Source organism: Streptomyces violens, from assembly GCF_000717745.1.
Lineage (GTDB): Bacteria > Actinomycetota > Actinomycetes > Streptomycetales > Streptomycetaceae > Streptomyces > Streptomyces violens.
The window spans coordinates 110,334-166,498 of sequence record NZ_JOBH01000006.1 but is presented as its reverse complement, the minus strand read 5'-3'; the positions used below and the strand labels follow the sequence as shown (position 1 = coordinate 166,498).

Below are 56,165 nucleotides of genomic sequence, written 5' to 3'. Positions count from 1 at the left end.
CGGAGGTCCACCAGGCCACCGGCATGATCGCCGTCCAACTCGGCATCCCCATCCCGGCCGCCCTCTCCCGCCTCCGCGCGGAAGCCTTCGCCACCGGCCGAGACATCACCGAAGTAGCAAGCGCGGTACTCCACGGCGACCTCCGCCTCACCGCGAACAACGGGCCCAGCGACTCCGTATGAGGTGCCGCACCTCGGCGTAACGACCGGTCCGTTCCGGCCAATGTCGGAGTGTGGGGCGGGGTCAGACGCGCGGGCGTGTGTATCTCTGGTCCCGGGGGCGGGTCACGGTGGGCTGTTTCTTCATCAGGGGGTGTTTTCGGGCGGGTGGGCTACTGGCTGACAGGTTCCGGGGGTCGGCAGGGGGTGGGCGCGCGGCGTTCTCGGGTGCTTCGGCCGGGTACGCGTGCGCCGCACCCGGCGACCGCTGGGTGACCCTCGTGAGAAAGCAGGCGCACCATGACCGCCGCTTCGTCCCCCGGGTACTCGGAATCCGGCATGCCGAGGAGTAGCCGTACCGCCGTGCGGCCCACGCACACCGAGACCAAACCGTCCTTCAAGACCACCGAGTTCTTCGTCTACGTGGCCGCCGTGGTGGCCGTGCTCATCGCCTCCGCCCTGGTGGGCAGCGGTCCGGGCATCGTGGACCGTTTCCCCGCCGACCAGGCATGGCTGTATGTCACCCTGCTCAGCATCGGCTACCTGATCAGCCGGGGCCTGGCCAAGAGCGGGAGCCGTGAAACGGCCGACCACACCCACGCCTGACGTACCCTTCCGTCCCCTGCGGGCCCCGCCCGGCCGGAAGGCCGGGCGGGGCCCCGGGCGCGGGGTCAGAGCGGGAGGAAGGCGTCGGTCTCCTGGTCGTGTGCCATGACGAGGCCGGTGTGCACCTCGTAGAACCAGCCGTGCAGCGTCACTTCACCGGCGTCCATGCGCTCGCGGACGCTGGGGTAGGCGCGCAGCCGGTCGAGCTGTTCGCGGACGTGGCGCTGGACGGCGCCGGCCACCGCCGGCGTGTCGTCCAGGGGCAGGTCGGCGGCGAACTGCTCAGCGAGCCAGTCCCGTACGCAGGGCGCGTCGTTCAGGTCCTCGGCGCGGGCCCGGGCACCGACGGCGCCACAGTGCGAGTGGCCGCAGACGATGATGTCGGCGACCTTCAGGACGCGCATCGCGTACTCGATGGTCGCGGCCTCCGCACAGGCCGTCATGTCGTCCTGGTAGGCGGGGACGGCGTTGCCGGCCGTCCGCAGTTCGAAGAGCTCGCCGGGCCGTGCGCCGGTGATGAAGGACGGTACGACCCTGGAGTCGGAGCAGGTGATGAACAGGGCGAGCGGCGACTGGCCGGCGGCGAACCGGCCGAAGCTCTCCCGCTCCTCCGGACGTTCGGCGATACGGGCATTGAGGCTCCGGGCCTGCTGGATGAAGGTCTCCACGAGGAGGTCTCTCCTGTTACTGAGGGTGCCACTGAGTGCGTGGCGGAAGCGGATCGCGAGGGTCGTTGCCGTGCGGAGGCGAGGCTGGTCCGGAACTGCGCTGGTCCGGAATGACAACGCGGCCGGTGGCGACCGTGCGCGTGTGCTGTGCGTCCCGGTCATGTCATGGGCTCCCCTCGGGCGCGGCAGGGCGCGGGCGGGGCTGCCGTACGGTCAGCGCCAGGACGGGCACGCTCGCCAGCGCCAGCGCGCCTCCGGCGAGCGCCAGCAGCGGGAAGCCGCCCGCCACGACGACCATTCCGGAGGACAGGCCGCCGGTGGCCCCGGCGACGGCGAGGGCCACGTCCAGCAGGCCCTGCGTGCGGGCGCGGGTGGCCGCCGGCAGGGCGTCGGTGACCAGGGCGGTGCCGCTGATCAGGCCGAAGTTCCAGCCGAGGCCGAGCAGGACGAGGGCGGTGGCGAGCGCCGGTACGGAGTGGTCCGGTGCCAGGGCCGCCACGGCGCCGGCCGCGCACAGCGTCACGCCGGACGCGGCCGCGACCGGCAGCCGCCCGGCCCGGTCGACGAGGAGCCCCGTCAGCGGGGAGGGCAGGAACATCGCCGCCACGTGGAGGGCGATGACCAGTCCGGCGGCTCCGGTGCTGTGGCCGTGCGCCCGCATGTGGACCGGCGTCATGGTCATGATCGCGATCATCGCGAGCTGGCCGGTCACCATGACGGAGGTGCCGGCGAGGAGGCGGCGCCGGTCGGGGCGGTCGGTCGTACTCTTCGCCGGGGCCGCGTCGGCCTGAACGGCCGCGTCGGCCAGGGTGCGTGCCAGCCGCAGCGGGTCGGGGCGCAGCAGCGTGCCCAGGAGGACGGCGGCCGCCGCGAAGGCAACGGTGGCCAGGGCGAACGGGCCCGCCAATCGCGGAACGCCCCAGCCGTGCGCGACCTCGCCCGTGGCAGTCACCAGCAGCGGCCCGGCCACCGCGCCGAGCGTGGTGGCCATCAGTACGGTGCTCACCGCCCGGCCGCGCCGCTCGGGCGCCGCCAGGTCGGCCCCGGCATAGCGGGCCATCAGGTTGGTGGCCGTGCCCGCGCCGTAGACCGTGAGCGAGACGAAGAGCAGTACGACGTCGCCGGTGGCGGCGGCCACGACGACGCCGAGGCTGCCGAGCGCACCCACGCCGTAGCCCAGCGCGAGGCCGGGGCGCCGGCCCCAGCGCTGGCACAGCCGGCCGACGGCGACGGCACCGAGCGCTGACCCGCCCGTGAACAGGGCGCTGGGCAGGCCGGCCGACCCCGTGGAGCCGAGCATCTCCTCGGCGAGCAGCGCTCCGACGGTGATGCCCGCGGCCAGGCCCGCGCCGCTGAGGACCTGGGAGAGCACCAGGACGGTCAGTATGCGCCGCTGCGCGGTGGCCACGGACGGCGCGGCGAGCACCGGCGGCCCGTGTGCCGGGGAGACCCCGGTCCGTTCGGTCATGGATTGCTGCCCCGTGCCGGTTCCAGTGCGGAGATCTCCTGCAAGGACATGTCCAGCCGCTCGTGCAGGAACCGGACGATGGTCCAGTGCGGCAACGCACCCTCGTCGAAGGGGCCGAATTCCCGGCAGTACAGCGGAATCCAGCGCAGCGCCTCTTCGATCGCCTGCTCGCGCCCCGGCTCCTGCTGGTACTCCTCGTACCCGATGCTGCGGTGCTCGATGAAGAACTTCCCCGGCAGGCGTTCCTCGCACAGCGTCCGGTATTCGCGCGTCTGCAGGATGAGGTAGTGCCAGAATTCGTCGATTTCCTGCTCGACGGGGAGGAAGAGCCCGCTGAGTTCCCCGGGGTACTTGGAGATCAGGTAGAGGTACCGCAGGCATTCCAGCGCCTGGCGTTCGGTGTACTCGCGGGGCGCGTCGGTGCCGGCGGCGAAGTGCCCGACCAGTTCCGCGTACAGCGTGGGGCCGAGCAGTGCCGTGAGGTCGTCCTCGGTCACGAACGTCTTCGTGGTCATGGTCCCTCTCACTTTCCGTCCGTGGCGAGCCAGGCGTACTTCCCCGACTTTCCGATGGGGATGTGGTCCCGGTGGTCGAGTACGCAGCGGCGGCCGGTCAGTTCGCGTACGCCGTGCCCCAGGGCGGCCACTCGGTCGGATTCGAGGGGCTTGCCGTCGAACGTGGTGTACGCGAGCACGGCCTCGGCGGGGCTGAGGACCCGCAGCTGGTGGACGAAGACGCGGGGCGAGACGGAGCCGACGAGCGCGTCCAGATCGCCTTGCGACACCGGGCCCGCGGGCGAATCCAGCAATTCCTTTTCCCGGCCGCAGAATTGCGTGATTTTCGCCGGGTCGGGCGTGCCGTCCAGCGTGCGGGCGCAGTCACCGGAGCGGTAGCGGACCAGCGGCATGTGCGGATTGCGCAGGCTGGTGACGATGAGATGGAAGAGCCCGCTGCCCTCGGCCACCGGCGCGAGTTCCACGCTCATGTCGTCGAGGTACGGGTGGTAGCGGCCGCGGCGGTCGCTGTAGAAGAGATAGCCCAGCTCCGTGCTGCCGAACAGGTCGATGATCGGGCACGCGAAGTGCTGCTGGAGATACCGCCGTACATTGACCGGCGTGTATTCGTAGGCGTGGATGATGCTCGCCGGTGGCGAGAAGGCGTCCCACAGTCCCCAGGTCTGGATTTTGTGCAGCAGATGCGCCAAGTGGTAGCCGGAGCAGTCCAGGTGGTACCACCCGCGCGGATGCGTCTGCCGGGCCGCTTCGATTTCCGCGAGCATCCGCTCGACGTCGGCGCGCTCCCAGAGCGCCGGGTCGAGGCGGAGATTGAGGTAAGAGGTGCGGGCGTCGAGCCGGCGGTCCTCCACACGCGGTACGGGCGGCGGCTCCTCGCCGCGCTTCCTGGCATTCACCCGGGCGACGTGTTCCGTCGCGAGCACCGTCGTCAGGGAAACCCGCCGGCAGTCCGCTTCCCAGGTCTCCCGGATGTCCGGGTGCTCGCTCCACAGCCGGTAGTAGGAGCGGAGGAGGAAGTACGGGGGACGGATGAGCTGCATCCGGGCGTGATTGGTGCCCGTGGAGAGCACGAATTCCGCCTCGCCGGTTTCGAGCGCCGTCGCGAGTGCGGGCGTCATCCAGTTGTCCGGGAAGCCGCGCGCGATCTCGGCCTTTTCCAGTACCGGGAAATGGCCGCGCGCCACCGCGTCACGGTAGATCGGAACGTCCTTGACGCGCGCGATGACCTCGGCCGTCGGCTGACCGTCCGGGGAGACCCGCAGCGGACCGTCCGGGGAAACCTTCAAGGGAAACCTCAACAGGGCTCGTGGGCCGGGGCCGGCCGGCGGCGGAGATGGCCGCCGCCGGCCGGCCCGGAAACGCCGGGCAGCGACGCGTCAGGAAATGCAGCCGGTCTTCGTCGCACTGATGCAGCCGGACTTGGGGGCGGCGCTGATGCAGCCGTCCTTGTCCGACTTCTGCGCCGAGTTGGCGGCGACCCAGCCCTGCCAGACGTCGTCCTGGGCCATCTTCTTGATGAGCTGTTCCATGCGGGCCTCCGAGAGGTGGGGGATGGAGCCGGCCGTGCGACACATGCGCCGCTGACGTGCGCTTTTGCCACACGGAACGAAGGTAAAAGGTTGACCAAGTCGATGTCAACGAATGGCAATGACCAAAGGTCACAAAGGGCGCATGCCGCGCCAACATTTGGCGAGATCGCGTCGCGGCGACCGTGGCGAGGGGCCGGTACCCGTACGGAGGCAAGGCCCGGTACCCCTGCGGAGGCGTGGCCGGGCCGTGCGAGGCACGATGGCCGTATGCTGCTGGCCCACCTTGCCCGCGTGTCCCAAGAAGTCGCCGCGACCTCCGCGCGCTCCCGGAAGGTCGCGCTGCTGGCCGGGCTGTTCCGCGAGGCGGCGCCCGAGGATGTGCCGGTGGTCATCCCCTATCTGGCCGGACGGCTGCCGCAGGGGCGGATCGGCATCGGCTGGAACGCCCTGCGCGACCCGGCTCCTCCGGCCGACCGGCCGATACTGACCGTACGCGGTGTCGACTCGGGGCTCACCGCGCTGTCCGGGATCACCGGGACCGGCGCCCAGGCCGAACGCCGGCGGCTGGTGCAGCAGCTGCTGGCCACGGCCACCGAACCGGAACAGCGCTTCCTGACCGGCCTGCTGACCGGCGAGGTGCGCCAGGGCGCGCTGGACGCGCTCGCCGTCGAGGGGCTGGCGGCGGCGACGGACGCGCCCCCGGCGGAGGTGCGCCGGGCCGTGATGCTCGGCGGGCTGCAGGAGGTGGCCAGGGCCCTGCTGGCCGACGGCCCGGAGGCGCTCGCCGGATTCCGGCTCACCGTGGGCCGGCCCGTCGGCCCGATGCTCGCGCACAGCGCGAAGTCGCCGGCCGAGGCGGTCGGCAAGCTGGGCGCCTGCGCCGTGGAGGAGAAGCTCGACGGCATTCGCGTACAGGTGCACCGCGACGGCGACGACGTGCACATCCACACCCGCACCCTGGACGAGGTCACCGACCGGCTCCCCGAGGTCGTCGAGGCCGCGCGCGCCCTGCCGGCCATCCGCTTCGTGCTGGACGGCGAAGTCATCGCGCTGGACGCCGACGGGCGGCCGCTGCCGTTCCAGCGCACCGCCGGGCGCTTCGGCTCCCGGGTGGACGTGGCCGCCGCGCAGGCCGCGCTGCCGCTCTCCCCGGTCTTCTTCGACATCCTGGCGGCGGGCGACCGGGACCTGATGGACCTGCCCTTCGCCGACCGCCACGCGGAGCTGGCCCGGATCGTGCCCGAGCCGATGCGGGTCCGCCGGATGGTCGTCCAGGACCCCGCCGATCCCGCGGCCCAGGAAGCGGTGGCGGAGTTCTGGGCCGCGACGCTGCGCCGCGGACACGAAGGCGTCGTGGTCAAGGCGCTGGACGCGCCCTACAGCGCGGGGCGGCGCGGCGCCTCCTGGCTCAAGGTCAAGCCGGTGCACACCCTCGACCTCGTCGTGCTGGCGGCGGAGTGGGGGCACGGCCGCCGCGCGGGCAAGCTCTCCAACCTCCACCTCGGCGCCCGCGGGCCCGACGGCTCGTTCGTCATGCTCGGCAAGACCTTCAAGGGGATGACCGACGCCACCCTCGCCTGGCAGACCGAACGGCTGCGGGAACTCGCCGTGGAGGAGCGCGGGCATGTCGTGACCGTACGCCCGGAGCTCGTCGTGGAGATCGCCTACGACGGCCTCCAGACCTCCACCCGCTACCCTGCGGGCGTCACCCTGCGGTTCGCCCGGCTGGTGCGGTACCGCGAGGACAAGTCACCGGAGGAGGCCGACACGGTGCAGGACATCCTGGCGGCCCACGACGCGCCGGAGTCATGAGGAATGACGGGGAAAACGACGGGGAAACGCAGCGCCGGACTGCTGCTGTACCGCCGTACGAGCGGCAGCGTCGAGCTGCTGCTGGCACACATGGGCGGGCCGCTGTGGGCCCGCCGCGAGGCCGGGGCGTGGACGGTGCCGAAGGGCGAGTACGTACCGCCCGAGGAACCGCTGGCGGCCGCCCGGCGGGAATTCGAGGAGGAGTTGGGCCTGCCGCCTCCGGAGGGCCCGTACGTCCCGCTGGGCGAGGTCCGTCAGTCGGGCGGCAAGACGGTCACCGTCTGGGCCGTCGAGGGCGACCTCGACCCGGAGGCGGTCGTTCCGGGAACGTTCGAGATGGAGTGGCCCAGGAACTCCGGCGTCCTGCGTGCCTTCCCCGAGATCGACCGCGTGGCGTGGTGCGGCCCCGAGGCGGCCGGGGAACGCCTGATCACCGCCCAACGCGCCTTCGTGGACCGGCTCCTCAGCTACCTCCGACCTGACTGAACTCACGCACGCCGGGCCTGGCTGAACCGCTCCTCGAACAGCGCCTCCGCCTCGGCGACCGCCCGCGCCAAGTACTCCGCCTCCGGCCGCAGTCCGGCGACGAGGGCATCGACGTCGCGCAGCCCCGCCTGCTGCAGGAGCCGCTTCTCGTTGGTGATCCATTCGCCGCGCGCCGCGAGGACCGCGTGGGCGGTCTCCATCGCGGCGGTGGCGAGCGCGCCCGCGACCTCGGTGGCCCGACCGCGCGGCACGTACGCGCCCTTGGCGTACCGGAGCGTGAGCTCGGCGCGCCCGCGCCATACCGGCGGGGCCGCGGCGCGCAGCGGCTCCGGGTAGCCGGGGCGCGGCAGCTCGCCGCGCAGGACCTGGTTGACGGCCAGCTCCGCGACCACCAGGTAGCTGGGGATGCCCGCGAGGTGGAACATCAGCGGCTCCCAGTGGAAGCGGCCCTCCCCCGCCTCGGCGAGTTCGTGCTCGACGACGTCGAGGTCGCGGTAGTGGACGTCGACGTGCCGGCCGTCGATGACCAGCCAGGCACCGCCGTTGAAGACGCCACCGCCCCATTCGCCGAGCCCGGAGACCTCGCCCTCCCAGCCGACGGCGCGCAGCTCCGCCGGGTCGAAGGCGCCGCGGTAGTACAGGGCGAAGTCCCAGTCGCTGTCGGCGGTGTGGGTGCCCTGGGCCCGCGAGCCGCCGAGGGTGACGGCGCGCACGGCGGACAGCCCCGCGAGCCGGTCGGCGACATGGTCCACAAACTCCTGATCGGTCAGCACGGCCTCTCCCATGCCACCGACCTTATCCCTCGTGACATCACCTCTCACCGAAGCGACAGCGACGCCCGGGAGTTGAGTACGTGCACGTCGCTGCCCGTGGCCTGCCGATAGATGTCGGTGATGCGGGCCAGCTCCTCCGGGGTCCGGCCGCCGGCCCGGTGCATCTCCCGGTTGGCCCGGACGACGGCCGTGGTCGCGTCGCGGCGCGCGTCCTCGTAGCGGGCCAGCCCGTCCGGTACGCCGGTGGCCCGCGCGAGTTCGTGGGCGAGTACGCGGGCGTCGACGACCGCCTGTGACGCGCCGTTGGCGCCGACCGGGTACATCGGGTGGGCGGCGTCGCCGAGCAGGGTGACCCGGCCGCTGCCCCAGGCGGGCAGCGGGTCGCGGTCGACCATCGGGTATTGCAGGAGCGGGTCGCCGCCCGCCAGCAGCGCGGGAACGTCGAGGACGCCCAGCGTCCAGTCCGCGTAGTGCGGCAGCACGTCGGCGAGCCGGCCCGCGCTGTTCCAGGCCGCCTCCTCGGCGAGCGGCTGCGGCTCGGCCACCCTGACCTGGCAGACCCAGTTGATGCGGCCGCGGCCGATCGGGTACGCGATCAGCTCCGCGTCCCCGCCCGTCACGAGCACCGCCGAGACGCCGGTGAGGAAGGGTTCGGCCTGGGTGACGCCGCGCCACATGCGGATGCCGGACCACTGCAGCGGGCCGCCCTCCGGATGCAGCCGGGCCCGGACGACCGAGTGCAGGCCGTCGGCGCCCACGAGCGCCGCGGCATCGTACGTCGCCGCCTCCCCGGTCGCCCGGTCGAGCAGCCGGGCCCGGACCGCGCCCGGCCGCTCCTCGAAGTCCACCAGCCGCGTCCCGGTACGCACCGCGTCGGCACCCAGCCGGGCGCGCACCGCCGCGAGGAGCATGAGCTGCAGTTCGCCGCGGTGGAGGGAGTACTGCGGCCAGTGGTAGCCCTGCGCCCGGCCGCGCGGCTCGGTGAAGAGCCGCCGGCCGGACCGGTCGTAGTAGACGTTCTCGGTGGTGGCGACGCCGATGGCGGCGAGCTCTTCGCCGAGGCCGAGTTCGGTCAGTTCGCGCACGGCGTGCGGCAGCAGGTTGATCCCGACGCCGAGCGGGCTGATCCGGCGGGCGCTCTCCACCACGACCGCGTCGATGCCCGCGGCGTGCAGGCTCAGCGCGGCGGTCAACCCGCCGATGCCCGCGCCGGCGATCAGTACGGTCATCGTCCGGTCGCCGTCTCGGGGCGGTCCATGATGCGCAGCCAGCTCCCGTCCGGCTGCCGGCGCGCGACCTGCACCCGGCCGCCCGTGCCGTCGGCGGGCCGGGTGGAGGTCAGGGCGAGGTCGCCGTACTGAACTGTCGGCAGCGGCTCCTCCTCCACGAACGGCAGGGCCGCGTGCGCCACCATCCGCTCGCACACGGCGCGGATCGCGTCGCGGCCGACCGTGACGGACCCCGGCGGGTAGGCGAGCACGGCGTCCGGTGCGTACAGCTCGGCCAGCCCCTCGGCGTCCCGGGCGTTGGCCCGCGCCACGAAGAGCCGGGCCAGGTCCTCGGGGGTGGCGGCGCGTTCGCGGGTGGTCTCGGTGGTCATGGTGGGTCCCTTCGCTGCTTTTTGCTGCCTTCTGCGTCCACTCTGAAGCGGCCCGGATCAGAAGTCCAAGAGATGGTTCTTCTATGAACGAGAAGCATTGCTTCTGATACGCCTAGAATCGCTGTTCATGGAGCTTCACCAGTTGCAGTACTTCGTCGCCGTGGCCGAGGAGCGGAACTTCACGCGCGCCGCGGAGCGGCTGCACGTGGCCCAGCCCGGGGTCAGCGCGCAGATCCGCCGGCTGGAGCGGGAGCTCGGCCAGGAGCTGCTGGACCGGTCGGGCCGCTCGGTGCGGCTGACCGAGGTGGGCGAGGCCGTACTCCCGTACGCGCGGGCGGCGCTCGCCGCGGTCGACGGCGTCCGGTATGCCGTCGACGAGCTGACCGGGCTGCTGCGCGGACAGGTCGCCGTGGGCACGGTGACCTCGCACCACGTCGCCCTGCCCGACCTGCTGGCGGAGTTCCACGAGGCCCACCCGGCGGTCGAGATCACCCTCTCCGAGGCCAACTCCGACCAGCTCATCGACGGCCTGCGGACGGGGCGGCTGGACGCGGCGATCGTCAGCGTGGGCAGTGAGACCCCGGACGGTATCGAGATCCAGGTGGTGGACGATCAGCCGATCGTGGCCGCGGTCGCTCCGGGCCACGAACTGGCCGTGCACCCGGTCATCTCGCTCGACACCCTGCGCGGCCGGCCGCTGATCAGCCTGCCGCGCGGGACGGGGCTGCGCACCCGGCTCGACGAGGCGTGTGCGGCCGCGGGGTTCACCCCGGAGATCGCCTTCGAGGCCAGCAGTCCGGAGGTCCTCGCCCAGCTCGCCGCGCGTGGCCTGGGGGCCGCGATCCTGCCGGGTGCCTTCGCCGAGGCGCGCTCCGGGCAGCTGCGCACGGTCCGCATCGATCCGCCCGTCCTGCGCGGCCGCCTGGTCCTCGCCTGGCGGGCGGCCGGGCCGACGAGCCCGGCCGCCCGCGCCCTGGTCGACCGCGCCCGCGCGATGCTCCGCTCCTGGCCCCGGCCGCCGGCCTAGGGCCCGACCGGCAGTGTCAGATGCAGCCGGAAGCCGCCGTCCGCCGTGGGGCCCGCGGTGACCGTGCCGCCGAGGAGTTCGGCGCGCTGGCGGAGGCCGACCAGGCCGTGGGAGGCGCTGGGCAGTGGCAGGGCCGGGCGGGTGGGCGCGGTGTTGGTGACGGTGGCGTGCAGGGTGCCGCCCTCGTGGTGGACGCGGACCGTCGCGGTGGCGCCCGGCGCGTGCTTGCGTACGTTGGTCAGGGCTTCCTGGACGGTGCGGTAGACGGCGCGCTGGACGGTCGGCGGGAGGCCGTCGGGCAGGTCGGTCTTCAGCTCGGCCTCGATGCCGCTGCAGTCGACCAGGCGCTGGAGGTCGGCGAGGGAGGGCTGCGGGGTCAGCTCGGTCGGCCGGCTTCCGGAGGCACGTAACACGCTGACCATGTGGCGCAGTTCGTCCAGGGTCTGCACGCTGAGCCGCCGGATCGTGGCGGCCGCCTCCTTCACGGCGGGGTCGCGGGTACCGACCTGGAGCGCCCCGGCCCGTACGGCTATCAGGCTGACCTGGTGGGAGACCACGTCGTGCATCTCGCGGGCGAGCTGAGCGCGTTCCTTCGCGAGGACGGTCTGGGAGAGCAGCAGCCGCTCGTGGTCGCGGGCCTCGGAGATCTCGGCGAGCCGCAGGGACAGGTCGCGGCGGGCCTGGACGAGCTGGCCGAGGAAGACGGGCGCGGCCGCCATCGCCAGCTTGTACCCGACGTGGATCAGCGTCGAGGTGTCCTGGTAGTCGTCGTACTCCGGGTACGGCCAGGGCACGACGTGGCCGGCCACGACCGTCAGGGCGCAGACGGCCAGGACCACGCGGCGGTGGGTGAGCGAGGCGAGGGTGTACAGAGCGGCCAGCGACGCGTACTTGGCGTCGGCGATGACGAGCGCCGGCAGGGTGAGGGCGAAGGTGGTGAGCGGCAGGTGCCGGCGGAGCGCCAGTGAGAGGGCGCCGAGCAGCGAGCAGGCCGTGCCCCATGGGTCGTCCGGTTCGTAGTGCGCCCAGGCGTCGAGGAGGACGGCGACGATGAGGGCGACGTCCAGTAACCAGGTCGGCGGCCGTCTGGTCTTCATCCGCCCTCCCCGTCCCGCAGCGGCCGTAACAGTCCCGCGCGCTCGGCGAGCAGCGCCGCCTGGACGCGGCTGCTCACCCCCAGCTTGGTGAGGATGGCGCTCACGTGGTCCTTGACCGTGCCGGTGCTCAAGTGCATCTGGGTACCGATGTCGACATTGGACAGCCCTTCGGCGATGAGGAGGAGCACGGCGCGCTCACGCTCGGTCAGCCGGGCCACGTCGCGCACGGCGGGCGCGTCGGGGCCGCTGTCCAGATAGCCGTTGACGACGGTCCGGGTGACCGTGGCGGACAGGACGACGCCACCGGCCGCCAACGTACGGATGAGGTGCGGGAGTTGTTCGGGGTCGGTGTCCTTCAGCAGGAAGCCGTCGGCTCCGGAGCGCAGCGCCGTCGCCACGTACTCGTCGGTGTCGAACGTGGTGAGCATGGCCACCACCGGCGGCTGCCGCAGCCGGCGCAGTTCGGCCAGGACCGTGAGCCCGTCCACGTCCGGCATGCGGATGTCGAGCAGCACGACGTCCGGCCGTAACTCCCTTACACTCCGCACCGCTTGGCCCCCGGGGACCGCCGCCACGACCTCGATGTCGTCCGCCGCACCCAGGATGTGCTGGAAGCCCGTACGGATCAGGGCTTCATCGTCCACCACCAGTACCCGGATCACGCGTGCTCCGCTCACCCTCAGGCCATTCGCCCGATGTGTACCACGCTGACTGCTTGCTTCCGGGTGCCCGGGGCCGGTTCCCGCCATGCGGCGGGGGCACTCCGGCCGGTCGGCGGGATGCGATCAGCCGGTCGGCGGGGCGGCACCGGCCGTTCGGCGGGGCGGCTCCGGAAACCTGGGGGATCGGTTCCGGGCCGTCCGCTCCGAAGACTGTGGACCCGTGCAAGGGCGGCCGCACCACCCCAGCGGCCGCCCCCTTCGTACCACTGCCCTCAGTCCACTTCCCCCGGCATCGGACCAGCCCCCCACCCCGCCGGCGGGCGGCAGGCGCCATTCGGCCTTTCGCCCGCCGGCTCGATCGTCACTCTCAAGGAGTTCAAGTGGTGGGAAAGAATGTCCAGGTCTCGACAGCCGACCTGGCAGACCTGGACGTACCCGCAACCGTCACACGCGCGTACGCCGCACCGGCGGCCGGCATCGAGAGCCACCTTGCCGAGGTGCTGGCCGGCGTCGTACGCGCCGAACATGTACCGCTCGACAGCCACTTCTTCGACGACCTCAGCGCCGACTCGCTGCTGATGGCCCAGTTCTGCGCCCGGGTCAGGAAACATCCCGATCTGCCGTCGGTGTCGATGAAGGACATCTACCGGTACCCGACGATCCGCAGCCTGGCGTCGGCGCTCGCGGAGCCCGCGCCCACGCCCGGAACCGCCGAGTCACCGGCGCCCGCACGGGTGCCACCGTCGGAGACCGTGGCACCGGCGAGGGCGGGCACGGCGCAGTACGTCCTGTGCGGGGCGCTGCAGCTGCTGATCTTCCTCGGCTACACCTACCTCACCGCGCTCGTCATCGCCCGCGGCTACGACTGGATCGCCGGCGGAGCGACCCTGCTCGACGGGTATCTGCGCGCCGTCGCGTTCGGCGGTGCGGTCTTCGCCGCCATCTGCGTCCTGCCGATCCTGGCCAAGTGGCTGCTCGTCGGCCGGTGGAAGGCGCAGCGGATCCGCATCTGGAGCCCGGCGTACCTGCGGTTCTGGCTGGTCAGGACGCTGGTCCAGATGAACCCGCTGATCCTGTTCGCCGGTTCACCGCTCTACGTGCTGTACCTGAAGGCGCTGGGCGCGAAGATCGGGCGCGATGTCACGGTGCTCTCCAAGCACGTGCCCGTCTGCACCGACCTGCTCACCGTCGGGGACGGCACGGTCATCCGCAAGGATGCGTACGTCACCTGCTACCGGGCCGAGGCGGGCTGGATCCGGACCGGGCCCGTCACCCTCGGCAAGGACGTGTACGTCAGCGAGGCCACGGTGCTCGACATCGACACCTCGCTCGGCGACGGGGCCCAGCTCGGCCATGCCTCGTCGCTGCACGCCGGGCAGGCAGTCCCGGCCGGCGAGCGGTGGCACGGGTCGCCCGCGCAGCCCGCCGGTACGGACTTCCGCACGATCGGCTCCGCCGACCTCCCCATGCGGCGCAAGGTGGCCTACAGCGTCACGCAGTTGCTGACCATGCTGTTCGTGTACCTGCCGCTGGTGGTCGGCGGCCTGGACCTGCTGCTCGCCGAGGCACCGCAGCTCACCGCCTTCCTCTCCGAACAGCCGTCGTCCGTCACGAGTTGGGCGTTCTACCGTGACGCGCTGGCCGTGTCGTTCGTGCTGTTCTTCGGCTCGCTGATCCTCGGCCTGCTCCTCGTGTGCACGGTCCCCCGCCTGCTCCACCTCCTGGTGAAGTCGGACCGGGTCTATCCGCTGTACGGGTTCCACTACTCCGTCCACCGGGCGATCGCGCGGCTGAGCAACAACAAGTTCTTCCTGCGGCTCTTCGGGGACAGCTCGTACATCGTCCACTACCTGCGCGGCCTCTCCTACGACATGCCCGAGGTCGAGCAGACCGGGTCGAACTTCGGCACGGACGTGAAGCACGAGAGCCCGGTTCTGAGCACCATCGGCACCGGCACCATGGTCGCCGACGGCCTGTCGCTCCTGAACGCGGAGTACTCCAGCACGTCCTTCCGCCTGACCCGGGTGACGATCGGTCCGCACAACTTCCTCGGCAACCAGGTCACTTACCCGGCGCGGGGGCGGACGGGGGACAACTGTCTGCTCGCCACGAAGGTGATGGTCCCCATCGACGGGCCCGTCCGGGAGGGCGTCGGGCTGCTGGGCTCGCCCAGCTTCGAGATCCCGCGGACCGTCGAGCGTGACACGTCCTTCGACCACCTCAGGGACGGCGACGCGTTCCGCCGCCGGCTGCGGGCCAAGAACCGGCACAACCTCGTCACCCTCGGCTCGTTCCTGCTCGCCCGGTGGACCTACACCTTCGGCGTCCTCGCGGTCGGCTGGGCCACGGTCGCGCTGTACTCCTCGTGGGGTGCGGCGGCGATCGCGCTGGCCACCCTGCTGACCCTGGTGTTCAGCGTCCTGTACACCGGGCTCCTGGAGCGCGTCAGTACCCGGTTCCGGCGGCTGGTCCCGCGCCTCTGCTCGATCTACCACCCGCACTTCTGGCAGCACGAGCGCTTCTGGAAGCACCAGGCGATGGAGCTGCGGCTGCTCAACGGCACGCCGTTCAAGGGCCTGTTCTGGCGGCTGCTGGGCGTCCGCCTCGGCCGGCGGCTCTTCGACGACGGCGCCCGGATGCCGGAGCGGACGCTCGTCACGATCGGCGACGACTGCACGCTCAACGTGGGCAGCGTCATCCAGTGCCACTCCCAGGAGGACGGCACCTTCAAGTCCGACCACACCACGCTCGGGAACGGCTGCACGCTGGGGACCGGGACCCTGGTCCATTACGGCGTGACGCTGGGCGACGGCGTGACGCTCGCGCCCGACTCCTTCCTCATGAAGGGCGAGGAGGTGCCCGCGCACGCACGCTGGGGCGGGAACCCGGCCCACGAGATGTGAGAGCCCCACCGGGGTGTGGTGCCGGGCGGTTGCCGCCCGGCACCACTCCACCCCCGGCTCGTCACCCGCTGCCGTCCGGCCGGGCGCCGTTCGGCAGCGGGACGCGCCAGATCAGACGGGTGCCGCCGCCGGGCGGTTCCGCCAGCCGCAGGAGGCCGCCGAGCTGCCCGGCGCGCCACCGGATGTTCGCCAGCCCGCCCTCGCCCTGGCCCGGCGGGCAGTCACCTCCCGCGAACGCTCCGCGGTCCAGGCCCACCCCGTCGTCCGTGACCGTGAGGACCACGTCGTCCGCCACGGTCAGGGCGACGTCCACGCGCCGGGCGTGCGCGTGGCGGGCCGTGTTGCTCAGCGCCTCCGTCAGTACCGGCAGCAGCTGCCCGGCCGTCGTCGCGGGCACGTCGGTGTCCACCGGCCCTTCCATCCGCAGCGACGGAGCGAAGCCGAGCGCCTGCCCCGCCGACTCCACCACGTCCAGGACCCGGCGGCGCAGTCCGGCGCCGTCCCGGGGCTCGGCGGCCGTCCGCAGCCCGAAGATCGTGGACCGGATGATCTTTATCGTCTCGTCCAGGTCGTCCACCGCGCGCCCGACGCGCGCCGCCGCCTCCGGCCGCTCGATCAGCCGCCCGGCGCTCTGCAGCGTCATCCCCGTCGCGAACAGCCGCTGGATCGCCAGGTCGTGCAGGTCCCGGGCGATCCGGTCCCGCTCGCGCAGCGCGTCCACCTGCTCCGCGGCGCGGCGCCTGCGGTCCAGCTCCAGGGCGAGCGCCGCCTGTTCGGCGAAGCCGGAGATCAGCTCCACCTCGCTGCCGGAGAAGTGCTGCCGCCCGGCGGCCCGGCTCAGCCACAGTGCCCCGCCGGCCCGCGCGTCCAGCAGCAGGGGCACGGCGACCGCGGGCCCCGCGGCCCGGTCCCGCTCCCGCAGCGCGTACGAGCGGGGGTCGGTGCGCAGATCCGCGGTGACGGCCGGCTCGCCCGTGCGGGCGGCCGGCCCCGCGAGGGAGCCGTCGCCCGGCACCACGGTCCCGTCGAGCCGCTCCGCGTCCACGCCCTCGGCCACGACCGCGGTCAGCTCGCCCGTGCTCGCGTCCGGCAGGAACACCACGACCGAGTCGGCGACGGCCAGGTCACCGCTGCGCCGGGCGATCAGCCCGAGCACTTCGCGGGTCGCCGCGCCCGACAGCAGCGAACGGGTGATCTCACCGAGCGCCTCCAGCCACTGCTCCCGCCGCCGGCTCTCGTGGTACAGCCGCGCGTTGTCGATGGCCACGCCGGCGGCGGCCGCCAGCATCGAGAGCATCGCCTCGTCGTCGGCGTCGAAACGGGCGCCGCCGCGCTTCTCGGTGAGGTACAGATTGCCGAACACCTCTTCGCGGACGCGCACCGGGACGCCCAGGAAGGTGCGCACCGGACCGCTGCCCGGGTGCTCCTTCAGGTCGGTCAGCCGCAGCGGCCGCGGATGGCGGATCAGCTGCCCGAGGACGCCGTGTCCGGCGGGCAACGGGCCGATCTGCGCGGCCGGTTCCTCCGACAGGCCGACGGGCAGGAACCGCGACAGCCGCTGCTCGTCCCCGATCACGCCGAGCGCGCCGTACTCCGCGTCGGCCAGCACCACGGCCGTCTCGACGATGTGCCGCAGCACCTGATCGACGCCGAGTTCACCGCCGGCGCTGAGCACCGCGTCCAACAGGCTGCACGTGCGCCGGTGCGACGGCATGGGGACGCCCTCCCCACTCCCCCGTCTTCGGTCCGCTCCTTCCCGGCAGACTAACCCGGAGGCCCTCCTTCCCACCCCGCGCCGCCACCAATGTCCGAGAGCCCGTGCCCGGCGGCTTCACGGGACGCGAGGATGGCGGAATGACTGCCCTGTCGCGCGCCCACTCGTTCAACACCGCCGCCGCCCAGTACGCCGTGAGCCGCCCCTCCTACCCGCCCGCTCTCCTGGACGCCGTCGAGGAGCTGGCGGGCCGGCCCCTCGCGGGCGCCCGGGTCGCCGACGTCGGTGCGGGCACCGGGATCGCCACCGTCCTGTTGCGCGAGCGCGGCGCCGACGTGCTCGCCGTCGAGCCCGGTGCCGGGATGGCGGACCGGTTCCGCGCCGCCCTCCCCGACCTGCCGATCGTCCGGGGCGACGGCAATGCCCTGCCCCTCGCCGACGCCTCCTGCGACCTGATCACGTACGCGCAGTCCTGGCACTGGACCGACACCGGCCGCTCCGTCCCCGAGGCGCTGCGCGTCCTGCGCCCGGGCGGCGCGCTCGCGGTCTGGTGGAACCGGCACGCCGCCGACATACCGTGGATCGTCGCGCAGGAGGACCGCATCGCACGCCACTGCGGCGTGCGGCCCCCTGCCGGTGCGTGCCCCGACGACCGCCGCGCCGCCCGGCTCGCGGGCCTCGCGGAGCTCCGCACCGCGCGCCGCCTGCTGCGCTGGAGCCGCACCGTCCCCCTCGACCTCCATCTCGCCAACATCAGCAGCCACTCGGCGTTCCTCGTCCTCGGCGAGGCCGCCACGCGCACCTTCCTCGCCGAGGAGCGCGCTCGCCTGCGCGAGCTCTTCCCCGGCGAAATGGTGGAGGAGACCTACGACGTCGACCTCCTGGTGGCCTGCCGCCCGGGCTAGTACTGCAACGGGAAGAAGCTGCCCGGGGCAAGCCCGCTGGACCCGCTGCACCGCATCGCCCAGGGGGCCTCAGCGTCGTCCAAGGCGCGCTACGACGAGAACTACAAGGTCCGCGTGCGCGACTGCAACGAGAACACCCCCGGCGCCCCGGCGGCGGGCAAGGACTGCGACGAATACCCATTCCGCTCGACCGCCGAAGGCGCTGCCCGATACGTCTACGAGGGCGACGAGTACAAGGACGACTTCTCCGTCCGCTACATCGACCCGAAGGAAAACCAGGAGGCAGGCAACCGGCTGCTTGCCTGGTATCAGACTGACCGGATCCTCGACTGGGAAGCCCTTCACCATCACCATCGGTGACTGACATTCCGGCAGCGATACTCCGGTGATCCAAAAGCAGGGCCGTCCCCGTTCGAGGGCGGCCCTGCGATCCCTTCTGTCATGACGGTTCAGGCGGCGACGGTCCGCCAGATCTGTACCAGACAAAACTGGTGCTGTCCGCCCAGATCGGCATCATGGCCGCCGGGATTGTCGAGCGAGTCGCCGAAGCAGCCCTCCAGGGCGGGAAAGTGCCGCTCAATGGCGGCGCGCCTGCCGACTGTAAACGAGGGAAAGGAACGCGCTCAGTAGGATCTCAGCCGCTCCGGGACGGGAGGGCCAGGTCCGTCTTCGACGACACACCGGACCCCTGCGAACCAGGCGTTGGTCTCGGTGCTGGTGCGAGTCATGTGCGATCGGCAAGGACAGCCACCACGGAGGCACCTTCGGTGCAGTAAGGACGATCGGGCGAGATTACTGGGGAACGGCTGACCGTGCGCTGAGCGGCTCGCGGCCTACCGCTCCTGCACCACCTCGGCGGCGAGTTCCGAGGGCATGTCGTATGTGTGGACCAGCGCGGTCACCGGATCGCCGCCCATGGCCTGGGCCGTCCGCACTGTCCCGAACACCTTGGTTGACGGCATCAGAACTTCGTCCACCCACCCTTCCCCGGCAACCCCGGAGCCGCGTACACCGCTTTCACCAGCTCGAGGCTGCGGATGTCGCTGCCGGTCGTGCTGCCGCCGAACTTGTTCATCGTGTACGCGTAGGACAGCCGGTTCTCCGGGTCGGCGAAGGCCAGGGAGCCGCCCGCGCCGCCGTGGCCGAAGGTGCCGGGGTTGGGGCCGAGGTAGCCGAAGCCGTTGAGCATGTACCCGGCCGCCCAGGCGAACGGCAGCCGCTCCGGGGTCGCGACGCTGAGCACCAGGTCGATTTCGTCGTCGCCGCTCTGCCGTGCGCGCATCGCCGCCAGGGTGTCCGCACCCACCAACTCGCCGTTGGCGAGGGCGCGGTAGACCGTGGCCAGGCCGCGGGCGGTGGCGTTGCCGTTGGCCGCGGGGATCTCGGCGCTGCGGCACGGGGCGCTGTTCACGTCCCCGAGGGGCAGATGGCCCATGGCCACGGCCATGCCCGCCAGCGGGTGCGCGTCCAGCGACCGGATCGGCCCCTCGGGCATCCCGGGGAAGAGCGCGCGCAGCGTGCCGCCCCCCTCGGGCCCGATCATCTGCGCACAGCGGGCGTGCTCGGTTTCGGGGGTGCCGATGTACAGGTCGGCGCCGAGCGGTTCGGTGATCTCGGTGCGCAGGAAGGTGCCGAGCGAGGTGCCGGTGATACGGCGGACGAGCTCGCCGACCAGGAACCCGAAGCTGACGGCGTGGTAGCCCTGGGCGGTGCCCGGCTGCCACCACGGCTCCGTGGCGGCCAGTACCGCGCAGGTCTTCTCCCAGTCGTAGACGTCCGCCGGGGTCAGCGGCTCGCGCGGCGCGATCAGGCCCGCGCGGTGGGAGAGCAGCCAGCGCACCGGGATGTCGCCCTTGCCCTCCTGGGCGAACTCCGGCCAGTACCGGGATACGGGCGCGTCGAGGTCCAACTCCCCGCGGTCCGCGAGCAGATGGGCGCAGAGTGCGGTCATGCCCTTGCTGGTGGAGTAGACGTTGACCAGGCTGTCCCGCTCCCACGGGCGGCTGCGGTCGGCGTCGGCGTGGCCGCCCCACAGGTCCACGACGAACTCTCCGTCGACGGTCACCGCGAGCGCGGCGCCGACCTCGCCGCGCTCGGCGAAGTTGCGCGCGAACTCCTCGCGGATGTGTCCGAACCCGGGGGCGCAGATGCCCTGCACGACTGCTGTCACGATCCCTCGTCTCTCGCCGGCGTCTCTCACAGGCGGCTGCCACAGGACGAATGGTTGCCTGCGGCAACGTAACCCGTCAGGAATCGTTCAACAAGTGCATGAACATGGTGTCGTGCAGGGTGCACACATGGCGCCCGGCGACCTCCGCGGCAGCGGCGCAGTCACCCCGGCGCAGCGCCTCGACCAGGAGGCGGTGTTCGCCGTTGGACTCGCGCAGGTGATCCAGCGGGTACGGCAGGTAGTAGCGGTACAGCTCCTTCAGCGCCAGCCCGTAGGGCTCGACGACCGAGGGCAGGCCGGTGGCGGCCGCGACGGCGAGATGGAAGCGTTCGTCCGAGCGATGGAATTCCGCCCAGCTCTCCGCCCCCTCCATCTCCTCGACCAGCCCCCACAGCTCACGGTCCGCCGCCTCGTCCAGGCCCCGTGCGGCGGCGAGGTGGGCGATGCCGCACTCGAGGACGAGGCGGTGGTCGATCAGGGCGTGCACGTCGGGCGCCGCGGCCCGGTAGGACTCCACGGCGCCGACCGCGCCACGGGGCGGGTGCTCCGCCACGAGGGTGCCGCCGGTACGCCCCCGCTTGCGTTCCAGTACGCCGTCCCGGCACAGCGCCACGAGCGCGCGGCGGACGGTGATCTCGGAGGTGTCCAGCGCCGCGGCGATCCGGTCGCTGGCCGGCAGCCGCTCGCCGGGCTTCAGGAGCCCCAGGTCGACGGCGAGCGCGATACGGGCCCGCACCGCGTCCAGCGCCGACAGCCGGCGGATGCCCGCCAGCGGCGGCGCGCTCAGAGCGTCCGTGGTACGGGAAGGAGAGTCGGCCACAGGAGCACCGTAACCAAAAAACTGCTCATCTTGAACACTCTTGTTTAACTGATCAATGTGCTCTATTTTTCTCGGGCATTCGATACCCACCCTCCCGTTCCCCTCGAAGCAGGTGACGTCCATGTCCCGCCCGCTGCCCGTCGCACTCGCCCAGGCACCGGCCCGCCCCGCCGAAGCACCCCTGTCCGGGTTCGCCGACGACGTCCACGCGCTGCTGGACAAGTTCCCGCGCACACGGCTGGTCGCCTATCCGGAGCTGCACCTCTGCGGCGTCGAGGGCAACCGGGAGGAGAGCGAGGCCCGGCTGCAGGACGCCGCCGAGCCGCTGGACGGTCCGCGGACCAAGGCCCTCGCCGAGCTCGCCGGTGATCTCGGCATCTGGCTGCTGCCCGGCACCGTGTGCGAACGGGGCCCCGGCGGCGAGCTGTTCAACACCGCACTGGCCTTCTCGCCCGAGGGCCGGCTGGTCGCCTCGTACCGCAAGGTCTTCCCCTGGCGGCCGTACGAGCCGTACGCGGCCGGGGACCGCTTCGTCGTCGCGGACCTCGGTGACGCCGGCCGGGTCGGCTTCGCGATCTGCTACGACGCCTGGTTCCCGGAGGTCGCGCGGCAGCTCGCCTGGATGGGCGCCGAGGTCATCGTGAACCCCGTCATGACGACCACCGCCGACCGGGCGCAGGAGCTGGTGCTCGCGCGCGCCAACGCCATCGTGAACCAGGTGTACGTGCTCAGCGTGAACACGGCGGGCCCGGACGGCACCGGCCGCAGCCTGATCGTCGACCCCGAGGGCCGGGTCCGTACCGAAGCGGCCGACTCCGCTCCCACCGTCCTCACCGACGTACTCGACCTCGACGACGTCGAGCGGGTCCGCACCCACGGAACGGCCGGCCTCAGCCGGATGTGGGACCACTTCGGCGAGCGGGACGCCGCCATCGAACTGCCGCTGTACGAGGGCCGGATCGACCCCCGCACCTGGCACCCCGGCCCCCACCGCGCCCGCCCCTGACCGATGCCCTTAACAAGCCTCCTGAGCCCCTTCCCCGCACCCGCACCACCCCTGGAGCCCCGCCGTGACCGAGCCAGCCCCCGCGCTCCGCCGGACCCTGACTCTGAAAGGCGTCGTCGCCTTCGGCCTCGCCTATATGGCCCCGCTGATCGTGCTCGGCACCTTCGGCGTCGTCGCCGGTGAGACGCATGGCGCCGTGCCCACCGCGTATCTGCTCGCCATGGTCGCGATGATCTTCACCGCGCACAGCTACGGCAAGATGGCGGCCCGCCACCCCGTCGCCGGCTCCGCCTACACGTACGTACGGCGCGCCATCGACTCGCGAGCAGGCTTCCTCGTCGGCTGGGCGACCCTGCTGGACTACTTCTTCCTGCCGATGGTCATCTGGCTGATCGGCGCCGCCTACCTCAAGGCCGAGTTCCCCGGCGTCCCGTCCTGGGTGTGGATCCTCGCCTTCATCGCCGTCACCACCACGCTGAACATCTGCGGCATCCGCACCGCCGAGCGCGCCAACGACCTGCTCATGGCCTTCCAGGTGCTGGTGATCGGCTTCTTCGCCGTGCTCTCCCTGCTGCACGTCTTCCACCAGGGCGGTACTGGGGCGATCTTCAGCAGCACGCCGTTCGTCAATGACGCGACCACGGTGACCAGTGTGTCCGCGGGTGCGGCCGTCGCCGCGTACTCCTTCCTCGGGTTCGACGCCGTCACCACCCTCACCGAGGAGGCCGTCGACCCGAAGCGGACCATTCCGCGCGCCATCCTCCTCACCGCCCTCATCGGCGGTGGCATTTTCGTCGCCCTCGCCTACACCACCCAGCTCGTCCACCCCGGCGCGGCGTTCGAAGACCCCGACTCGGCGGCCTTCGAGATCGCGAAGACCATCGCGGGCGATCTGTTCGCCTCCTTCTTCCTCGCCGGCCTGGTCGTCGCGCAGTTCGCCTCCGGCATCGCCGCCCAGGCCAGCGCCTCCCGGCTGCTGTACGCCATGGGACGGGACGGCGTCCTTCCCCGCCGCCTCTTCGGCTATCTGCACCCCCGGCTCCGCACCCCCGCGCTCAACATCGCCCTCACCGGTCTGATCGGCCTGATCGCCCTGCGGCTGAGCGTGACGACGTCCACGTCCTTCATCAACTTCGGCGCGTTCACGGCCTTCACGCTCGTCAACGTCAGCGTCATCGCCACGTACCTGCGCGAACGCCGCACCGGGACCCGGCTCAACCCGGTCACCTATCTGGCCTTCCCCGCCATCGGCGCCGCGGTCGACCTGTGGCTCCTCAGCCGCCTGGACGGCAAGGCCCTCACCCTCGGCCTCATCTGGCTCGCCCTCGGCGTCTGTTACCTGATGTACCTGACCCGCCTGTTCCGCGTCCCGCCGCCTGAGATGGACTTCACGGAGGAATCCGCAAAAGCCGGTACCGCTGCTTGATCATTTCCGGGCAGAATGCACGGTATGCCGAACACGTGTACCCCCAGGGCCGCGACGGCCGATGACGCTCCGTCGCTCGGCCGGTCGCTGGCCCGGGCCTTCGACGACGACCCGTTGATGTCCTGGCTGCTCCCCGACGCCGCCACCCGCGGTGAGCGGCTCGTCCGTTACTTCACGACGCTCTTCCACCGGCAGTACAGGCCGCACGGCAGGTGCGAACTCACCTCCGCCGCCGCGGCGTTCTGGGTGCCGCCGGAGGCCCGCGAAAAGGCTGTGCCGGACGCCGGGACGGTGCACGAGCTGATGGACATCCTCGGCGAGCGCGCCCTGTTGCTGCGGGACGTCGTGGAACAGGTCGCCGCGCACACGCCCGAGGAACCGCACTGGTACCTCGCGCTGATCGGCGCCGACCCGGACGTCCGCGGCCAGGGCCACGGCGCCGCCCTGCTCCGCTCGGGCCTCGCCCGCGCCGACGCGGCGGGCCTCCCCGTCCACCTGGAGTCCTCCAAGCCGGACAACATCCCGTTCTACGAGCACTTCGGCTTCACCGTCAGCGCGGAACTCCGCCCCCACGAGGACGGCCCGACGCTCTGGCCGATGTGGCGCCCGGCGCAATAACCGTAATGACGAGGAGGGCGGCATCCGTACGTACGGATGCCGCCCTCCTCGGGGTCCGGGGGTCTCAGTCCCCGTGCGTGAGCGTGATGTCGAAGCCGTCGTGGCCCGCGGCGCCGACGGTCAGCGGGGTGGCGACCGGCGGGAAGCCGCTGGCCACGACCGTGTACTCGCCGCCGGACAGGTCGGTGAAGGCGTACGCGCCGTCCGGGCCCGTCGTACGGACCGCCACCACGTTGCCCGCGGGGTCCAGCAGCGAGACGCGGGCCTCGCCCAGGGGCGCGCCGGTCCGGCTGTGGACCGTGCCGCGGAGGGTCGCGGCGGGCTGGAGCACGGCGTCCTGGCGGGTCGGTACGCCACCGGAGACCTCGGCGATGCCGGCGTACGGCTGGTAGCCCTCCGCACTGGCCGTCAGGGTGTAGACGCCCGGTACGAGCGAGGGCAGGCGGTAGCCGCCGTCCTCGCCGGAAGAGGCCGATTCGATCACGTCACCGCGCTCGTCCGTGGCCACGACCAGCGCATTCGCCACCGGCGACGAGCCGGCCCGCACCGTGCCCTCCAGACCGCCGGTCCCGGCGAGCATCAGGTCGAAGGCGACCGGCTCCTCGCCGACGGCCAGAGTGGTCACCCGCGGCTGGTGCCCGGCGGCCGCGCCGACGAGTACATAGCTGCCGGCGGCCGGGGTGGCCAGGGCGTACCGGCCGTCCGCTGCCGCCGTGGCGCGGCCGAGCTGGCTGCCCTGGGCGTCGATCAGCGTGACGGCGGCCTCCGGCACGGGCGCACCGGCCGCGTCCAGCACCCGGCCGTGCACGGCGGGACCGGACGGCGCCGCGGCCGCCGCGGTCACCGGAAGCTCGGCCGTGCCCGTACGGTCCTCCGGTACGGACTCGTCGTGCGCGGCCCCGTGGCCGTGCCCGTGGTGCTCCGGCTCCACCGGTACGGCCGGGCCGTGATCGGCGACGGCCTTGCCCCTGCGGTACAGCAGCACCGTGATGACCAGGCCGGCGGCGAAGAAGGCGGCGGCCCACCAGTACGCGATGTCGTAGCTGTGCAGTGCGGCTTCGGCCTGGTTCAACTTGGTCGGCTTGCGGTCCGCGAGGTAGTTGGTGACGGCGCTGGCGGCCATCGTGTTGAACAGCGCGGTGCCGATCGAACCGCCGACCTGCTGCATCGTGTTGACCGTCGCCGAGGCGACGCCCTGGTCGCTGGGTGCGACGCCCAGCGTGGCCAGGCTCATCGCGGGCGGCATGACCATGCCGAGGCCGAAGCCCATCACCAGCAGCGGCGGCAGGACGTGCGCGGCGTACGTGCTGTCCAGGTCCAGCCGGGTCAGCCAGATCATGCCGGCGGCGGCGAAGAACATGCCCAGCGGCACGATCGGCTTGGGCCCGATCTTCGGCACGAGGATGTTCATCGACAGCTGCGCCATCACCATCAGCATGCCGACCATGGGCAGGAAGGCGAGGCCGGTCTTGACCGGCGTGTACGCGAGCGTCTGCTGCAGGTAGTACGTCAGGAAGAGGAAGACCCCGAACATACCGGCGCCGGAGATGAACACGGATATGAAGGACGCGGCGCGGTTGCGGTCACCCAGCACACGCAGCGGCAGCAGCGGATGCCCGGCGCGCGTCTCCCAGAGCACGAACGCGAGGAGCAGCACGCCGCCGCCCGCGAGGAACGCCCAGCACATCCAGTGGCTCCAGGCGTGCGTCTCGGCGCTGGAGAAGCCGAAGACGATGCCGAAGAGCCCGGCGGCCACGAGCAGCGTGCCGAACAGGTCGAGCCGGGGCCGTGCGGTGGGCGCGGGGCGGCGGACGAAGACCAGCGCGCCGATGACCGCCACGACGGCGATGACGAGGTTGACGTACAGGGTCCAGCGCCAGTCCAGGTGCTCGGTCAGTACGCCGCCGAGCAGCAGCCCGATGGCGCCGCCGGAACCGGCGATCGCACCGAAGATGCCGAACGCCTTGGCGCGTTCCTTGGCGTCCGTGAACGTCGTCGTCAGCAGGGACAGCGCGGACGGCGCCAGCAGCGCGCCGAACAGGCCCTGCAGGGCCCGGCCGACCACCAGCATCGAGAAGCTGTGGGCCGCACCGGCCAGCGCCGAGGACCCGGCGAAGCCGACCAGGCCGATCAGCAGCGTCGTCTTCCGCCCGAAGAGGTCGGCGAGCCGCCCGCCGAGCAGCAGCAGGGAGCCGAAGGCGAGGGAGTAGGCGGTGACGACCCATTGCCGGCCGTCGTTGTTGAAGCCCAGGTCGCGCTGGGCGGACGGGAGGGCGATGTTCACGATGGTGGCGTCCAGCACCACCATCAGCTGGGCGAGGCCGATGACGGCCAGCACCCACCAGCGGTGGGGGGTGTGCCCCGTCGCCCGGCCGCCGGACGGCGCCTCGGCCGGCTGCCCGGCGTCGGCGCCTGCATCGACACGGGTGGAGGTCATACGGAGTCCTTCGGATCTTCCGGGGTCCGGTGCTCCTCTTCCGGGGTCCCCGGGGGTGGTTCTCGTGCGTGCCGCCCGGCGTTGCGCGCGCCCGGGACGGCGTCGTTGCGCCCGGGCCGGGCGTCAGGTCCGCAGCAGGGCGGGAAGCACCACGGCGTCCAGATAGCGCGTGAGGTACGCGGCGTCCGCGGGGCGTTGCTCGATCATCGGGCGCGAGAAGACGGCGCCGGACAGTGCGTGCGGGAAGAAGGGGATCGCCGGGCAGCCGGGGTCGACCTCGCCGCGGGCGACCGCCCGGTCGAGCATCGCCTGCATCACCTCCAGTTCGGGTTCGATCAGAGCCGTGTGCATGGCCTCGGCCAGCTCCGGATCCCTGTGCACGGCATGCGTGATCCCGCGCATCAGGTCGATGTCCTTCTTGGCGTCCCCGATCCGCCGGGCGAGCTCGTGCACGTCGCCGCGGAGCGAACCGGTGTCCAGGTCCTCCAGCGAGAACGGCCGCAGATGCCGCAGCGCCGCGGACACCAGCCGGGGCTTCCCCTGCCAGCGGCGGTACAGCGTGGCCTTGCTGCACCGGGAGCGGGCGGCGACGGCGTCCAGGGTGAGGTTCTCGTACCCGACCTCGCGCACCAGGTCCAGGACCGCGGCGTACAGCTCGCCCTCACGCTCCGGCGAGAGCCGCGTCCGGCGTGCTGCGGACGGCGGCGTGGTGACGGGCATGTCCACCCCGAACAACGGATCGAAACGGTTTCGTACTCTTAGCCTCTTCGAGCGTACGCCCCGCTCCGATCGAAACGCAAACGTTCCGATAGTCACTCGCGTGACCTGCAATTTCGCGGCCTGGTGACCCGATTGCCCTCTTTTGAGGTGCGGGTCCGGCGCCGAGCTGCTCGGGTCCCCTACCAGGCTGCGCCCCCGCCCGCCGCCCCGCATCCGCGGCCGCGCGGACTCACGCGGGCAGCACCACGGCCGTCGTCACCAGCCCCGACCCGATCAGCCACCGGCCGCTGAACCCGGTGAGCTCCCGGCCCCGGACGACCGGCCCGGGGACGAGGAGGCGGGCGGTGAAGGTGGCGTCCGTCGGGTCGAGGGTGAGGTGCGCCTCCTCGAAACCGAGCCAGCGGCGGGCGAGCGGATACCACGCCTTGTAGACGCTCTCCTTCGCGCTGAAGATCAGCCGGTCCCAGCAGACCTCGGGCATCAGCTCGGCCAGCCTGGCCAGTTGGGCCCGCTCCTCGGGGAGGGTGACCAGCTCCAGTACGCCCGGATCCGCCACAGGCTCGTGCGGCTCCGCGTCCAGACCCAGGGTCAGCACGTCCGTGGCGCGGGCGACCGCGGCGGCGCGGTAGCCGGTGCAGTGGGTGAGCGCCCCGACGACGCCGGCCGGCCAGCGCGGCGCGCGGTCGGGTCCCGGCAGCAGGGGCGCGGGGGCGAAGCCCAGGCGGGCGAGCGCGTCGCGGGCGCAGCCGCGCACCGTACCGAACTCCTGCTGCCGCTTCGGTACCGCGTCGGCCACCAGGGCCAGTTCCTCGGGAAACATGTCCGAGACGGGGGCGTCGTGGAACGCCTCGGCGGTGATCACAGGGGCGGGCAGCAGCTTGTCGATCATGCGGGGGTCCCGGGGGTGGTGGCGGGAAGGGCGCGGATCTCGTAGGTCACGACTGAAGTAAAGACGGTGCGGGGCGGAGAGTGAAGGGCGGCCGGGGCGGGCCCTGGGAGGGCACCGGAGCGGCGGGGCGCAACCGGACAGGCCGGTAGTTGCCCCATCCGAGGGGCGCGGGTGGCAGCGAGGGATGAGGTCCGGCCGGAGGGGGCACTCGTGGGCCATGCTTGTACTGCGACTTCTCGCCCGGCCCATGCTGGCCTCGACCTACGTCATCCAGGGCCTCCAGACCCTGCGCAATCCCGAGCCCTTGGTCCCGGCCGCCGAGCCGATTGCCCAGCCCATCGCCCAGCGCATCCCCGGTATGCCGGAACAGACCGAGCAGCTCGTCCGGATCAGCGGCGGTGTGCAGCTGGTGGCCGGCTCGCTGCTGGCGATCGGGCGCTTCCCACGGGTGTCCGCGCTGGCCATTGCGGCCACGCTGGTGCCCACGACCCTCGCCGGACACCGGTTCTGGGAGGCCGAGGACGAAGAGACGCGCACCCAGGAGCGCATCCAGTTCCTCAAGAACCTCTCCATGCTCGGCGGGCTGCTCATCGCCTCGGCGGACACCCACGGCAAGCCGTCCCTCGCCTGGCAGGGCCGGCACGCGGCACACCAGGCCCGCCGCGAGGCGGCTCTGCGCGCCCGCACGGCCCGCAAGACCCACAAGATCAGCAGCCGGCTGCCGGTCGGCTGAGCGCCGACCCCCGGCCGGTCACCCGTAGCGGAGGAGGCCGGGCCCTGGGCGGGCGTGCTGCCATGCCGGTGTGAAGGGACACGCCGGCGGCTGGGCCGTCACCCGGGTCCGGTCCGCGGCGCGCTGGGCCGTACCGGCGAGTGTGGGTCAAGTGGCCTGCGCGGCAGGGGGGTTGGCCCGCACAGCGATCCGTACAACGGTCCGTGCAGCGGTCCGTACGACGCTGCATACGACGGGCCGGGTACTGGTCCGTACGGTGGTGGTCCCCGTACTCGACCAGCTGGATCTCGACGCGGTGGTGGCCCGGGTGGATGTCGACGCCGTGGCGGCGCGGCTGGATCTGGACGCGGCGGCCGACCGGGTCGATGTGCGGCGGATCGCCGACCGGGTCGACATCGACGCGATTGTGGCCCGGATCGACCTGGTCGCGCTCACCGAGCAGGTACTCCGGGAGATCGATCTCGGCCGGATCGTACGGGAGACCGGCGGTGGGATGGCCGAGGAGACCGTCGACGCGTTCCGCGTCCAGGCCATGCACGCCGACCGCTTGGTGAACCGGGCCACTGACCGGCTGCTGCGCAGGGACGGCAGGAACCACGCGCCGCCGTGACCGAGCCCGGGCGGCAGGACGACCCGGTCCGGATGCAGGGGCGGACGGCGGGACTGGTGTCCCGTACCGTTGCCGCGCTCATCGACACGTTCGCCGTACTCGGCATCGGGCTCGCCGCGCTGCTGGCCGCCGCGGCCGTGCGCTTCATGGTCGCCGGACCGCCGTTCGCGCTCCCGCACCTGCCGCCCCGGATCAGTACCGCGTGCGGTGCCGCCCTCGCGGTCGGCTACCTCGCGGGAAGCTGGCTGACGGCCGGCCGTACGGCGGGGGCCCGGCTGATGGGCCTGCGGGTGGCCGCGCGGTCGGGACGGCCGCTCGGGCCCGGCCGCGCCCTGTTGCGGGCGGCGCTCTGCGTGGCGTTCCCGTGGGGCCTGCTCTGGATACCGGTCAGCCGGCACGGCCACTCGCTCCAGGATCTCGTGGTGGCCAGCGTCGTCGTCCACGACTGGCACGGGCGTACTTCACCCGTTCCGGGTGACGCGTCCCGGCGCGCGCGGCGGCTCAATGGGACGCCGGATCAGATCCGGAGTCAGATCCGTAGGAGGCTGCGATGACCGATCTCGTCGTACTCGGTTTCCCGGACAAGGAGAAGGCCGAGGCCGTCATGCGGCTCGGCAAGGAACTCTCCCGCCAGGAGCTGCTGGACCTGGAGGACGCCGCGCTGGCGTGGCGGACGCAGGACGGCAAGATCCACGTGGAGCAGACGTACCACACCACCGCCACGGGAGCGGCCGGCGGCGCCCTGTGGGGAACGCTGTTCGGCATGCTGTTCCTGATGCCGGTCTTCGGCGCGGCGGTCGGTGCCGCCTCAGGTGCGGCCGTCGGCAAGCTCACCGACGTCGGGATAAATGACGCGTTCATCAAGGAAGTGGCCCGCACGCTGGAGCCCGGGCGCGCCGCGGTGTTCGCCCTCGTACGGCGGTCCACGCCGGACCGGGTGCGGGAGGCGTTGCGCCCGTTCAACCCCACCGTCATCCGTACCTCGCTCACCAAGGACCGCGAGGAGGAACTGGTCTCCGCCCTCCAGGGGACCTGACCGACGCAGCAAAGAGACCGGACGGCACACGGCGTGTTGAGGAAGGCGACACGGCCCCCGGAGTGAGATGCGTCCGCACAGGCTGCCGCGCACACGAAGGGGCGACACACTCGTCGGACACATCGAGGACAACTCCGGAAGCGACACCGCGAAGCGAGGGGCCGGCGATGGGCGAGTCCCCGGGCGCACGGCTCGTCCCCCGGCCCCGACTGGTGGAACGGCTCTCCGCGGGCGTACTCGGCCCGCTGACCGTGGTGATCGGCCCGCCGGGAGCCGGCAAGTCGGCCCTTCTGACGCAGTGGGCCCACACGGGCACCGCACCGGGCCCGGTGGCCTGGGTGACGTGTGACGACGCCCCGGAGCCGCCCGGCCTCTTCTGGGCGCGGGTGACACGGGCGTTGGAGGTGGCAGGCGTTGCCGTACCGGGCGGACACGCAGTACCGGACGGGCTCGCGGCGGCCGCCCTGCTCGCCGAGGCGCTGGCGGCCCGGCGCGGGCCGGTGGTGCTGGTGCTGGACGGTCTCCGGGCCGGGGGCGGCGCGCCGTGCGCCGCCGGGGTGTCGTACCTGCTCGCGCACGCCGGCCGGGCGCTGCGGCTGGTGGTGGCGGCGCGCGGGGACCCGCCGCTGCACCTCCACCGGCACCGCCTGGCCGGCGACCTCACCGAACTCCGCACCGGCGCGCTGGCCTTCGACGACCGGGAGACGGCGGCGCTGCTCGCACTCCACGGGATCACACTCCCCCGTCGCGCCGTGGCATCGCTGCGCGAGCGCACGGAGGGCTGGGCGGCGGGGCTGCGACTCGCCGCGCTGGCCCTGGCGCGGCAGCGCGATCCGGAGCGGTACGCGATGCGGTTCAGCGGCGCGGACGACGCGGTCGTCGGCTACCTCGTCGAGGAGTTACTGGACGGGCAGCCGCCCGAAGTGCGCAGCCTGCTCCTGACGACGAGCATCCTGGACCGGGTGAACGCTCCCCTGGCCGCCGCGGTGGCAGGCGACCGGGCGGGCCGGCGCTTCGCCGCCGTGGCCGGCGAGCACGCGTGCCTGGAGACGTGCGGGCAGGGCTGGTACCGGCACCACCGTGTGATCGGCGAGGCGCTGCGCCGCCGGCTGCGGGAGGAACACCCGGACCGGACCGCCGAACTGCACCGCCGGGCAGCAGCCTGGCTGAGCGACAACGGCTCGCTCGCCGAGGCGGTACACCACGCACTCGCCGCGGACGACCGCCCGTACGCGCACCGCCTGATCGTCCACCGTCTGGCAATAGGCCAGGTACTGGGGCTGACGGCCACTCAACTCCCCCAGGCCGCAACCGGAAACGTCGCCCCCACAGTCGACGGCAGCCCCGAGACCGCACTCGTCACCGCGGCAAGCGCGCTGTCGCACGGAGATGTGACGGCCTGCGCCACGGCCCTGGCACAAGCGGAGCCCCTTCTCTCCGACACAGCAACACCCGCCGACCATTCCCTGCATCTCACCCACGCGGTGATCCGTACGCAACTGGAGCGCACCCGGGGCCCCTCGGCGGCGCCGGCCGCGGCGGCCGAGGCGCAGCGTCTCTTCGCGCTCCTCCCCCGCGAGGCCCAGGCGGACCGCCCCGAACTGCGCGCCCTGATCCAGCTGGTCCGCGGCGGTGCCGAGCTGCGGCGCGGCCGGCTGACGGCGGCGGAGGGCGCCCTGACGACAGGACTCAGGGCGGCCGGCACCGCGGGAAGCCGGGCGCTGCGCCGCGACTTCCTCATCGAACTCGCCCTCCTGGAAGCGCTCCGCGGACGGTTCCGGGCCGCCGCCGAACTCGCCGCGACCGCGCAACGGCCCCCACTGCCTGCCTCCGGCCCCGGTGACCCCTCGTACGCCACGCTCCAGATGGTCCGCGCGTGGACCGGCCCGTCCCGCAACGGGGCGGCGCCCCGGGCTCACAACGGGGCGCCCCCGGCCGGCGGCGACGACGGCGACGCCCGGCAGCCGGTCGTGGTGGCGCTCAGCAGGCGTGAGCTCGACGTACTGGCCCAACTGGCGCGCACGATGGCCACGGACGAGATCGCCGCCGAACTCCAGCTCTCGGTCAACACCGTCAAGACACACCTGAAGAGCGTCTACCGCAAGCTGTCCGTGAGCCGCCGGACCGCCGCCGTCCGCCGCGCCCGCGAACTGGGACTTCTCCCCCACGTCACGTGACCCTGACCGCGCCACCGTACGACGACGGGGCGGGCCGGAAGACCGGCCCGCCCCTCCGCATCGGCGGTCGCGTCAGCGGATGTTCAGCGGGTGTAACGCATCAGAGTGCGGACCATGTGGCAGGTGGTGTCGGACGGGCGGTGGATGCCGACGAGTGCGGCGGTGTCACGGATGAGTCGGTTCGGCGCGCGGTCCGGCGTGTGCACACCGGAGTCGAGCAGGGCGATGGCCAGACGCATGGCCTTGAGCCGGCGGTTGTGAGCGATGTACCACTCGCGCGGCCGGCCTGCCGGCAGCGGCTTCTTCGCGAGCGGGGCGTACGGCAGGTCGAACAGCGGGCGCGTCGAAGACATTACGGCAGCCGTCACAGGGTCCCTCCTGTCGTGGTCGAGAGCCCCGGACCCCCCGTGAGCTCCCTCGAACACTGCTTCTATTTTAGTCGATTTCAGCCAGCTCCAACACCCCTCCAGGGAGCCCTTTTTCGCAGGTCAGCGGCGCAATGCACCCTTCCGGGCGCACAGTTCGCGACGTCTCTGACGCGGCGCCGAGCCGATACGGGCGACTGAAAGGTTTCAATGCAAATACCCGCGCCACCTATTGACTCCAGAAGCCCTCCCATCCATGGTTTGAGTCGTTTCAAACGCAAGCGCACCACGCGAGGCCGAAGGAGTCCAGGTGACATCCGTGCAGGGCACGAGCACACAGTCCGCCGCTGACGGAGCGGCCGGGGACGGCGCCGTCTCGCGGCAGCAGTGGAAGTGGACCGGGCTGGCCGGCATGGCGTCCTATCTCGACGCCGGGTCGATCGTCGCGCTCAGCTCCGGTCTCGCCCTCTTCCAGGACCGTTTCGGGCTCTCCGAGAGCGGCCTCGGCGCGCTGACGGCCATCGGTCCCAACGCCATCGGCGCGGCGATCGGCGCGTTCATCGGCGGCCGACTGGGCGACAAGCTCGGCCGCAAGCGGATCTACCAGTACGACCTGCTCGTGTACGCGGCGGCCATCCTGCTCATCGCCTTCGCGGTCAACCCGCTGATGCTGTTCACCGGCACCTTCATCGTCGGCCTGGCCGTCGGCGCGGACGTGCCGACCTCGCTCGCGCTGGTCGGTGAGTTCTCCCCGGCCAAGGCGCGCGGCAAGCTGCTCGGCATGACCCAGGTGACCTGGAGCCTCGGCCCGGTGGTCGTCCTGCTGCTCGCCTGGGCCCTGTCGGACCTCGGCCTTCTCGGCATCCGCATCGTCTTCCTGCACCTGTTCGTGGTGTCACTGGTGACGTACGCGCTGCGCCGCGGCATGGTCGAGTCGGCTGTCTGGCGGAGCGCGGCGAAGGGTGGCGCGGCGGCCCGCCCCAAGGTCCGCGAGCTGCTGCGCGGCGCCCATCTGCGGGCCCTGCTGTTCACCGGCGGCATCTACCTCTTCTGGAACCTCGCGGCCGGCACGAACGGCATCTTCACCCCGTACATGGTCCAGAGCCTGGGCGCGGGCAGCCAGGCCACCAGCGTCGCCCTGTCCTGCGCCAGCTTCGCGCTGGTGATCGTCGGTACGGTCGCGGTCTACATGCGGTACTCGGACCGCGGCCACCGCTACCGCAAGGTGATGTGGATCGTCGGCTCGGTGATGCAGGTCTGTGCGTACGGCGTCTTCCTGTTCCTGCCCTTCACCCTCCCCGTCATCGTCTTCAACGTGGTGCTCTTCGGTGTCGGGCAGGCCATGGCGGGCGAGGCCGTCTACAAGACCATCAGCCAGGAGGTCTTCCCGACGATGCTGCGCGGCACGGCGCAGGGCATCACCTTCGGCACGTCCCGCGTCGTCCTCGGCGTCTGGTCCTTCTTCGTACCCGCACTGGCAAGCACCGGCATCGCCCCGGTCGCCGCCTTCCTCACCGCCTCACTCCTCATCTGCGGCGTCATCGGCCTGTTCATGCCCAACACGGCGGGCAAGCCGCTGGAGCAGGTGGAGGCCGAACGGGCTGCGAGCTGATTGGCTGGTACCAATTCTCCACAGTGAGCGGCATCGGTCAGATGTTGGCGTGCTAACTTCCCTATTGGTTGGTACCTATTGCACTCCCATGGGGAAGGTGAAGCGTGGCTCGACAGGCCAAGCATGAGGAGCTGCGGGCGGCGCTGCTGAGCGAGATCGGTGGCGCTCCCCCGCACGCGCCGCTCCCTACGGAGCGGGAGATCGCCACGCAGCACGGGGTCTCGCGCAACACCGTGCGGCAGGCGCTGGACGCCCTGGAGGCTGCGGGGAGTGTGTACCGGGTGCAGGGCGCGGGGACGTTCGTCGCGCCGCCCGTCGTTTCCAAGTCGCTCACCCTCACCTCGTTCTCCGAGGACATGGCCGAGCGGAACCTCGAACCGGCCTCGCGGCTGCTGGCCGCCGGGACGGTGCGGGCCGGCCGGCAGCTCGCCGAGCGGCTCGGTGTCGCGCCGGACTCCAAGGTCGTCCGCGTCTCCCGGCTGCGGCTCGCCGACGGCTCCCCCATGTGCCTGGAGAACGTCCACTTTCCGGCCGACCGTGTCCCCGGGCTCGTCGAGGAGGACCTGACGGGATCGCTCTACGCACTGCTCAACGAGCGGTACGGGCTGGACATCCGCTCGGCCGACCAGATCATCCGGGCCGTCGACCTCGACGACACGGAGTCGGCCCTGCTCGGCGTCCCGCTGGGCAGTTCGGGGCTGCGGGTGCAGCGGGTCGGTCTGGACCGCCGCGACACCCCCGTCGAGGCGACGACCACGATCTACCGCGCCGACCGCTACGACATCCGTTTCACCGTCCGCAGGGCGCAGTCGTGACGGCCGCTCGGGAGCCGCGCACGCTGCTCGGCGTCGATGTGGGTGGGACGAAGATCGCTGCCGGTCTCGTCTCGGCGGACGGCGCGTTGCTGACCTCGGTCGTCCGGCCCACGCCCGCGGCGCAGGGCCGCGACGCGGTGCTCGACGCCATCGCGGCGGCCGTTCGCGAACTGCCCGGGTGGGAAGGCGCGGAGGGCCTGGGCATTGGTACCGGAGGAGTCATCGACCGGGACCTGGGCGTGGTGCGTTCGGCCAACGCGCTGCTCCCCGGCTGGGCGGGCACCCGTCTGAGCGAGGAGCTCAGCGCCCGCCTCGGGCTGCCGGTGGCCGCCGACAACGACGCGAATGTCTTCGCGCTGGCCGAGCAGACCTACGGCGCCGGCGCGGGCTGCGCGTCCGCGCTGTACGTGAGCGTGGGCACCGGCATCGGCGGCGGGCTGGTCACCGGTGGGCGGCTGCTGCGCGGTGCGCACTGGACGGCGGGCGAGTTCGGCCATATCGCGGTGCCGGAGGCCGCCGGGCGGCCGTGCAACTGTGGCGGGGCGGGGCATCTGGAGGCCGTCGCGTCGGGCCCCGCGATCACCGCGCGGTTCCGCGAACTGGCCGGGGATGAGGACGTGTACGACCTGCGGAAGGTGGCGGCACTGGCGGAGTCGGATACCCCTACTGGCACGGAAGCCGCCCGGGCCGCCCTCGCCGAGGGTGCGGCGGCGTTGGGCCGCGCGCTGGCCGGGCTGGTCAACACCGTGGATCCGCAGCGGGTGGTGATCGGCGGCGGTGTCGCGTCCATCGGCACGCCGTTCTGGCAGCCGCTGACTGAGGCGTTCGCCGCCGAGCTGCTGCCCGGGCCCGCCGGCGTACGGCCCGTGCCCGCCGCGCTCGGGCCCCGTGCCGCGGTGATCGGCGCCGCGGCCCTGCTGCTGGAAACCGGCCCCCGGCAGACCACCACGACGACGTGATGAAGGACGAGGACAGCGCATGACGGAGACCACTGGCCCGAGCCGGACCACGATGCCCGCCGACCGTGTCCGTGCACTGCTCGACGGGCTGCGCGGGCGGCTGGTGGTCTCCTGCCAGGCGCCGCCCGGAGACCCGTTGCGCGCCCCGGAGCACATCGCCGCCATGGCCGCCTCGGTGACCTCGGGCGCGCCGGTGGCGGGGGTACGGGTACAGGGCGTGGACGACATCCGGGCCGTACGGGCAGTGGTCGGGCTGCCGGTCATCGGGCTGTGGAAGGACGGCGCTGAGGGGGTCTACATCACGCCGACCGCGGGGCACGCGCGGGCCGTCGCCGAGGCGGGTGCCGAGATCGTCGCCGTGGACGCGACCGGCCGCCCGCGCCCGGACGGCCGCCCGCTGCGCGAGACGGTCGAGGCGGTGCATGGACTCGGTGCGCTGTTGATGGCCGATGTGTCCACGGTGGAGGAGGGGGTGGCGGCGGCCGCGCTCGGTGCCGATGTGGTCTCCACGACCCTGTCCGGTTACACGCCGTACAGCCGCCAGCAGCCCGGCCCCGACCTGGTGCTGGTCGGCGAGCTGGCCGAGCGCCTGGAGGCGCCCGTCTTCGCCGAGGGGCGGCTGCACACCCCGGAGCAGGCCCGCGCGGCCATCGACGCGGGGGCGTGGGGCGTCGTCGTGGGCGGCGCGATCACCGCCCCGGCGGCCATCGCGACCCGCTTCACCGCCGCCCTGCCGACCGGATGACGCCCCGTCAGCCCTGACCCGCTGTCACTGGTGACGCACCGTCAGGGCAGGTGTGGCAGCAACGAATCCGGCGTAACCGGCAGCGCCCGGACCCGCACCCCCGTCGCGTGGTGCACCGCATTGGTCACAGCCGCCGCCGTGCCCACGATGCCGATCTCGCCGATGCCCTTGGAGCCCATCGGGTTCAGGTGCGGGTCCTCCTCCTCGATCCAGTGGACGTCGATGTCCGGCACGTCGGCGCAGACCGGCACGTGGTACATCGCCAGATCGCGTTCCGCGTAGTCGCCGAACTCGCGGTCCATCGTGCTGTTTTCCGTCAGGGCCATGCCGAGTCCCATCGTCATGCCGCCGAGGAACTGCGAGCGGGCGGTGCGCGGGTTCAGGATGCGGCCCGCGGCGAAGACGCCGAGGAGCCGCCGTACCCGGGTCTCGCCCGTCGCGGTGTCCACCTGTACCTCGGCGAACTGGGCGCCGTACGCGTGCCGCGCGTACTCCTTGCCGCCCTTGCTCTCCTCGGTGGTGTCGGCGGCGACCGTCAGGCCCGTCGCCGGTACTTCGCTGTGCTCCTCCAGCGCGCGCCGCAGTCCGTCGCACGCCTTGTGCACCGCCGAGCCCCACGAGGAGGTGCCGGAAGAGCCGCCCGCCACCGGGGCCTCGGGCAGTTCGCTGCAGCCCACGCGGATGCGGACCCGGTCCAGTGGCAGCCGGAGCGCGTCGGCGGCGATCTGGGCGAGGACGGTCCGGGCGCCGGTGCCGATGTCGGTGGCGTTCACCCGGACGTCGATCAGCCCATCGGCGCGGGCGTGCGCCTCGGCGTGGCACGGGGCGACCATCACCGGGTACGTCGAGGCGGCCACGCCGGTACCGAGCAGCAGCCGGCCGTCGCGGCGCGTCGCGGGGCGCGGGTCTCGGTCCTGCCACCCGAAGCGGCGGGCGCCCTCGCGCAGGCACTCCACGAGGTGGCGGCTGCTGTACGGGCGGCCGGAGTCCGGCTCGCGGTCGGGCTCGTTGCGTACGCGCAGTTCGATGGGGTCCAGGCCGCAGGCGAGGGCGAGTTCGTCCATGGCCGCTTCGAGGGCGTACATGCCGGGGCACTCGCCGGGCGCGCGCATCCAGGAGGGGGTGGGCACGTCGAGCCGGGCGACCCGGTGGGTGGTGCGGCTGGCCGGCGAGACGTACATCGTCCGGCTGGGCGCCGCGGCCTGCTCGACGAACTCCTGGACCGTGGAGGACTGGGTGGTGATCTCGTGCGCGAGGGCCTGGATGCGGCCGTCGCGGTCGGCTCCGATGCGGAGGTGCTGGATCGTCGGGGCGCGGTGGCCGGTGACGGCGGGCATCTGCTGGCGCGCGAAGGCGAGGGTGACCGGGCGGCCCGTGACACGCGCTGCCATGGCGGCGAGTACCGCGTGCGGGCGCGGCGTGCCCTTGGAGCCGAAGCCGCCGCCGACGTGCTCGCTCGTGACGAGCACCTGGTCAGGGCCGAGTGCGAAGAGCTGGGCCAGCATCTGCTGGACGGTCGAGGAGCCCTGGCTGGAGTCGTGCAGGCAGAGCTTCCGCTCGCCCTCCCACCAGGCCGTGGCGGCGTGCGGCTCCATGGGGTGGTTGTGCAGCGGCGGGGTTTCGTAGACGGCGTCGTGCTGTACGGGGGCCTCGGCGTAGGCCGCCTCGAAGTCGCCGCGCAGGCGGTCGGCGGGGTGGCCGCCGTTGGCGGTCTCGGGCGCGTAGATGCCCGGGTGTTCGGCGGTGAGGAGGACGTCGTGCGGCTCGGAGGTGTAGTCCAGGCGTACCGCGGTCGCGGCGGCGCGGGCCGCTTCCAGGGAGGTGGCGACCGCGAGCGCGACGATCTGGCCGCGGTGTGCGACGTGCGGGGACTGCAGGACGGCGAGAGTGGGGTCGTCGCCTTCGGCGAGCCGGGGCGCGTTCTCGTGGGTGAGCACGGTGACGACGGCGGGGTCGGCGAGCGCGGTAGCGGTGTCGACGGCGGTGATCTCGCCGCGGGCGATCGTGGCGGGCACCGCCCAGGCGTACAGGCCGTCGGGGCGTGCGTGGTCGGCGGCGTACCGCGCCGTGCCGGTCACCTTCTCGCGGCTCTCCAGCCGTGCGGTGTCCGCGCCCAGGGTCCGGGGCAAGGTCGTCATCGCGCACCCTCCGCGTGCGTGCCCGCGAGGTCCGTCAGCAGTGCGACGGCCAGCCGGCGGGCCAGGGGGATCTTGTAGCCGTTGTCGCGCAGCGGCTCGGCGGCCGCCAGTTCCTCGTCCACGGCCCGGCCGAAGGACTCCTCGGTGGCGGGCCGGCCGAGCAGCGCGGCCTCGGCGGCGCGGGCGCGCCACGGCTTGGCCGCGAGCGCGCCGAACGCGAGCCGTACGTGCTCGACGTTGCCGTCGCTCACCTTCAGGTCGGCGGCGGCCGAGGCGAGCGCGAAGGCGTACGAGGCGCGTTCCCGGGCCTTGCGGTACGCCGAGCGGGCGCCGGGCACCGGTGGCGGCAGTTCCACGGCGGTGATCAGTTCACCGTGCCGCAGGACGGTGTCCTGGTCGGGGGTGTCGCCCGGCAGCCGGTGCAGTTCGGCCACCGGCAGCGTCCGCTCGCCGTCCGCTGAGACGCAGTGCACCTGCGCGTCGAGGGCCGTCAGGGCGACCGCCATGTCCGAGGGGTGGGTGGCCACGCAGTGCTGGGAGGCGCCGAGGACCGCGAGGTCGCGGTGGATGCCGCTGCGTGCGGGGCAGCCGGAGCCGGGTCGCCGCTTGTTGCAGGGCTTGCCGATGTCCTGGAAGTACGTGCAGCGGGTGCGCTGCAGCAGGTTGCCGCCGATCGTGGCGAGGTTGCGCAGCTGGGGCGAGGCGCCGGCGAGCAGGGCCTGGGAGAGCGCCGGGTAGCGGGTGCGGACGGCGGTGTGCACGGCGAGGGTGCTGTTGCGCACGGTGGCGCCCACCCGCAGTCCCCCGCCGTCGGTCTCGGTGATGTCGTCGAACGGCAGCCGGCTGACGTCGACCAGCATCTCGGGCACCTCGACCCCGAGCTTCATGAGGTCCACGAGGTTGGTGCCGCCGCCGAGGAAGGCCGCGCGGGGTGCGCGGGAGAGCAGGTCGACGGCGGTCGCGGGGTCGGTGGCCGTCTCGTAGCGGAAGGGTTTCACCGGGCCGCCTCCTGCACCGCGTCGATGATGTTCACGTACGCGCCGCAGCGGCAGATGTTGCCGCTCATCCGCTCCCGTACCTCGCCGCCGGTCAGCTCCACCGGGCCGTCCGGCGCGCCGTCGGGCGTCACCGCGCTGGGCCAGCCGGCCTGGGCCTCGGCGATCGCCCCGACGCCGGAGCAGATCTGGCCGGGCGTGCAGAAGCCGCATTGGAAGCCGTCGTGCGCGATGAACGCCTCCTGGAGCGGATGGAGCGCGTCTCCTTCGGCCAGGCCCTCGACGGTCGTCACGTGCGCGCCCTCGGTGGCCACCGCGAGCACCAGGCAGGAGTTGACGCGGTGGCCGTCCAGCAGGACCGTGCAAGCCCCGCACTGGCCGTGATCGCAGCCCTTCTTGGCGCCGGTCAGCCGTACGTCCTCGCGGAGCAGGTCGAGCAGCGTGGTGCGGTTGTCGACGACTTGCGCCCGGCGTTCGCCGTTGATGTGCAGGGTGAGCGCGGTGGTGGTGTCCGCGTCGCCCGTACCCTCCGTGCTTCTCATGGAGTCAGGGGTGCCCCTGAAGGCGAGCGGTGAAAACGGACCGGGCCGCTCCGCACCTCGTCCGGGCCAATGCCCGCCGCTCGGGCCACCCCGATGCGGGCCGCTCAGGCCACCCCGATGCGGGCCGCGGCGGCGTCCCAGGCGGCCCGGTCGCCGCCCGGCTCGTAACGGCGCAGCGGCTGGGTCGCGGCGACCAGCCGACGCATCGCGGCGCGGTCGGGGACGAGTCCGTGGGCGCGGGCCTGGACGAGGACGTTGCCGAGCGCCGTGGCCTCGGCGGGGCCTGCGACGACGGGCAGTCCGGTGGCATCGGCGGTCAGCCGGCAGAGCAGCTCGTTGCGGCTGCCGCCGCCGACCAGGTGGACGGTGCGGATCTCCCGCCCGGCGAGCGCGGCGGCCTGCCGCAGGGTGCGCCGGTGGGCCAGGGCCAGGCTCTCCAGGATGCAGCGGACGACGGCGCCCCGGCTCTCCGGGGCGCGCTGTCCGGTGCGGCGGCAGAAGCTCCGTATCCGTGCGGGCATGTCGCCCGGCGGCAGGAACTCGGGCGCGTCCGGGTCGACGAGCGCGCCGAACGGCTCCTCCCGCGCGGCCTCGGCGAGCAGGTCGGGCAGCGCGGCGGGCGAGCCCTGCGCCGCCCAGGTGCGGCGGCACTCCTCCAGCAGCCACATGCCCATGATGTTGCGCAGATAGCGCACCGTCCCGTCGATGCCGCGCTCGTTGGTGAAGTTGGCGGCCCGGGACTCCTCGGTGAGGACCGGCGCGTCCAGCTCCAGCCCGGCCAGCGACCAGGTGCCGCAGGAGATGTACGCGAAGCCGGGCTCCGTGGCCGGCACGGCGGCGACCGCGGAGGCGGTGTCGTGGGAGGCGACGGTGGTCACCGGGGTCGCCGCGGCCAGTCCGGTGTACTCGGCGACGTGCGGCAGCAGCGGCCCGGCCGGCTCGCCCGGTCGGCGCAGCGGCGGCAGCAGGCCCGGGTCGATGCCCAGCCGGTCGAGCAGCGCGGCGGACCAGTCGCCGGTACGGGCGTCGAGCAGCCCGGTGGTGGAGGCGTTGGTCTCCTCCGCGCCGACCGTGCCGGTCAGCCAGTGCACGAGCAGGTCCGGGATCAGCAGCAGGGTGCGCGCGGCGGCGAGCTGCGCGCTGCCGCGGGCCGCTTCGAGCTGGTACACGGTGTTGAACGGCAGGTGCTGCAGCCCGGTGACCGCGTGCAGCTCCTCGGGCCCGGCCATGGCCCACACCCGCTCAGCGGCGCCCTCCGTACGCCCGTCCCGGTAGTGGTACGGCTGGCCGAGCAGCGCGCCGTCGGCGTCCAGCAGCCCGTAGTCCACCGCCCAGGTGTCGACCCCGACGGACGCCACGCCGCCGGCGTGGGCGGCCGCGCGCAGCCCGTCCAGTACGCCCTGGTGGAGCGCGAGCACGTCCCAGTGCAGCCCGTCGGGCAGCCGTACCGGGGTGTTGGGAAACCGGTGCGCCTCGGTGAGGCCGAGGCTGTCCGGGCCGACCCGGCCGAGGATCACGCGCCCGCTGGTGGCGCCGAGATCCACGGCGGCGAAGGAGAGTGTGCCGGTCACGTCGCCTCCGCGTCAGCGCAGGAACGCGGCGGCCACGCCCGCGTCGACGGGGACGTGCAGCCCGGTGGTGTGCGTGAGATCGCCGCCGGTGAGCGCGAACACCGCGTTCGCGACGTGTTCCGGCAGCACCTCGCGCTTGAGCAGCGTCCGCTGGGCGTAGAACTCGCCGAGCTTCTCCTCCTCGATGCCGTACGTCGCCGCGCGCTGCGCGCCCCAGCCGCCCGCGAAGATGCCGGAGCCGCGCACCACTCCGTCGGGGTTGACCCCGTTGACGCGGATGCCGTGCCCGCCCAGCTCGGCGGCGAGCAGCCGGACCTGGTGCGCCTGGTCGGCCTTGGTGGCGGAGTACGCGATGTTGTTCGGCCCGGCGAAGACGGCGTTCTTGGAGGCGATGTAGACGATGTCGCCGCCCATCTCCTGCTGCGTCATGACGCGGGCGGCCTCACGGGAGACGAGGAAGGAGCCGCGGGCCATGATGTCGTGCTGCAGGTCCCAGTCCTTGGCGGTGGTCTCCAGCAGCGGCTTGGAGATCGAGATACCGGCGTTGTTGACGACCAGATCGACACCGCCGAAGGCGAGCGCGGCGGCCTGGAAAGCGGCGGCTATCTGCCCTTCATCGGTGACATCGACCGGCACCGCGACGGCCTTGTCGGCGCCGCCCAGCTCCTCGGCCACCGCGGCCGCGCTCTCCGTGTTGAGATCGGCGACCACGACGCACGCGCCCTCGGCGGCCAGCCGGTGCGCGATGGCCTTCCCGATGCCCGAGCCAGCGCCGGTGACCAGCGCGACCCGGGTGGCCAGCGGCTTGGGCGCCGGCATCCGCTGGAGCTTGGCCTCCTCCAGCGCCCAGTACTCGATCCGGAACTTCTCCGCCTCCGCGATCGGCGCATACGTCGACACCGCCTCGGCGCCACGCATCACATTGATCGCGTTGAGGTAGAACTCCCCCGCCACCCGCGCGGTCTGCTTGTCCTTGCCGTAGCTGAACATGCCGACGCCGGGCACGAGCACGATCGCCGGGTCGGCGCCGCGCATCGGCGGGGAGTCCGGCCCGGCGTGCCGCTCGTAGTAGGCGCGGTACTCGCTCCGGTACTTCTCGTGCAGCTCCTTCAGGCGCGCGATCGTCTCGTCCAGGGACGCGGTCGGCGGCAGGTCGAGGACGAGCGGACGGACCTTGGTACGCAGGAAGTGGTCGGGGCAGGAGGTGCCGAGCGCGGCGAGCCGAGGGTGCTCGGCGCGGGCGAGGAAGTCGAGCACCGGCTCGGTGTCGGTGAAGTGACCGACCTGCGCCTTGTCCGTCGAGGCGAGCCCCCGGAGCACGGGCGCGAGCGCCGCGGCCCGCTCCCGGCGCACATCCTCGGACAGTGCCTCGTACCCCTCGACGACCGGCCCAAAAGGCTCCGCCTTGCCCTGCTCGACAAGAAACGTCTCCGCGGTACGAATCATCCACAGGGCGTTGCGCTCGCACTCCTCGGAGGTGGCGCCCCACGCGGTGATGCCGTGGCCGCCAAGGATGACGCCGACCGCCTGCGGGTTGGCTTCCTTGATGGCGGCGATGTCCAGGCCGAGCTGGAAGCCGGGGCGCCGCCACGGCACCCAGGCGACCTTGTCGCCGAAGCACGCGGCGGTCAGCTTCTCGCCGTCGGCGGCGCAGGCCAGCGCGATACCGGAGTCCGGGTGCAGATGGTCGACGTGTGCCGCGTCCACCAGACCGTGCATCGCGGTGTCGATCGACGGCGCGGCACCGCCCTTGCCGTGCAGGCAGTAGTCGAACGCGGCGACCATCTCGTCCTCGCGCTCCACGCCCGGATACACCTCGGTCAGCGCCCGCAGCCGGTCCAGCCGGAGCACGGCCAGCCCGGCTTCGGTGAGCGTACCGAGGTCGCCCCCGGAACCCTTGACCCACATGAGTTCGGTGGGCCGCCCGGTGACGGGGTCGGTGGCGGTGCCCTTGGCGGAGGCGTTGCCACCGGCGTAGTTGGTGTTACGGGGGTCGGAGCCGAGCCGGTGGGAGCGGTCGAGGAGGGCGGCGACTTCGGGGTGGGTGGCCATGAGTATTGAGTCCTTCGCGTTGAGATGGGGAGGTGAGACGGCGCCCCTTCAGGGGCGCGGGGAACTGCGCGACCAGCCACATACGGTCCGCAGCCGCCAATAAACAGGTCCGGGCAGACGCCTAGGCACCCCAACCGGCCTGCTCGCCGCCAACACGCTCGGCGGCGATCCGCTCCTGCCAGCCGGAGGCGCCATACGCCGCGACCGGGTCCGGGTGCAGCCCCATCTCCTCCCGCACCTCCGCGAGCAACGGCCGGACGTCGGTGGCATAGGCGTCCATCAGGGCGCCATTCGCCGCCAGCACATCCCCGCCGCGCTGCGCGGCATGCAGCGCCTCGCCATCCACCAGCAGCGCCTTCGCCGTAGCCTCCTGCACGTTCATGACAGACCGAATGACCGCCGGGATCTTCGCCTCGATGTTGTGGCACTGGTCGAGCATGAAGTTGACGCCGTTCGCGGCCTCCAGCCCACCATTCTTGATGACTTCGTGCATGATCCGGAACAGCTGGAACGGATCGGCCGCGCCCACCATCAGGTCGTCGTCCGCGTAGAACCGGGAGTTGAAGTCGAACGCGCCGAGCTTGTTCTCGCGGAGCAGGAACGCGACGATGAACTCGATGTTGGTGCCCGGCGCGTGGTGCCCGGTGTCGACGACGACCTTCGCCTTCGGGCCGAGCTTCAGGCAGTGCGCGTACGAGGTGCCCCAGTCCGGCACGTCCGTGGTGTAGAAGGCCGGCTCGAAGAACTTGTACTCCAGCAGCATCCGCTGGTCGTCCCCGAGCCGCCCGTACACCTCGGCCAGCGCCTCGGCCAGCCGGTCCTGGCGAGCGGCGATGTCGTCCTGGCCCGGGTAGTTGGTGCCGTCGGCGAACCACAGCTTCAGGTCCCGGGACCCGGTCGCGTCCATGATGTCGACGCAGGCGAGGAGGTGATCGGTGGCCTTGCGGCGGACGGCCGGGTCGGGGTGGGTGACGGACCCGAGCTTGTAGTCCTCGTCCTGGAAGGTGTTGGAGTTGATGGCGCCGAGCGTCAGGCCGCGCTCCGCCGCGTACTCGGCGAGCTTCCCGTAGTCCTCGACGGTGTCCCACGGAATGTGCAGCGAGACCACCGGCGCCACCCCGGTGAACTCGTGCACCTTCGCCGCGTCGTCCAGCTTCTCGTACGGGTCGCGGGGGACGCCGGGCTGCGCGAACACCTTGAAGCGGGTGCCGGAGTTTCCGTAACCCCAGGACGGTGTCTCGATCACCTGGGCCTTCAGGGCGGCCTTCACGGCGGACGGGGCGGGCGTGCTCGGCATCATTCACCTCGGCGGTCTGGCGCGGCGACACTTGTTTTTGAATCGTTTCAGCGATCGCTAAGCTAAGTCGCGACGAGCTGAACCGTCAAGGGGTGTGCGTAATTTACGGACAGACGCAGCAGAGCGCCCGACAGGCATGCGGCCCGCCGGGCGTCCGAGGCAAAAAACGATTCACGGCTGCTGGCGGGCCTGCCTGCCAGCAGCCCGCGCCGCGTCCGTCTCACTGGTCTGCCGCGCCGTGCTCAGCTTGCCGCCGGAGTTCTCCAGGTGCGCCCGGATGAACCACTGGAACAGCTCCAGGCTGCGGAGCTGCTCGATGAGCATGTCCTGGGTGATCGGGTCGGGTTCGTCCGTGGCGCGCACCGCCTCGCGGTGGTCCTCGATGATGCCCGTGTACACCACGTCCAGCGCGCCCAGGTGCTCGATCGACTCGGCCCGGCCGATCGCGTAGTCCTCCCAGGTGCGCTCGGCGACCATGACGCCGGGCGTACCGGCGGGCTCGCCGCCCAGCGTCGAGATGCGCTCCGCGGTGGTGTCGATCATGTCGCGTACGGCGTCGACCTGCGGGTCGAGCATTTCGTGTACGGCGATGAAGTGCGGGCCGACCACGTTCCAGTGGACGTGCTTGAGCGTGAGGGCGAGGTCGTTGAGCGCGTGCAGCCGCATCCGCAGCAGCTGGATGACCTCCGAGCCCTCGGAGGTGCTCATGCCCGGAACCGTATAGGTGAGCTGCGAGTCGGCTTTCGAGGCCACGGCACTGTCTCCTTCGACGGTCTTCTGCCGGCCCGGCGGGGGTGCCGGGCGTCCGGGCCCGGCGGACCACCGGGCGTGCGCCACAGGGATACCACTGCCCACAGCGCGGCAAACGCCCACATTTCCAGCGGTGTACGAGCTTCCGCCCGCTATGCCGCCGGCGGTGCGGTCAGGACCCGTCGGGCGGCCCGTCGGACGCCTCCGGCGCGATGAGGGCCAGCCCGGTCTCGGGGTCGATCCGCTTGCGCAGGTGGGCCGGGGTCTCGGTCACGATGACCTCCATCGTCGGGAAGACGACGCACTTCTGGAGGTGGCCGCCGATGACGGAGGAGTCCTTGCGGCCGAGGACGAGGTGCGCGTGCAGCACGGGCTCCCCGTCGTGCGTGGCGATGTCCCCGAGCAGCGACAGCACTTCCATCTGGCCGTCGAAGTGAGTGCTGCGGTAGTCCATGATCTTGGGGTCGAAGTAGCCGAGGGTGGCCTGGCGACAGGCGCCGATCGCGGTCAGTCCCGCGCCGCTGATGCCCTGCTCGCGCGCGAAGGCGGTGATCCGGGCGGCCGCCTCGTCACCCTTGTCCATGACCAGTGCGAAGGTGCGCAGCCCGGATTCCTCGTACAGCAGCCTGGTCTTCATCGCGCTCCGGCCTCCGCTCGTCGTTGGTGCGCGGCACGTGTGCCGTGCGCCTGCCCCACGGCACCCGCCGCCGAACCCGGGGGCCGGCGGCGGGTGTGGTGCGGTACGGCGACCGGTCAGTTGCGGTGGTTGTTGTGCTTCCAGTGGTGGTGGTGACGGCCGTGGCCGTCGTTCACGCAGGTGGCGGAGGCGGGGTTCAGCAGCGCGATGATATTGATGCTGTTGCCGCACACGTTGACCGGAACGTGCACCGGCACCTGAATGACGTTGCCCGAGAGCACACCCGGGCTGCCGTGGGCCGAGCCTTCCGCTTCGGCGTCGGCAACGGCGGTGGCGGCGCCGCCGAGGACCGTCGCGGCGGCCAGGGCGGTCGCCACGAGGGCGGTACGGATGGACATGTTTTCTCCCATGCGGAGGTGGCTTGTTCACTGGGAGAATCACCGACCGCGCCCCGTTCACCACGTGGCCGAAACCGGGACCGCCTGATTGCAGTAGTACATAAGACCGTACGGAGCATCGGCGTCAGCCGATCAGCCCTGGCCCGCGGGGATGGCCAGGTACTTGATCTCCAGGAACTCCTCGATGCCGGCCCGGCCGCCCTCGCGGCCCAGCCCGGACTGCTTGATGCCGCCGAAGGGCGCGGCCGGGTTGGACACCAGCCCGGTGTTGACGCCGACCATGCCGGTCTCCAGGCGCTCGCCGACCCGCAGCGCGCGGTCCAGGTTCTCCGTGAAGAGATAGCCGACCAGTCCCCATTCCGTGTCGTTGGCGGCGGCGACCGCCTCGTCCTCGTCGTCAAAGGTGAGGATCGCGGCGACCGGGCCGAAGATCTCGGTGGACATCAGCGCGGAGTCCGGGCGCACGTCCGTGAGGACGGTGGGCGGGTAGAAATAGCCCGCGCCGTCCGGTGCCTCGCCGCCGATCAGGGCCTTGGCCCCGCGCTGTACGGCGTCCTGGACGAGGTCGGCGGCCTTGTTCCGGCCCGCCGCGTCGATCAGCGGACCGACGTCGGTGCCGTCCTGCGTGCCGGGGCCGACGGTGAGGGCGCCCATCCGCTCGGCGAGCCGGGTGGCGAAGGCGTCGGCGACGGAGCGGTGCACGAAGAAGCGGTTGGCGGCGGTGCACGCCTCGCCCATGTTCCGCATCTTGGCGACCATCGCGCCGTCCACCGCCTTGTCCAGGTCGGCGTCGGCGAAGACGAGGAAGGGCGCGTTCCCACCCAGCTCCATGGAGGTCCGTACAACGGTGTCCGCGCACTGGGCCAGGAGGATGCGGCCGACCTGGGTGGAGCCGGTGAAGGACAGCTTGCGTACGTCGCCGCTGCGCAGCAGGGGCTCCACGACACCGGCCGCGTCCGTGGAGGTGACGACGTTGAGAACGCCGGGCGGCAGGCCCGCCTCGGTCATGATGGCGGCCAGTGCCAGGCTGGAGAGCGGGGTCTGCGGGGCCGGCTTGAGGACCATCGTGCAGCCGGCGGCGACCGCCGGGCCGATCTTGCGGGTGCCCATCGCGAGCGGGAAGTTCCACGGGGTGATGAGCAGACAGGGGCCGACGGGCTGGCGCATCACCAGGACGCGGTTGGCGCCGTCGGGCGTCCGCGACATGCCGCCGTCGATGCGCACGGCCTCCTCGGAGAACCAGCGGAAGAACTCCGCCGCGTAGCCGACCTCGCCGCGCGCCTCGGCCAGCGGCTTGCCCATCTCCAGGGTCATCAGGAGGGCGAGGTCCTCCTTGCGTTCGATGATCAGCTCGTAGGCGCGGCGCAGGATCTCGCTGCGGGCGCGCGGCGCCGTGGCCGCCCAGTCCGGCTGCGCGGCGACCGCGGCGTCCAGGGCGCGCCGGCCGTCCTCGGCCGCGGCGTCGGCGACCTGGCACAGCTCGCGCCCGGTGGCGGGGTCGTCCACGGGCAGCGTGCGGCCACCGGCCGAGTCCTGCCACCGGCCGTCGATGAAGAGCTGCTTGGGGACGGCGTCGATGACGCGGATGCCGGAGCGCGGTGCGTCCGGGGAGCCCGACGGCTGGGTGCTGGTGGTCGTGGTCATGAGCGGTGCCTCCCGGCGGGTCGGTACGCGGAGCGGGCGGGTGTACGGGCGGCCGGTCCCCCGGGCGGGGGACCGGCCGGTCCGGCGGCGGGCGGGGCTCAGCGGTCGGCGCAGCCCGCCTGGACGGCGGCGGACCAGGCCCGCAGCCCCTCGTCGATCTGCTGCTCGGTGACGATCAGCGGCGGGATCAGCCGGACGACGTTGCCCCAGGGGCCGCACGTGAGGAGCAGCAGCCCTTCCTCGACGGCGGCCTGCTGGACGCGCCCCGCGGTCTTCGGGTCGGGTTCCCCGTCCTCGGTGGTGAATTCGTTCGCCAGCATCAGGCCGAGTCCCCGTACGTCGCCGATGGCGGGATGCTTGGCGGCGACGTCCTCCAGGCCGGAGCGCAACCGGGCGCCCATCGTGGCGGCGTTGCCGACCAGCCCCTCGTTCTCGACCACGTCGAGGGTGGCGAGGGCCGCGGCACAGGCGACCGCGTTGCCGCCGTACGTGCCGCCCTGCGAGCCGGGCCGGGCCTTGGCCATCAGTTCGTCGGACGCGGCGATGCCGGACAGCGGGAAGCCGCTGGCCAGGCCCTTGGCGGTGATGACGATGTCGGGCCGGACGCCGAAGTGGTCATGGCCCCAGAAGCGGCCGGTGCGCCCGACGCCGGTCTGCACCTCGTCCAGGATCAGCAGGATGCCGTGCCGGTCGGCGCGCTCCCGCAGGCCCTGCAGATAGGCGCTGTTGGCGGGGACGTAGCCGCCCTCGCCGAGCACCGGCTCCACCATGATCGCGGCGGTGTCGTCGGGGTCGGTGACGGTCTGCAGGAGGTGGTCGAACTCGCGCAGCGCGAAGCGGGTGGTGGCCTCCTCGTCCCAGCCGTAGTGCCGGCCGTAGTAGTACGCGTTCGGGAAGGGCGCGACGTGCACGCCGCTCATCAGCGGGCCGAAGCCCGTGCGGACCTTCGTACCGGAGGTGGTGAGGGAGGCGGCGGCGACCGTGCGGCCGTGGAAGCCGCCCTGGCAGACGACGATGTTGGGCCGCCCCGTGGCCTGCCGGGCGAGCCGCATCGCGGCCTCCACGGCCTCGCTCCCGGAGTTGGCGAAGAAGAGGCTGTCCAGCCCTTGGGGCAGTACGTCACCGAGCCGTGCGACCAGCTTCTGCAGCGGCTGGTGCATCACGGTCGTGTACTGGCCGTGGATCAGGGTGGCCACCTGTTCCTGGGCGGCGGCGACCACGCGCGGGTGGCAGTGGCCCGTGCTGGTGACGCCGATGCCGGCGGTGAAGTCCAGATAGCGGCGGCCGTCCGTACCGAAGAGGTGGACGCCCTCGCCGCGCTCGGCGACGACGGGTGTGGCCTGGCGCAGATGCTCGGAAAGGTGGCTCATACGACAGCTCTCTCCCACGGCGTTGAAGCGGTGCGGATGGATGGTGGAGTCTGTGCCCGGACCCTGGCGGGATCAACCACAGGCTCCTACTCACCTTGTGGGAGAGGAGTGGGGAGGGTCAACGACCAACGTGTTCGCGCTGCGTTGTCGGGATCGCCCACGTAGACCCACTACGAGGACGACCCTCCGCCTTGCGATCGCACGCACCAGACGCCGCGGGCCCCGCCCTCCGGGCGAACGACGGGACTTTGCGGACACGACCTAGCCCCGGTCGCCGCGCAGGGAGGCCGAGATGTCCTCCAGGCTGCGGCCCTTGGTCTCGGGCAGCTTGCGGTAGAGGTAGCCGGCGCCGAGGAGGCCGAAGAGCGCGTAGATCCAGAACAGGCCGGTCGGGGTGAGCGCCTGGATGGTGGTCAGCACGGTGAGCGAGATGGCGAAGTCCAGGCCCCAGTGCGTGACGTTGCCGAAGGAGGACGCCTTGCCGCGCGCGGCGGTGGGGAAGATCTCGCTGTTGATGAGCCAGATCGCCAGGCCCAGGCTGGGTGCGAAGGCGCCGATGTACAGGCAGAGCCCGGCGACCAGCAGGCCGCTGTGCGCGGGCTGTCCGTCGCCGACGAGGTAGAGCGCGCCGAGCAGGACGAGGGCGAGGACGACGACGCCGGTGCCGCCGAGCAGCAGCGGGCGGCGGCCGACCTTGTCGACGAGGAGCAGCGCGATGCCGGTGAGGACCATGTTGACCAGGCCGATGCCGAGCGAGGAGAGGATCGCGGCGGAGCTGGCGAAGCCGGCCTGCTGGAGCATGGTGGGCGCGTAGTAGATCACCGCGTTGACGCCGACGAGCTGGTTGGTCGCGGCGACCACCACGCCGAGGATCACCGCGGGGCGCATGGCGGGGCGCAGCAGGTCGCGGTAGCCGATCTTCGACTCCTGGGCCGCCAGCGTCTCGATCTCGCGGACCTCGTGCTCGGCCTCCTCCGCGGTACGGGTGCGGCGCAGGACCGCGCGGGCCTCCTCGGGGCGGCCGTGGGTGAGCAGCCAGCGCGGGCTCTCGGAGAGCCGGAAGACGCCGGCGAGCATGAGCAGGGACGGTACGGCGCCGATGCCGAGCATCCAGCGCCAGCCCTGCTCGACGTCGTCGAAGGCGTAGCCGACGAGGTAGGAGACGAAGATGCCGACGGTGATCATCAGCTGGTTGAGCGAGACCAGCTTGCCGCGGCTCTCCTTCGGCGCGATCTCGGCGATGTAGGCGGGCACGGCGAGCGAGGCGGTGCCGATGGCGAGGCCGAGGACGAAGCGGGCGGCGATCAGTACGGCGGCGTCCGGCGCGACGGCGCAGCCCAGGGCGCCGACGGTGAAGATGGCGGCGGCGGTGAGCAGCGTGCGGCGGCGGCCGACCGCGTCGGTGACCGCGCCGCTGATCAGCACGCCGAAGATCGCGCCGAGCAGCAGGGACGCCACGGTGACCTGCTGCATGCCGGCGCTGAGGTGGAATTCGGGCGTGATGTGGAGCAGGGCCGAGGAGATGATCCCGGTGTCGTAGCCGAAGAGGAAGCCGCCGAGCGCGGCGACGGCGGATGCGCCGATGACCGCGGCACGTCCGCGCTGGCGCGGCGGTGCGCCCGATTCGGGTGGCAGGACGGTGTCGGTGCGGGCCAAGGCAGCTCTCCTTCAGGTGGGCTGACGCGGGGTCAGCTGGTACCGGTTGCGCTCCGCCGTGCCCCGGTCCGGTCGTCCGACGGACCGGGGCGGGCGGTGCTCCCGCCGCCTGGCGTCCGTCGGCTGGACGGGCGGCGGGAGCCGGTGCCGCGTCGCACGGCAGCCGGGAGGAGGGCGGCCACGGATGCCTCGGCACGCGACGCTGGGTGCCGGGGCGTCCGGTCGGGATGCGACCGCCCGGTACGGCATCGTGACCGCTCGAGCGATTTCGCGCAAGCGTTTGCGCAAGCGCTTTTCTCGGCGGCCGCCTCACGTACGATCGCGGGGACAGGCAGCTCGCGGAGGAGGCACGCATGGCGACCATGGCCGACGTGGCACGTCGGGCCGGGGTCTCGGTCTCGACCGTGTCCCATGTGATCAACGGGACCCGGTTCGTGAAGGAGGAGACCCGCGACCAGGTCCACGCCGCCATGCGCGAGAGCGGCTACATCCCGAACACCATCGCCCGCTCGCTGGTGACCTCCAGCACCAAGACCCTCGGCCTCGCGGTTTCGGCGGTCACCAATTTCCACTTCGCGGACATGGTCTCGGCGATCGACGCCACCGCCCGCGCCGCCGGCTACACGCTGCTGATCGCCGACACCCACGACGACCCCGCCGAAGAGCTGCGGGTCGTACAGAATCTCCACCAGCGCCGCGTCGACGGACTGCTGCTGGCCACCGCGGCCGGCGCCCGCGGCGCCGCGCTGCGGTATCTCACCGACACCGGCCTGCCCACCGTCCTGATCGACCGCTGCGCCTCCCCCGCCTTCGACCAGATCGGCACGGCGAACGTGGAGTCCACGGCCCGCCTCGTCGACCACCTCGCCGACCTCGGCCACACCCGGATCGGCATGGTCGCCGGGCGACGCGGCATCCGCACCAGCTCGGAGCGGGTGCGCGGCTGGCAGCGCGGCATGAAGCGGCAGGGCCTGGACCCGGCCACGGAGCTGGTGGTGCCCGGGCACAGCCACGCGTACATGGCGCAGCAGGTCACCGAGCGGCTGCTGCGCGGCAAGGACGCGCCGACCGCGCTGGTGGTGGGCAACAACCACATGACGCTCGGCGTGCTGCGGGCGCTCTCCCGGCTGGGCCTGAAGGCGCCGCAGGACATCGCGCTGAGCGTCTTCGACGACTTCGAGTGGGCCGATCTGCTGCAGCCGCAGCTCACCGCCATCGCCCAGCCGGTCGAGGAGATCGGCGCGAAGTCCGTACGGATGCTGATCGACCGGCTCGCGGACCCGGACGGCGCGAAGCGGACCGTGCTGCTGGAGCCGACGCTGGTGCACCGGACGTCGTGCGGGTGCCCCGCGGAGCCGGTGCGCTGAGCGCACCTCTGGACATTCCCGAGCACGGCCTTCTACAGTCTGCGGCGGTCGCCATGTCGGCGGCGGCCACACAACGCACCACCCCAGCCGTCCGGTTCGTCGGGAGCCGTGGACGCGCGGGACTCATCCGCCGTTTCCCTGCCCCGCACGCAGGCCAGTTGGCCGCGCTGCCCTACCGGAGGCACTCGCATGCCCGACACCCCGCACCGCCACCCCGCCCGCCGCACCGTTCTCGCCGGTGCGCTCGCGCTCGCCGGCACCGGCGCGCTGAGCGCCTGGTCCACCGCCCCGGCGACGGCGGCCGCGCTCCGCGCGTACGACGAGCAGTACCGCCCGCAGGTGCACTTCTCCCCCGCCAAGAACTGGATGAACGACCCCAACGGGCTCATTCACCACAACGGCACGTACCACCTCTTCTTCCAGTACAACCCCTCCGGCGCCACCTGGGGCAACATGTCCTGGGGCCATGCCACCAGCCCCGACCTCGTGCACTGGGAGGAGCAGCCGGTCGCCATCCCGCACGACGACGAGGAGATGGTGTTCTCCGGCAGCGCCGTCTTCGACCGCGACAACACCAGCGGCCTGGGCGCCGCGGCCAATCCCCCGCTCGTCGCGATCTACACCAGCATGGTCAAGGCGACCGGCAGACAGCGCCAGTCGCTCGCCTACAGCATCGACGACGGCGCGACCTGGACGCGGTACGCGGGCAACCCCGTGCTGGACATCGGCTCGGACAACTTCCGTGACCCCAAGGTCTTCTGGCACGAGCCGACCGCCCGCTGGGTGATGGTCATCGCGCTCTCCGCCGAGCACCGCATCAGCGTCTACACCTCGCCCGACCTCAAGTCCTGGACGCACCGCAGCGACTTCGGGCCGAGCGCGGCGACCGGCGGCGTGTGGGAGTGCCCGGACCTCTTCGAGCTGCCCGTGGCCGGCGCCCCGGGACGCCGTATGTGGGTGCTGATCGTCAACCTCAACCCCGGTGGCCCGGCGGGCGGTTCGGGCGGGCAGTACTTCACCGGTGACTTCGACGGCACCCGCTTCACCGCCGACCCGCACGACGCGCCGCGCTGGCTGGACCACGGCGCCGACGCGTACGCGGGCGTGACGTACAACGACGCGCCGGACGGCCGCCGCATCCTGGTCACCTGGATGAACAACTGGCTGTACGGCGAGAAAGTCCCCACCAGTCCGTGGCGCAGCGCGAACGGCTTCCCGCGCGAACTGGGCCTGCGGGCCACGCCGGACGGCGGCGCCGCGCTCGTCCAGCAGCCGGTCGCCGAGCTGGCCACGCTACGCCGCACCCCGGCGCTGCGGATCGCCGGCCGCCGGGTCCGGGCGGGCGCCACCCGGCTGCTGCGGGATGCAGGCCAGACGTACGAGATCGAGGCCGTGCTCCGGCCGGACGGGGCGCGGCGGTGCGGCCTGGAGGTGCGGACCGGGGGCGGGCACCGGACACGGATCGGCTACGACTCCGGCGGCGAGCTGTACGTGGACCGCACGGCCTCCGGCGACGTCGGCTTCGCCGCGGAGTTCCCCGCCGTGCACCGCGCCCCGCTCGCGCTCACCGACGGCGTGCTGCGGCTGCGGCTGATCGTGGACCGCTCGTCGGTGGAGGTGTACACGGGCGACGGCACGGTGTGTCTGACCGACCAGATCTTCCCCGGCCCGGACGCCACGGGCCTGGGCACCTTCGCCGAGGAGGGCGGGATGCACGTCGAGCGGCTCACGGTGTGGCCGCTGCGGTCCGCCTGGTAGGTCAGCCGCGCTGAAGAGCCGGACACCGGCGCGTACCGGCCGGTACGCGCCGGTGTCCGGACGTCGGTGGCCACCCCGCCCGCGAGTTGTAGGGTCGGGAGCCCTGCCCGCCCGCATCACAGCAGGTGGCAGCGGAGTGGACGCCGACGGAGAGGGAGGGTGCCGTGATCGGCATCGCGGACATCGAGGCAGTGGCCGACCGGATCGCCGAGTACGTCGTGCGGACTCCGACGGTGTCCAGTCCCGGCCTCACCGCGCTGCTCGGCGCGCCCGTCACCGCCAAGCTGGAACTGCTGCAGCGGACCGGCTCCTTCAAGGCGCGCGGGGCGACGGCCAAGCTGCTGTCGCTGAGCGAGGCGGACCGGGCCGCGGGCGTGGTGGCGGTGAGCGGCGGCAATCACGGGATCGGGCTGGCCGTGATGGCCGGGGCGCTGGGATTGAAGGCGACCGTGGTGATGCCGCGGTCGGCGCCCGCGCGTGCCGTCGGCATCGCCGAGGCGGCCGGCGCTTCGGTGCAGCTCACCGAGGACATGGAGGGCGCGTTCAAGCTGGTGACGGAGCTGGAGGCGGACGGTCTGACGCTGGTGCACCCCTTCGACGACCCGGTGGTGGTCGCCGCCCAGGGCACCGTCGGCCTGGAGCTCGCGGAGGACGCGGGCGAGCTGACGGACGTACTGGTCAGCATCGGGGGCGGCGGACTGATCTCGGGCGTCGCGGCGGCGCTGCGCGCGCGCCGCCCCGGCGTACGCGTCTGGGGCGTGGAGACCGAAGGGGCACAGGCCATGTCCGAGGCGCTCGCCGCGGGCGGCCCGGTGCCCGTCGAGCTGTCCTCGATCGTGTCCACGCTGAGCGCCCCGGCCGCCTCGCAGCTCACGTACGACCATGTCGCGGAGCTGGTGCACGAGGTGCTGGTGGTGCCGGACCGGGAG

Annotated in this window: 52 protein-coding genes and 2 pseudogenes (2 of these 54 cut by a window edge); 24 read left to right on the top strand and 30 right to left on the bottom strand. The window is 72.4% G+C overall.

The features are described from left to right. On the top strand, window positions 1–182 hold the end of the coding sequence (locus tag IF04_RS0113220) for an ANTAR domain-containing protein (protein ID WP_030255318.1). Its footprint begins 547 nt before the window's first position; 182 of the gene's 729 nt are visible here — the last part of the coding sequence; its start codon lies beyond the left edge, outside the window; it ends in the stop codon at window positions 180–182. A gap of 315 nt (window positions 183–497) precedes the next feature. Continuing rightward, window positions 498–764: a hypothetical protein gene (locus tag IF04_RS0113215; RefSeq protein WP_245654386.1), complete on the top strand. Its 267-nt coding sequence runs from the start codon at window positions 498–500 to the stop codon at window positions 762–764. A 65-nt stretch (window positions 765–829) separates the two neighbouring features. Here IF04_RS0113215 and IF04_RS0113210 read toward each other — a convergent pair whose 3' ends face one another. The 5 genes from IF04_RS0113210 to IF04_RS39055 all read right to left on the bottom strand — a co-directional run bounded on the left by IF04_RS0113210 (window position 830) and on the right by IF04_RS39055 (window position 4,944). Beyond that, entirely contained in the window at window positions 830–1,432 is a 603-nt protein-coding gene (locus IF04_RS0113210) for a carbonic anhydrase (RefSeq protein WP_030255312.1), read from the bottom strand. Window positions 1,433–1,595: 163 nt separating this feature from the next. Then, window positions 1,596–2,900: an MFS transporter gene (locus IF04_RS0113205; protein ID WP_078600255.1), complete on the bottom strand. Its 1,305-nt coding sequence runs from the start codon at window positions 2,898–2,900 to the stop codon at window positions 1,596–1,598. After that, window positions 2,897–3,415, bottom strand: coding sequence for a glycine-rich domain-containing protein (locus IF04_RS0113200; protein ID WP_030255306.1), 519 nt, complete (start codon window positions 3,413–3,415; stop codon window positions 2,897–2,899). Before IF04_RS0113200 ends, IF04_RS0113205 begins: the two co-directional genes overlap by 4 nt. 8 nt (window positions 3,416–3,423) lie before the next feature. Then, the gene (locus IF04_RS0113195; RefSeq protein ID WP_245654385.1) at window positions 3,424–4,701 is read right to left on the bottom strand and encodes a phenylacetate--CoA ligase family protein; all 1,278 of its coding nucleotides are present in this window, start codon (window positions 4,699–4,701) and stop codon (window positions 3,424–3,426) included. A 90-nt stretch (window positions 4,702–4,791) separates the two neighbouring features. Then, window positions 4,792–4,944 (bottom strand): hypothetical protein, encoded by a 153-nt coding sequence (locus IF04_RS39055; RefSeq protein ID WP_169746129.1) that lies wholly within the window; start codon window positions 4,942–4,944, stop codon window positions 4,792–4,794. Window positions 4,945–5,211: 267 nt separating this feature from the next. Here IF04_RS39055 and IF04_RS0113185 point away from each other — a divergent pair, with 267 nt between their 5' ends. Further along, on the top strand, window positions 5,212–6,756 hold the full coding sequence (locus tag IF04_RS0113185) for an ATP-dependent DNA ligase (RefSeq protein ID WP_030255301.1): 1,545 nt from the start codon (window positions 5,212–5,214) through the stop codon (window positions 6,754–6,756). 3 nt (window positions 6,757–6,759) lie between these two features. Continuing rightward, entirely contained in the window at window positions 6,760–7,242 is a 483-nt protein-coding gene (locus IF04_RS0113180) for an NUDIX hydrolase (RefSeq protein ID WP_030255299.1), read from the top strand. A gap of 2 nt (window positions 7,243–7,244) precedes the next feature. Here IF04_RS0113180 and IF04_RS0113175 read toward each other — a convergent pair whose 3' ends face one another. The 3 genes from IF04_RS0113175 to IF04_RS0113165 are packed head-to-tail and all read right to left on the bottom strand — an operon-like array spanning window position 7,245 to window position 9,615. Next, complete coding sequence (locus IF04_RS0113175) at window positions 7,245–8,027, bottom strand: nucleotidyltransferase domain-containing protein (protein WP_030255297.1); 783 nt, start codon at window positions 8,025–8,027, stop codon at window positions 7,245–7,247. Between the two features lie 32 nt (window positions 8,028–8,059). Further along, on the bottom strand, window positions 8,060–9,244 hold the full coding sequence (locus IF04_RS0113170) for a flavin-dependent oxidoreductase (protein ID WP_030255295.1): 1,185 nt from the start codon (window positions 9,242–9,244) through the stop codon (window positions 8,060–8,062). Further along, on the bottom strand, window positions 9,241–9,615 hold the full coding sequence (locus IF04_RS0113165) for a YybH family protein (RefSeq protein ID WP_030255292.1): 375 nt from the start codon (window positions 9,613–9,615) through the stop codon (window positions 9,241–9,243). The genes IF04_RS0113170 and IF04_RS0113165 overlap by 4 nt, the downstream gene beginning before the upstream one ends. A 127-nt stretch (window positions 9,616–9,742) precedes the next feature. Here IF04_RS0113165 and IF04_RS0113160 point away from each other — a divergent pair, with 127 nt between their 5' ends. Next, window positions 9,743–10,642, top strand: coding sequence for a LysR family transcriptional regulator (locus IF04_RS0113160; protein WP_030255289.1), 900 nt, complete (start codon window positions 9,743–9,745; stop codon window positions 10,640–10,642). Here IF04_RS0113160 and IF04_RS0113155 read toward each other — a convergent pair. Further along, window positions 10,639–11,739: a sensor histidine kinase gene (locus tag IF04_RS0113155; RefSeq protein WP_030255286.1), complete on the bottom strand. Its 1,101-nt coding sequence runs from the start codon at window positions 11,737–11,739 to the stop codon at window positions 10,639–10,641. The genes IF04_RS0113160 and IF04_RS0113155 overlap by 4 nt on opposite strands. After that, window positions 11,736–12,401, bottom strand: a complete 666-nt coding sequence (locus tag IF04_RS0113150) for a response regulator (protein WP_030255283.1) — start codon at window positions 12,399–12,401, stop codon at window positions 11,736–11,738. Before IF04_RS0113150 ends, IF04_RS0113155 begins: the two co-directional genes overlap by 4 nt. 380 nt (window positions 12,402–12,781) lie before the next feature. Between IF04_RS0113150 and IF04_RS0113145 the strand changes: the two genes are divergently transcribed. Then, window positions 12,782–15,304, top strand: coding sequence for a Pls/PosA family non-ribosomal peptide synthetase (locus IF04_RS0113145; RefSeq protein ID WP_425428409.1), 2,523 nt, complete (start codon window positions 12,782–12,784; stop codon window positions 15,302–15,304). A gap of 61 nt (window positions 15,305–15,365) precedes the next feature. On the opposite strand, the gene IF04_RS0113140 is transcribed toward IF04_RS0113145, so the two are convergent. Then, window positions 15,366–17,018, bottom strand: a complete 1,653-nt coding sequence (locus IF04_RS0113140) for a GAF domain-containing sensor histidine kinase (RefSeq protein ID WP_030255276.1) — start codon at window positions 17,016–17,018, stop codon at window positions 15,366–15,368. A gap of 140 nt (window positions 17,019–17,158) precedes the next feature. On the opposite strand from IF04_RS0113140, the gene IF04_RS0113135 reads away from it, so the two are divergent. Further along, a complete protein-coding gene (locus IF04_RS0113135) occupies window positions 17,159–17,923 on the top strand; it encodes a class I SAM-dependent methyltransferase (protein WP_030255272.1) in 765 nt (254 codons plus the stop codon). A gap of 18 nt (window positions 17,924–17,941) precedes the next feature. Further along, the gene (locus IF04_RS0113130) at window positions 17,942–18,283 is read left to right on the top strand and encodes a NucA/NucB deoxyribonuclease domain-containing protein (protein WP_078600253.1); all 342 of its coding nucleotides are present in this window, start codon (window positions 17,942–17,944) and stop codon (window positions 18,281–18,283) included. A 473-nt stretch (window positions 18,284–18,756) separates the two neighbouring features. Here IF04_RS0113130 and IF04_RS40120 read toward each other — a convergent pair whose 3' ends face one another. From IF04_RS40120 to IF04_RS0113115, 3 genes are all read right to left on the bottom strand, one after another. Next, on the bottom strand, window positions 18,757–18,885 hold the full coding sequence (locus tag IF04_RS40120; RefSeq protein ID WP_281179660.1) for a hypothetical protein: 129 nt from the start codon (window positions 18,883–18,885) through the stop codon (window positions 18,757–18,759). Beyond that, the gene (locus IF04_RS0113120) at window positions 18,885–20,096 is read right to left on the bottom strand and encodes a serine hydrolase domain-containing protein (protein WP_030255265.1); all 1,212 of its coding nucleotides are present in this window, start codon (window positions 20,094–20,096) and stop codon (window positions 18,885–18,887) included. Before IF04_RS0113120 ends, IF04_RS40120 begins: the two co-directional genes overlap by 1 nt. 73 nt (window positions 20,097–20,169) lie before the next feature. After that, window positions 20,170–20,913, bottom strand: a complete 744-nt coding sequence (locus tag IF04_RS0113115) for a FadR/GntR family transcriptional regulator (protein ID WP_030255262.1) — start codon at window positions 20,911–20,913, stop codon at window positions 20,170–20,172. A 121-nt stretch (window positions 20,914–21,034) separates the two neighbouring features. Here IF04_RS0113115 and IF04_RS0113110 point away from each other — a divergent pair, with 121 nt between their 5' ends. The 3 genes from IF04_RS0113110 (at window position 21,035) to IF04_RS0113100 (ending at window position 23,963) form a co-directional block, all read left to right on the top strand. Beyond that, window positions 21,035–21,919 (top strand): carbon-nitrogen hydrolase family protein, encoded by an 885-nt coding sequence (locus IF04_RS0113110; protein ID WP_030255259.1) that lies wholly within the window; start codon window positions 21,035–21,037, stop codon window positions 21,917–21,919. Window positions 21,920–21,983: 64 nt separating this feature from the next. Next, on the top strand, window positions 21,984–23,345 hold the full coding sequence (locus IF04_RS0113105) for an APC family permease (protein ID WP_030255256.1): 1,362 nt from the start codon (window positions 21,984–21,986) through the stop codon (window positions 23,343–23,345). 24 nt (window positions 23,346–23,369) lie between these two features. Then, on the top strand, window positions 23,370–23,963 hold the full coding sequence (locus IF04_RS0113100; protein ID WP_037959267.1) for a GNAT family N-acetyltransferase: 594 nt from the start codon (window positions 23,370–23,372) through the stop codon (window positions 23,961–23,963). Between the two features lie 64 nt (window positions 23,964–24,027). Here IF04_RS0113100 and IF04_RS0113095 read toward each other — a convergent pair whose 3' ends face one another. The 3 genes from IF04_RS0113095 to IF04_RS0113085 form a co-directional block, all read right to left on the bottom strand. Next, the gene (locus tag IF04_RS0113095) at window positions 24,028–26,400 is read right to left on the bottom strand and encodes an MFS transporter (protein ID WP_030255249.1); all 2,373 of its coding nucleotides are present in this window, start codon (window positions 26,398–26,400) and stop codon (window positions 24,028–24,030) included. A 123-nt stretch (window positions 26,401–26,523) separates the two neighbouring features. After that, window positions 26,524–27,120 (bottom strand): TetR/AcrR family transcriptional regulator, encoded by a 597-nt coding sequence (locus IF04_RS0113090; protein WP_030255245.1) that lies wholly within the window; start codon window positions 27,118–27,120, stop codon window positions 26,524–26,526. 229 nt (window positions 27,121–27,349) lie between these two features. Next, window positions 27,350–28,009, bottom strand: coding sequence for a 4'-phosphopantetheinyl transferase family protein (locus IF04_RS0113085; RefSeq protein ID WP_030255242.1), 660 nt, complete (start codon window positions 28,007–28,009; stop codon window positions 27,350–27,352). A 217-nt stretch (window positions 28,010–28,226) separates the two neighbouring features. On the opposite strand from IF04_RS0113085, the gene IF04_RS0113080 reads away from it, so the two are divergent. From IF04_RS0113080 to IF04_RS40365, 6 genes and pseudogenes are all read left to right on the top strand, one after another. After that, window positions 28,227–28,742, top strand: a complete 516-nt coding sequence (locus tag IF04_RS0113080; RefSeq protein WP_030255239.1) for a DoxX family protein — start codon at window positions 28,227–28,229, stop codon at window positions 28,740–28,742. A 172-nt stretch (window positions 28,743–28,914) separates the two neighbouring features. Then, entirely contained in the window at window positions 28,915–29,352 is a 438-nt protein-coding gene (locus IF04_RS0113075; protein WP_157847645.1) for a hypothetical protein, read from the top strand. After that, window positions 29,349–29,906 carry an RDD family protein gene (locus IF04_RS0113070; protein WP_245654384.1) on the top strand — a complete coding sequence of 186 codons (558 nt, stop codon included), beginning with the start codon at window positions 29,349–29,351 and terminating at the stop codon, window positions 29,904–29,906. Before IF04_RS0113075 ends, IF04_RS0113070 begins: the two co-directional genes overlap by 4 nt. Beyond that, the gene (locus tag IF04_RS0113065) at window positions 29,903–30,388 is read left to right on the top strand and encodes a DUF1269 domain-containing protein (protein ID WP_030255231.1); all 486 of its coding nucleotides are present in this window, start codon (window positions 29,903–29,905) and stop codon (window positions 30,386–30,388) included. Before IF04_RS0113070 ends, IF04_RS0113065 begins: the two co-directional genes overlap by 4 nt. Window positions 30,389–30,555: 167 nt before the next feature. Continuing rightward, a pseudogene (locus tag IF04_RS40485) lies at window positions 30,556–31,509 on the top strand (winged helix-turn-helix domain-containing protein); the annotation flags it as partial. An 849-nt stretch (window positions 31,510–32,358) separates the two neighbouring features. After that, window positions 32,359–32,565, top strand: a pseudogene (locus tag IF04_RS40365) (helix-turn-helix domain-containing protein); the annotation flags it as partial. Between the two features lie 83 nt (window positions 32,566–32,648). Here the strand turns inward: IF04_RS40365 and IF04_RS0113055 are convergent. Beyond that, on the bottom strand, window positions 32,649–32,918 hold the full coding sequence (locus tag IF04_RS0113055) for a hypothetical protein (protein WP_051831192.1): 270 nt from the start codon (window positions 32,916–32,918) through the stop codon (window positions 32,649–32,651). A gap of 322 nt (window positions 32,919–33,240) precedes the next feature. Here IF04_RS0113055 and IF04_RS0113050 point away from each other — a divergent pair, with 322 nt between their 5' ends. From IF04_RS0113050 to IF04_RS0113035, 4 genes are all read left to right on the top strand, one after another. Then, a complete protein-coding gene (locus IF04_RS0113050) occupies window positions 33,241–34,542 on the top strand; it encodes an MFS transporter (RefSeq protein WP_030255224.1) in 1,302 nt (433 codons plus the stop codon). A gap of 104 nt (window positions 34,543–34,646) precedes the next feature. Continuing rightward, a complete protein-coding gene (locus IF04_RS0113045) occupies window positions 34,647–35,357 on the top strand; it encodes a GntR family transcriptional regulator (RefSeq protein ID WP_030255221.1) in 711 nt (236 codons plus the stop codon). Continuing rightward, window positions 35,354–36,316, top strand: coding sequence for an ROK family protein (locus IF04_RS0113040; RefSeq protein WP_063829475.1), 963 nt, complete (start codon window positions 35,354–35,356; stop codon window positions 36,314–36,316). Before IF04_RS0113045 ends, IF04_RS0113040 begins: the two co-directional genes overlap by 4 nt. Window positions 36,317–36,335: 19 nt before the next feature. Next, window positions 36,336–37,061, top strand: coding sequence for an N-acetylmannosamine-6-phosphate 2-epimerase (locus IF04_RS0113035; protein WP_078600249.1), 726 nt, complete (start codon window positions 36,336–36,338; stop codon window positions 37,059–37,061). A gap of 41 nt (window positions 37,062–37,102) precedes the next feature. On the opposite strand, the gene IF04_RS0113030 is transcribed toward IF04_RS0113035, so the two are convergent. The 12 genes from IF04_RS0113030 to IF04_RS0112975 all read right to left on the bottom strand — a co-directional run bounded on the left by IF04_RS0113030 (window position 37,103) and on the right by IF04_RS0112975 (window position 52,111). Beyond that, a complete protein-coding gene (locus tag IF04_RS0113030; protein WP_030255212.1) occupies window positions 37,103–39,199 on the bottom strand; it encodes a xanthine dehydrogenase family protein molybdopterin-binding subunit in 2,097 nt (698 codons plus the stop codon). Continuing rightward, window positions 39,196–40,197 (bottom strand): FAD binding domain-containing protein, encoded by a 1,002-nt coding sequence (locus IF04_RS0113025; RefSeq protein ID WP_030255209.1) that lies wholly within the window; start codon window positions 40,195–40,197, stop codon window positions 39,196–39,198. Before IF04_RS0113025 ends, IF04_RS0113030 begins: the two co-directional genes overlap by 4 nt. After that, window positions 40,194–40,736: a 2Fe-2S iron-sulfur cluster-binding protein gene (locus tag IF04_RS39275; RefSeq protein ID WP_030255206.1), complete on the bottom strand. Its 543-nt coding sequence runs from the start codon at window positions 40,734–40,736 to the stop codon at window positions 40,194–40,196. Before IF04_RS39275 ends, IF04_RS0113025 begins: the two co-directional genes overlap by 4 nt. 104 nt (window positions 40,737–40,840) lie before the next feature. After that, window positions 40,841–42,307, bottom strand: a complete 1,467-nt coding sequence (locus IF04_RS0113015; RefSeq protein ID WP_030255204.1) for a rhamnulokinase — start codon at window positions 42,305–42,307, stop codon at window positions 40,841–40,843. 12 nt (window positions 42,308–42,319) lie between these two features. Beyond that, window positions 42,320–44,359 carry a bifunctional rhamnulose-1-phosphate aldolase/short-chain dehydrogenase gene (locus tag IF04_RS0113010; RefSeq protein ID WP_030255200.1) on the bottom strand — a complete coding sequence of 680 codons (2,040 nt, stop codon included), beginning with the start codon at window positions 44,357–44,359 and terminating at the stop codon, window positions 42,320–42,322. Between the two features lie 121 nt (window positions 44,360–44,480). Further along, entirely contained in the window at window positions 44,481–45,656 is a 1,176-nt protein-coding gene (gene rhaI, locus IF04_RS0113005) for an L-rhamnose isomerase (protein WP_030255198.1), read from the bottom strand. 171 nt (window positions 45,657–45,827) lie between these two features. Then, entirely contained in the window at window positions 45,828–46,364 is a 537-nt protein-coding gene (locus IF04_RS0113000) for a Dps family protein (protein WP_051831244.1), read from the bottom strand. A 214-nt stretch (window positions 46,365–46,578) separates the two neighbouring features. Further along, on the bottom strand, window positions 46,579–47,043 hold the full coding sequence (locus IF04_RS0112995; RefSeq protein ID WP_030255190.1) for a PPC domain-containing DNA-binding protein: 465 nt from the start codon (window positions 47,041–47,043) through the stop codon (window positions 46,579–46,581). Between the two features lie 116 nt (window positions 47,044–47,159). Then, complete coding sequence (locus IF04_RS0112990) at window positions 47,160–47,441, bottom strand: chaplin (protein WP_037959262.1); 282 nt, start codon at window positions 47,439–47,441, stop codon at window positions 47,160–47,162. Window positions 47,442–47,573: 132 nt separating this feature from the next. Continuing rightward, window positions 47,574–49,085: an NAD-dependent succinate-semialdehyde dehydrogenase gene (locus IF04_RS0112985; protein WP_078600247.1), complete on the bottom strand. Its 1,512-nt coding sequence runs from the start codon at window positions 49,083–49,085 to the stop codon at window positions 47,574–47,576. A gap of 98 nt (window positions 49,086–49,183) precedes the next feature. Then, window positions 49,184–50,455, bottom strand: a complete 1,272-nt coding sequence (locus IF04_RS0112980) for an aspartate aminotransferase family protein (RefSeq protein ID WP_030255180.1) — start codon at window positions 50,453–50,455, stop codon at window positions 49,184–49,186. A gap of 261 nt (window positions 50,456–50,716) precedes the next feature. Continuing rightward, window positions 50,717–52,111: a sugar porter family MFS transporter gene (locus IF04_RS0112975; protein WP_211259798.1), complete on the bottom strand. Its 1,395-nt coding sequence runs from the start codon at window positions 52,109–52,111 to the stop codon at window positions 50,717–50,719. Between the two features lie 353 nt (window positions 52,112–52,464). Here IF04_RS0112975 and IF04_RS0112970 point away from each other — a divergent pair, with 353 nt between their 5' ends. The 3 genes from IF04_RS0112970 to IF04_RS0112960 all read left to right on the top strand — a co-directional run. Further along, complete coding sequence (locus IF04_RS0112970) at window positions 52,465–53,478, top strand: LacI family DNA-binding transcriptional regulator (protein ID WP_030255173.1); 1,014 nt, start codon at window positions 52,465–52,467, stop codon at window positions 53,476–53,478. A 189-nt stretch (window positions 53,479–53,667) separates the two neighbouring features. Then, window positions 53,668–55,236: a glycoside hydrolase family 32 protein gene (locus tag IF04_RS0112965; protein ID WP_078600245.1), complete on the top strand. Its 1,569-nt coding sequence runs from the start codon at window positions 53,668–53,670 to the stop codon at window positions 55,234–55,236. A 164-nt stretch (window positions 55,237–55,400) separates the two neighbouring features. Next, a protein-coding gene (locus tag IF04_RS0112960; protein ID WP_030255166.1) for a pyridoxal-phosphate dependent enzyme crosses the window boundary here: on the top strand, window positions 55,401–56,165 show its 5' portion. Its footprint extends 198 nt past the window's final position; 765 of the gene's 963 nt are visible here — the first part of the coding sequence; the start codon lies at window positions 55,401–55,403; the stop codon falls past the right edge of the window.

What these genes read in the sequence shown, in the direction of transcription:
- IF04_RS0112990 (WP_037959262.1), bottom strand. Translation starts at nt 47,441, where the DNA reads ATGTCCATCCGTACCGCCCTCGTGGCGACCGCCCTGGCCGCCGCGACG.
- IF04_RS0113085 (WP_030255242.1), bottom strand. Translation starts at nt 28,009, where the DNA reads ATGATCGACAAGCTGCTGCCCGCCCCTGTGATCACCGCCGAGGCGTTC.
- IF04_RS0113205 (WP_078600255.1), bottom strand. Translation starts at nt 2,900, where the DNA reads ATGACCGAACGGACCGGGGTCTCCCCGGCACACGGGCCGCCGGTGCTC.
- IF04_RS0113035 (WP_078600249.1), top strand. Translation starts at nt 36,336, where the DNA reads ATGACGGAGACCACTGGCCCGAGCCGGACCACGATGCCCGCCGACCGT.
- IF04_RS0113180 (WP_030255299.1), top strand. Translation starts at nt 6,760, where the DNA reads ATGACGGGGAAAACGACGGGGAAACGCAGCGCCGGACTGCTGCTGTAC.
- IF04_RS0112995 (WP_030255190.1), bottom strand. Translation starts at nt 47,043, where the DNA reads ATGAAGACCAGGCTGCTGTACGAGGAATCCGGGCTGCGCACCTTCGCA.
- IF04_RS39275 (WP_030255206.1), bottom strand. Translation starts at nt 40,736, where the DNA reads ATGAGAAGCACGGAGGGTACGGGCGACGCGGACACCACCACCGCGCTC.
- IF04_RS0112965 (WP_078600245.1), top strand. Translation starts at nt 53,668, where the DNA reads ATGCCCGACACCCCGCACCGCCACCCCGCCCGCCGCACCGTTCTCGCC.
- IF04_RS0113215 (WP_245654386.1), top strand. Translation starts at nt 498, where the DNA reads ATGCCGAGGAGTAGCCGTACCGCCGTGCGGCCCACGCACACCGAGACC.
- IF04_RS0113090 (WP_030255245.1), bottom strand. Translation starts at nt 27,120, where the DNA reads ATGCCCGTCACCACGCCGCCGTCCGCAGCACGCCGGACGCGGCTCTCG.
- rhaI (WP_030255198.1), bottom strand. Translation starts at nt 45,656, where the DNA reads ATGCCGAGCACGCCCGCCCCGTCCGCCGTGAAGGCCGCCCTGAAGGCC.
- IF04_RS39055 (WP_169746129.1), bottom strand. Translation starts at nt 4,944, where the DNA reads ATGGAACAGCTCATCAAGAAGATGGCCCAGGACGACGTCTGGCAGGGC.
- IF04_RS40120 (WP_281179660.1), bottom strand. Translation starts at nt 18,885, where the DNA reads ATGCCGTCAACCAAGGTGTTCGGGACAGTGCGGACGGCCCAGGCCATG.
- IF04_RS0112980 (WP_030255180.1), bottom strand. Translation starts at nt 50,455, where the DNA reads ATGAGCCACCTTTCCGAGCATCTGCGCCAGGCCACACCCGTCGTCGCC.
- IF04_RS0113110 (WP_030255259.1), top strand. Translation starts at nt 21,035, where the DNA reads ATGTCCCGCCCGCTGCCCGTCGCACTCGCCCAGGCACCGGCCCGCCCC.
- IF04_RS0113140 (WP_030255276.1), bottom strand. Translation starts at nt 17,018, where the DNA reads ATGCCGTCGCACCGGCGCACGTGCAGCCTGTTGGACGCGGTGCTCAGC.
- IF04_RS0113000 (WP_051831244.1), bottom strand. Translation starts at nt 46,364, where the DNA reads ATGAGCACCTCCGAGGGCTCGGAGGTCATCCAGCTGCTGCGGATGCGG.
- IF04_RS0113100 (WP_037959267.1), top strand. Translation starts at nt 23,370, where the DNA reads ATGCCGAACACGTGTACCCCCAGGGCCGCGACGGCCGATGACGCTCCG.
- IF04_RS0113160 (WP_030255289.1), top strand. Translation starts at nt 9,743, where the DNA reads ATGGAGCTTCACCAGTTGCAGTACTTCGTCGCCGTGGCCGAGGAGCGG.
- IF04_RS0113185 (WP_030255301.1), top strand. Translation starts at nt 5,212, where the DNA reads ATGCTGCTGGCCCACCTTGCCCGCGTGTCCCAAGAAGTCGCCGCGACC.
- IF04_RS0112970 (WP_030255173.1), top strand. Translation starts at nt 52,465, where the DNA reads ATGGCGACCATGGCCGACGTGGCACGTCGGGCCGGGGTCTCGGTCTCG.
- IF04_RS0113030 (WP_030255212.1), bottom strand. Translation starts at nt 39,199, where the DNA reads ATGACGACCTTGCCCCGGACCCTGGGCGCGGACACCGCACGGCTGGAG.
- IF04_RS0113080 (WP_030255239.1), top strand. Translation starts at nt 28,227, where the DNA reads ATGCTTGTACTGCGACTTCTCGCCCGGCCCATGCTGGCCTCGACCTAC.
- IF04_RS0113135 (WP_030255272.1), top strand. Translation starts at nt 17,159, where the DNA reads ATGACTGCCCTGTCGCGCGCCCACTCGTTCAACACCGCCGCCGCCCAG.
- IF04_RS0113155 (WP_030255286.1), bottom strand. Translation starts at nt 11,739, where the DNA reads ATGAAGACCAGACGGCCGCCGACCTGGTTACTGGACGTCGCCCTCATC.
- IF04_RS0113200 (WP_030255306.1), bottom strand. Translation starts at nt 3,415, where the DNA reads ATGACCACGAAGACGTTCGTGACCGAGGACGACCTCACGGCACTGCTC.
- IF04_RS0113055 (WP_051831192.1), bottom strand. Translation starts at nt 32,918, where the DNA reads ATGTCTTCGACGCGCCCGCTGTTCGACCTGCCGTACGCCCCGCTCGCG.
- IF04_RS0113095 (WP_030255249.1), bottom strand. Translation starts at nt 26,400, where the DNA reads ATGACCTCCACCCGTGTCGATGCAGGCGCCGACGCCGGGCAGCCGGCC.
- IF04_RS0113165 (WP_030255292.1), bottom strand. Translation starts at nt 9,615, where the DNA reads ATGACCACCGAGACCACCCGCGAACGCGCCGCCACCCCCGAGGACCTG.
- IF04_RS0112985 (WP_078600247.1), bottom strand. Translation starts at nt 49,085, where the DNA reads ATGACCACGACCACCAGCACCCAGCCGTCGGGCTCCCCGGACGCACCG.
- IF04_RS0113010 (WP_030255200.1), bottom strand. Translation starts at nt 44,359, where the DNA reads ATGGCCACCCACCCCGAAGTCGCCGCCCTCCTCGACCGCTCCCACCGG.
- IF04_RS0113065 (WP_030255231.1), top strand. Translation starts at nt 29,903, where the DNA reads ATGACCGATCTCGTCGTACTCGGTTTCCCGGACAAGGAGAAGGCCGAG.
- IF04_RS0113170 (WP_030255295.1), bottom strand. Translation starts at nt 9,244, where the DNA reads ATGACCGTACTGATCGCCGGCGCGGGCATCGGCGGGTTGACCGCCGCG.
- IF04_RS0113175 (WP_030255297.1), bottom strand. Translation starts at nt 8,027, where the DNA reads ATGGGAGAGGCCGTGCTGACCGATCAGGAGTTTGTGGACCATGTCGCC.